Origin of the sequence: Nocardioides potassii (genome assembly GCF_021648885.1) — a bacterium.
Taxonomy (GTDB): Bacteria; Actinomycetota; Actinomycetes; order Propionibacteriales; family Nocardioidaceae; genus Nocardioides; species Nocardioides potassii.
In genome coordinates this window covers 338885-396555 of record NZ_JAKJHZ010000009.1, presented here as the reverse complement: position 1 = coordinate 396555, position 57671 = coordinate 338885, and the positions used below count along the sequence as shown (strand labels likewise).

50 protein-coding genes, 1 tRNA gene, 1 pseudogene and 1 riboswitch (2 of these 53 running past the window's edge) are annotated in these 57671 nt (G+C 71.6%); of the genes and pseudogenes, 37 read left to right on the top strand and 15 right to left on the bottom strand.

The window, feature by feature from the left end; translation table 11 throughout:
* Together L2K70_RS15645 and ispF are read right to left on the bottom strand one after the other, a co-directional pair.
* Nucleotides 1–327, bottom strand: partial view of an IspD/TarI family cytidylyltransferase gene (locus L2K70_RS15645; RefSeq protein ID WP_236403250.1) — the start only. It extends 366 nt beyond the left edge of the window; 327 of the gene's 693 nt are visible here — the first part of the coding sequence; the start codon lies at nt 325–327; the stop codon falls past the left edge of the window.
* The gene (gene ispF, locus L2K70_RS15640) at nt 324–791 is read right to left on the bottom strand and encodes a 2-C-methyl-D-erythritol 2,4-cyclodiphosphate synthase (RefSeq protein ID WP_236403239.1); all 468 of its coding nucleotides are present in this window, start codon (nt 789–791) and stop codon (nt 324–326) included. The genes L2K70_RS15645 and ispF overlap by 4 nt, the downstream gene beginning before the upstream one ends.
* 64 nt (nt 792–855) lie before the next feature.
* Here ispF and L2K70_RS15635 point away from each other — a divergent pair, with 64 nt between their 5' ends.
* Complete coding sequence (locus L2K70_RS15635) at nt 856–2385, top strand: molybdopterin-dependent oxidoreductase (protein WP_236403237.1); 1530 nt, start codon at nt 856–858, stop codon at nt 2383–2385.
* On the opposite strand, the gene L2K70_RS21740 is transcribed toward L2K70_RS15635, so the two are convergent.
* Entirely contained in the window at nt 2386–3594 is a 1209-nt protein-coding gene (locus tag L2K70_RS21740) for a C39 family peptidase (RefSeq protein WP_236403234.1), read from the bottom strand. It lies immediately after the preceding gene.
* Between the two features lie 190 nt (nt 3595–3784).
* Here L2K70_RS21740 and L2K70_RS15625 point away from each other — a divergent pair, with 190 nt between their 5' ends.
* From L2K70_RS15625 to L2K70_RS15610, 4 genes are all read left to right on the top strand, one after another.
* Nucleotides 3785–10777 (top strand): ExeM/NucH family extracellular endonuclease, encoded by a 6993-nt coding sequence (locus L2K70_RS15625; RefSeq protein ID WP_236403229.1) that lies wholly within the window; start codon nt 3785–3787, stop codon nt 10775–10777.
* A 116-nt stretch (nt 10778–10893) separates the two neighbouring features.
* The gene (cysS, locus tag L2K70_RS15620) at nt 10894–12285 is read left to right on the top strand and encodes a cysteine--tRNA ligase (protein WP_236403226.1); all 1392 of its coding nucleotides are present in this window, start codon (nt 10894–10896) and stop codon (nt 12283–12285) included.
* Nucleotides 12286–12351: 66 nt separating this feature from the next.
* The gene (gene rlmB, locus L2K70_RS15615; RefSeq protein WP_236403225.1) at nt 12352–13314 is read left to right on the top strand and encodes a 23S rRNA (guanosine(2251)-2'-O)-methyltransferase RlmB; all 963 of its coding nucleotides are present in this window, start codon (nt 12352–12354) and stop codon (nt 13312–13314) included.
* A gap of 10 nt (nt 13315–13324) precedes the next feature.
* A complete protein-coding gene (locus L2K70_RS15610; RefSeq protein ID WP_236403224.1) occupies nt 13325–14830 on the top strand; it encodes a metallophosphoesterase in 1506 nt (501 codons plus the stop codon).
* A 32-nt stretch (nt 14831–14862) separates the two neighbouring features.
* Here L2K70_RS15610 and L2K70_RS15605 read toward each other — a convergent pair whose 3' ends face one another.
* The 3 genes from L2K70_RS15605 to L2K70_RS15595 all read right to left on the bottom strand — a co-directional run bounded on the left by L2K70_RS15605 (nt 14863) and on the right by L2K70_RS15595 (nt 19056).
* On the bottom strand, nt 14863–15909 hold the full coding sequence (locus L2K70_RS15605) for an NPCBM/NEW2 domain-containing protein (RefSeq protein WP_236403222.1): 1047 nt from the start codon (nt 15907–15909) through the stop codon (nt 14863–14865).
* 84 nt (nt 15910–15993) lie between these two features.
* Nucleotides 15994–17217, bottom strand: coding sequence for a DUF4032 domain-containing protein (locus L2K70_RS15600; protein ID WP_236403211.1), 1224 nt, complete (start codon nt 17215–17217; stop codon nt 15994–15996).
* A gap of 9 nt (nt 17218–17226) precedes the next feature.
* Complete coding sequence (locus tag L2K70_RS15595; RefSeq protein WP_236403207.1) at nt 17227–19056, bottom strand: glycoside hydrolase family 13 protein; 1830 nt, start codon at nt 19054–19056, stop codon at nt 17227–17229.
* Between the two features lie 50 nt (nt 19057–19106).
* Here L2K70_RS15595 and L2K70_RS15590 point away from each other — a divergent pair.
* The 3 genes from L2K70_RS15590 to L2K70_RS15580 all read left to right on the top strand — a co-directional run bounded on the left by L2K70_RS15590 (nt 19107) and on the right by L2K70_RS15580 (nt 20273).
* A tRNA-Thr gene (locus L2K70_RS15590) sits at nt 19107–19182 on the top strand.
* A 93-nt stretch (nt 19183–19275) separates the two neighbouring features.
* Nucleotides 19276–19965: an AzlC family ABC transporter permease gene (locus tag L2K70_RS15585; protein WP_236403206.1), complete on the top strand. Its 690-nt coding sequence runs from the start codon at nt 19276–19278 to the stop codon at nt 19963–19965.
* Nucleotides 19956–20273 (top strand): AzlD domain-containing protein, encoded by a 318-nt coding sequence (locus tag L2K70_RS15580; protein WP_236403205.1) that lies wholly within the window; start codon nt 19956–19958, stop codon nt 20271–20273. Before L2K70_RS15585 ends, L2K70_RS15580 begins: the two co-directional genes overlap by 10 nt.
* An 86-nt stretch (nt 20274–20359) precedes the next feature.
* Here L2K70_RS15580 and pdxY read toward each other — a convergent pair whose 3' ends face one another.
* The 6 genes from pdxY to L2K70_RS15550 all read right to left on the bottom strand — a co-directional run bounded on the left by pdxY (nt 20360) and on the right by L2K70_RS15550 (nt 26909).
* On the bottom strand, nt 20360–21223 hold the full coding sequence (gene pdxY / locus L2K70_RS15575) for a pyridoxal kinase PdxY (protein WP_236403204.1): 864 nt from the start codon (nt 21221–21223) through the stop codon (nt 20360–20362).
* A 22-nt stretch (nt 21224–21245) separates the two neighbouring features.
* On the bottom strand, nt 21246–22019 hold the full coding sequence (locus tag L2K70_RS15570) for a dioxygenase family protein (RefSeq protein ID WP_236403203.1): 774 nt from the start codon (nt 22017–22019) through the stop codon (nt 21246–21248).
* A 96-nt stretch (nt 22020–22115) separates the two neighbouring features.
* Nucleotides 22116–22829, bottom strand: coding sequence for a uracil-DNA glycosylase (locus L2K70_RS15565; protein ID WP_236403202.1), 714 nt, complete (start codon nt 22827–22829; stop codon nt 22116–22118).
* The gene (locus tag L2K70_RS15560) at nt 22826–24262 is read right to left on the bottom strand and encodes a pyridoxal phosphate-dependent decarboxylase family protein (RefSeq protein WP_236403200.1); all 1437 of its coding nucleotides are present in this window, start codon (nt 24260–24262) and stop codon (nt 22826–22828) included. The genes L2K70_RS15565 and L2K70_RS15560 overlap by 4 nt, the downstream gene beginning before the upstream one ends.
* A complete protein-coding gene (locus tag L2K70_RS15555) occupies nt 24259–25626 on the bottom strand; it encodes an MFS transporter (RefSeq protein WP_236403197.1) in 1368 nt (455 codons plus the stop codon). The genes L2K70_RS15560 and L2K70_RS15555 overlap by 4 nt, the downstream gene beginning before the upstream one ends.
* A complete protein-coding gene (locus L2K70_RS15550) occupies nt 25623–26909 on the bottom strand; it encodes an alpha/beta fold hydrolase (RefSeq protein WP_236403194.1) in 1287 nt (428 codons plus the stop codon). The genes L2K70_RS15555 and L2K70_RS15550 overlap by 4 nt, the downstream gene beginning before the upstream one ends.
* Nucleotides 26910–27004: 95 nt before the next feature.
* On the opposite strand from L2K70_RS15550, the gene L2K70_RS15545 reads away from it, so the two are divergent.
* From L2K70_RS15545 to L2K70_RS15530, 4 genes are all read left to right on the top strand, one after another.
* On the top strand, nt 27005–27646 hold the full coding sequence (locus L2K70_RS15545) for a fasciclin domain-containing protein (RefSeq protein ID WP_236403191.1): 642 nt from the start codon (nt 27005–27007) through the stop codon (nt 27644–27646).
* A gap of 57 nt (nt 27647–27703) precedes the next feature.
* Nucleotides 27704–28342 carry an RNA polymerase sigma factor gene (locus L2K70_RS15540; protein ID WP_236403190.1) on the top strand — a complete coding sequence of 213 codons (639 nt, stop codon included), beginning with the start codon at nt 27704–27706 and terminating at the stop codon, nt 28340–28342.
* Complete coding sequence (locus L2K70_RS15535) at nt 28329–29078, top strand: anti-sigma factor (protein WP_236403188.1); 750 nt, start codon at nt 28329–28331, stop codon at nt 29076–29078. Before L2K70_RS15540 ends, L2K70_RS15535 begins: the two co-directional genes overlap by 14 nt.
* 74 nt (nt 29079–29152) lie before the next feature.
* Nucleotides 29153–30718 carry an FMN-binding glutamate synthase family protein gene (locus L2K70_RS15530; protein ID WP_236403183.1) on the top strand — a complete coding sequence of 522 codons (1566 nt, stop codon included), beginning with the start codon at nt 29153–29155 and terminating at the stop codon, nt 30716–30718.
* Between the two features lie 61 nt (nt 30719–30779).
* Here L2K70_RS15530 and L2K70_RS15525 read toward each other — a convergent pair whose 3' ends face one another.
* Nucleotides 30780–32246, bottom strand: coding sequence for an alpha,alpha-trehalose-phosphate synthase (UDP-forming) (locus tag L2K70_RS15525; RefSeq protein WP_236403182.1), 1467 nt, complete (start codon nt 32244–32246; stop codon nt 30780–30782).
* Between the two features lie 193 nt (nt 32247–32439).
* Here L2K70_RS15525 and napA point away from each other — a divergent pair, with 193 nt between their 5' ends.
* The 6 genes and pseudogenes from napA to L2K70_RS15495 all read left to right on the top strand — a co-directional run.
* On the top strand, nt 32440–32736 hold the full coding sequence (gene napA / locus L2K70_RS15520; RefSeq protein ID WP_236403181.1) for a nucleoid-associated protein NapA: 297 nt from the start codon (nt 32440–32442) through the stop codon (nt 32734–32736).
* A gap of 141 nt (nt 32737–32877) precedes the next feature.
* On the top strand, nt 32878–33348 hold the full coding sequence (locus L2K70_RS15515) for a LytR C-terminal domain-containing protein (protein ID WP_236403178.1): 471 nt from the start codon (nt 32878–32880) through the stop codon (nt 33346–33348).
* Nucleotides 33349–33407: 59 nt separating this feature from the next.
* Nucleotides 33408–34244, top strand: coding sequence for a trehalose-phosphatase (otsB, locus tag L2K70_RS15510; protein ID WP_236403177.1), 837 nt, complete (start codon nt 33408–33410; stop codon nt 34242–34244).
* Nucleotides 34245–34325: 81 nt separating this feature from the next.
* Nucleotides 34326–34463: riboswitch (SAM riboswitch) on the top strand.
* A gap of 10 nt (nt 34464–34473) precedes the next feature.
* A complete protein-coding gene (thrC, locus tag L2K70_RS15505; RefSeq protein WP_236403173.1) occupies nt 34474–35766 on the top strand; it encodes a threonine synthase in 1293 nt (430 codons plus the stop codon).
* Between the two features lie 44 nt (nt 35767–35810).
* Entirely contained in the window at nt 35811–36086 is a 276-nt protein-coding gene (locus tag L2K70_RS15500) for a MoaD/ThiS family protein (RefSeq protein ID WP_236403169.1), read from the top strand.
* A gap of 19 nt (nt 36087–36105) precedes the next feature.
* Nucleotides 36106–36285: pseudogene (locus L2K70_RS15495) on the top strand (DUF6174 domain-containing protein); the annotation flags it as partial.
* 4 nt (nt 36286–36289) lie between these two features.
* On the opposite strand, the gene L2K70_RS15490 reads toward L2K70_RS15495, so the two are convergent.
* Entirely contained in the window at nt 36290–36754 is a 465-nt protein-coding gene (locus tag L2K70_RS15490; protein WP_236403159.1) for a GDYXXLXY domain-containing protein, read from the bottom strand.
* A complete protein-coding gene (locus tag L2K70_RS15485) occupies nt 36751–37971 on the bottom strand; it encodes a DUF2157 domain-containing protein (protein WP_236403158.1) in 1221 nt (406 codons plus the stop codon). Before L2K70_RS15485 ends, L2K70_RS15490 begins: the two co-directional genes overlap by 4 nt.
* A gap of 124 nt (nt 37972–38095) precedes the next feature.
* Here L2K70_RS15485 and L2K70_RS15480 point away from each other — a divergent pair, with 124 nt between their 5' ends.
* From L2K70_RS15480 to L2K70_RS15390, 19 genes are all read left to right on the top strand, one after another.
* On the top strand, nt 38096–38932 hold the full coding sequence (locus L2K70_RS15480; protein ID WP_236403157.1) for an SGNH/GDSL hydrolase family protein: 837 nt from the start codon (nt 38096–38098) through the stop codon (nt 38930–38932).
* Between the two features lie 9 nt (nt 38933–38941).
* Entirely contained in the window at nt 38942–39778 is an 837-nt protein-coding gene (locus L2K70_RS15475; RefSeq protein WP_236403156.1) for a hypothetical protein, read from the top strand.
* Entirely contained in the window at nt 39775–40614 is an 840-nt protein-coding gene (locus L2K70_RS15470) for an ATP-grasp domain-containing protein (protein ID WP_236403155.1), read from the top strand. Before L2K70_RS15475 ends, L2K70_RS15470 begins: the two co-directional genes overlap by 4 nt.
* A gap of 192 nt (nt 40615–40806) precedes the next feature.
* The gene (gene groL, locus L2K70_RS15465; protein ID WP_236403154.1) at nt 40807–42435 is read left to right on the top strand and encodes a chaperonin GroEL; all 1629 of its coding nucleotides are present in this window, start codon (nt 40807–40809) and stop codon (nt 42433–42435) included.
* A gap of 184 nt (nt 42436–42619) precedes the next feature.
* Nucleotides 42620–43666 (top strand): ABC transporter ATP-binding protein, encoded by a 1047-nt coding sequence (locus L2K70_RS15460; RefSeq protein ID WP_236403152.1) that lies wholly within the window; start codon nt 42620–42622, stop codon nt 43664–43666.
* On the top strand, nt 43663–44889 hold the full coding sequence (locus tag L2K70_RS15455) for an ABC transporter substrate-binding protein (RefSeq protein WP_236403150.1): 1227 nt from the start codon (nt 43663–43665) through the stop codon (nt 44887–44889). Before L2K70_RS15460 ends, L2K70_RS15455 begins: the two co-directional genes overlap by 4 nt.
* Before the next feature lie 3 nt (nt 44890–44892).
* On the top strand, nt 44893–45774 hold the full coding sequence (locus tag L2K70_RS15450; protein WP_236403148.1) for an ABC transporter permease: 882 nt from the start codon (nt 44893–44895) through the stop codon (nt 45772–45774).
* Nucleotides 45771–46580 (top strand): ABC transporter permease, encoded by an 810-nt coding sequence (locus tag L2K70_RS15445; RefSeq protein WP_236403145.1) that lies wholly within the window; start codon nt 45771–45773, stop codon nt 46578–46580. The genes L2K70_RS15450 and L2K70_RS15445 overlap by 4 nt, the downstream gene beginning before the upstream one ends.
* A 35-nt stretch (nt 46581–46615) precedes the next feature.
* Nucleotides 46616–47392 (top strand): hypothetical protein, encoded by a 777-nt coding sequence (locus tag L2K70_RS15440; protein WP_236403143.1) that lies wholly within the window; start codon nt 46616–46618, stop codon nt 47390–47392.
* 80 nt (nt 47393–47472) lie between these two features.
* Nucleotides 47473–47979 carry a hypothetical protein gene (locus tag L2K70_RS15435; RefSeq protein ID WP_236403141.1) on the top strand — a complete coding sequence of 169 codons (507 nt, stop codon included), beginning with the start codon at nt 47473–47475 and terminating at the stop codon, nt 47977–47979.
* Nucleotides 47976–48539: a nucleotidyltransferase family protein gene (locus L2K70_RS15430; protein WP_236403140.1), complete on the top strand. Its 564-nt coding sequence runs from the start codon at nt 47976–47978 to the stop codon at nt 48537–48539. Before L2K70_RS15435 ends, L2K70_RS15430 begins: the two co-directional genes overlap by 4 nt.
* A gap of 52 nt (nt 48540–48591) precedes the next feature.
* On the top strand, nt 48592–49485 hold the full coding sequence (locus L2K70_RS15425) for an AAA family ATPase (RefSeq protein ID WP_236403139.1): 894 nt from the start codon (nt 48592–48594) through the stop codon (nt 49483–49485).
* Complete coding sequence (locus L2K70_RS15420; protein ID WP_236403138.1) at nt 49482–50609, top strand: vWA domain-containing protein; 1128 nt, start codon at nt 49482–49484, stop codon at nt 50607–50609. Before L2K70_RS15425 ends, L2K70_RS15420 begins: the two co-directional genes overlap by 4 nt.
* Complete coding sequence (locus tag L2K70_RS15415) at nt 50602–51735, top strand: XdhC family protein (protein ID WP_236403132.1); 1134 nt, start codon at nt 50602–50604, stop codon at nt 51733–51735. Before L2K70_RS15420 ends, L2K70_RS15415 begins: the two co-directional genes overlap by 8 nt.
* Before the next feature lie 168 nt (nt 51736–51903).
* Entirely contained in the window at nt 51904–52803 is a 900-nt protein-coding gene (locus tag L2K70_RS15410) for an exonuclease/endonuclease/phosphatase family protein (RefSeq protein ID WP_236403131.1), read from the top strand.
* A 76-nt stretch (nt 52804–52879) separates the two neighbouring features.
* On the top strand, nt 52880–54109 hold the full coding sequence (locus L2K70_RS15405; protein WP_236403129.1) for a sigma-54-dependent transcriptional regulator family protein: 1230 nt from the start codon (nt 52880–52882) through the stop codon (nt 54107–54109).
* 81 nt (nt 54110–54190) lie between these two features.
* On the top strand, nt 54191–54673 hold the full coding sequence (locus L2K70_RS15400) for a (2Fe-2S)-binding protein (protein WP_236403127.1): 483 nt from the start codon (nt 54191–54193) through the stop codon (nt 54671–54673).
* A complete protein-coding gene (locus L2K70_RS15395; RefSeq protein ID WP_236403126.1) occupies nt 54670–57132 on the top strand; it encodes a xanthine dehydrogenase family protein molybdopterin-binding subunit in 2463 nt (820 codons plus the stop codon). Before L2K70_RS15400 ends, L2K70_RS15395 begins: the two co-directional genes overlap by 4 nt.
* Nucleotides 57129–57671 carry the 5' portion of an FAD binding domain-containing protein gene (locus tag L2K70_RS15390; protein ID WP_236403123.1) on the top strand. It continues 306 nt past the right edge of the window, so only the first 543 of its 849 coding nucleotides appear in the window; its start codon is at nt 57129–57131; its stop codon lies beyond the right edge, outside the window. The genes L2K70_RS15395 and L2K70_RS15390 overlap by 4 nt, the downstream gene beginning before the upstream one ends.

The window sequence follows — 57671 nt, the reverse complement described above, 5'->3', positions numbered from 1 at the left end:
GACGACGACGACGTCGACCGCGCCCGCCGCGATGTCCTCGGCGAGCACCCGGATCGCCGCCCACTCCGACTGGTGGCGGGTGGCCCCGCCGTCCACCACCAGCACCTCGCGGTCCCCGAGGTGCGGCGCGACCGCCGCCTCGACGGCTGCGCGGTCCCCGGGTCGTACGACGAGCACGAGGCGGCGCAGGTCGGACAGGTCGAGCGCGTCGCGCACCGACCACACCAGGACCGGGACGTCGAGGAGGGGCAGCAGCACCTTGTTGACGTCGCCGCCGACGCGGGTGCCCGAGCCGGCGGCCAGGACGATCGCGGCCGTACCGCTCATGGACGGACGACCAGAGCGGTCGCGATGGCAGCAACACCCTCACCGCGGCCGGTCAGGCCCAGCCCGTCCGTGGTCGTGGCCGACAGGCTGACGGAGGCGCCGATCGCCTCGGAGAGGGCGGCGGTCGCCTCGTCGCGACGCGGTCCGAGGCGCGGCACGTTGCCGATCACCTGCACCGAGACGTTGCCGACCTCCCAGCCGGCGTCGCGCACGCGGCGGGCGGTCTCGGCGAGCAGCGCGACGCCGGAGGCGCCCGCCCACTCGGGCTCCGTGGTGCCGAAGTTCGTCCCGAGGTCGCCCAGCCCGGCGGCCGAGAAGAGGGCGTCGCACGCGGCGTGCGCGGCCACGTCGGCGTCGGAGTGGCCCTCGAGCCCGGCGGGCTCGTCGGGCCAGGCCAGGCCGGCGAGGTGCATCGGCACGCCGGGCACCAGCCGGTGGACGTCGGTCCCGATGCCGATGCGCATGCCGTAAGCGTGCTGTAAGGACGTCACGTCCGCATCATGCCCGGTCCTCGGCCACAATTGAGACGTGATCGGACACGACACAGGCCGCCGTGCGCCGTGGGCGCTCGCCGGAGTGCTCGCCGGACTGGCCGGCCTCGCGACGAGCTATGCCGCCGCGATGGTGCTCACCATCCGCGAGTCGCCCGTCGTGGCCGTCGCCGAGCTGGTGATCAGGCTGACGCCGGGAGAGGCTGCCGAGCGCGCGATCTCGGTGCTCGGCCACCTCGACAAGCCCGCCCTGGTCCTCGGGATCCTGGTGATCCTCGTCGGTCTCTTCGCCCTCGCCGGTCGTCTCGCCCAGCGTGGCTTCTGGCAGCCGCAGGTGGTCTGGTTCGCCCTGGCCGGGGTCGGCCTGGCGGCGGTGCTGGCGCAGCGCGGCGCCGTCCCCACCGACGTCATCCCGGTGCTCGTCGGACTGGTCACCTGGGTGACCGCGCACTCCGCCCTCAACGACGCGCTGCGTCGCGGGCGGCGCCGCCCCGACCTCGAGTCGAGTGAGCGCCGGGTCTTCGTGATGGTGGCGGGTGCGATCTCGCTCGCGGCGGTCGGGATCGCCGTCGGTGGCCGGGTGGTCGGCGCCGGACGCCGTCACGTCGAGGCGAGCCGCCGGCTGCTCCGGATCCCCGGTGTCACGCGTCGGCAGCCCCCGCCGGCCACGTCGGTCGACCTCGCCGGCATCGCGCCGTGGCAGACGCCCAACGAGGACTTCTACCTGATCGACACGACCCTGGCGAAGCCGACCATCGAGCCCACGGAGTGGTCGCTGCGCATCCACGGTCTCGTCGACCGCGAGCTCGTGCTGAGCTTCTCCGACCTGGTCGCGCGTGAGCTCACCGAGTCATGGATCACCCTCAACTGCGTCAGCAACGAGGTGGGCGGCGGCCTCGTGGGCAACGCCCGGTGGAGCGGCGTACGCCTGGCGGACCTGCTGGCCGACCTCGGGGTGTCCGCCAAGGCCGACGCGGTCCTCCAGACCTCCGAGGACGGGTGGACCTGCGTGACGCCGCTCGCCGCGCTCACCGACGACCGCGACGCGATGCTCGCCGTCGCGATGAACGGACGCCCGCTGCCCATCGAGCACGGCTTCCCGGTCCGCACGGTCGTCCCCGGCCTCTACGGCTACGTCTCGGCGACCAAGTGGGTGGTCGACATGGAGGTCACCACCTTCGACGACGCAATGGGCTACTGGACGGACAAGGGCTGGTCGGCGCTGGGACCGGTCAAGATCGCCTCGCGCATCGACGTACCGCAGGCGGGTGACGACGTACCGGCCGGCGAGCTGGCGATCGGCGGCGTGGCCTGGCACCAGCACACCGGCATCGAGGCGGTCGAGGTGCAGGTCGACGGCCGCGAGTGGGAGCGCGCGGACCTCGGCGACGCGCCGTCGGTCGACCCCTGGGTGCAGTGGCGGGTCACCGTCGACGTGCCGAAGGGCGACCACACCATCCGCGTGCGCGCGATCGGCAAGGACGGGCAGACCCAGACCGACGTCGTCCGCGCACCCGACCCCGACGGGTCGACCGGCCTGCACACGATCGGGATCAGCGCCGGCTGACTAGCCGTTGCGGATGACGTACGCCGTCCCGCCGGAGGCGGCGATCCAGATCCGCTCGAGCTGGGCGCGGTCGTAGACGCGGCGGACCTCCGCGTCGGTCGCAGCCGCCGGGTCGTTGACGACGACGTCGCCGTCGGCCTCGAAGCCCACGACCACCAGCAGGTGGCCGTTGCTGGACGAGATCGGTGCCCCCGCCAGCTGGTTGCGCCCGAACGCGACCGAGATGACGAGCGGCACGCCCGCTGCGATGTAGTCCTCGGCCTCTCGCAGCCCGGTCATCCGCGTGACGTAGGAGTCGCCGCCGACGAGGGTCGCCGCGTAGGCGGTGTTGAACGCCCAGTTGCCCGTGCCGCGGTAGCCGTGGTCGTAGACCATCTTGGCGGTGTGGTCGACGACGGCGTCGACGTGGCCGGGCGTGATGCCGGTCGGCGCGGGCGAGATGCCGTAGTAGCCCAGCACCATCGCTGTGGAGGTCGCCGAGCACCACGCCTCACCACCGCCGCCCCACTGCGGGTAGTGCCCGCTGTGCACCATCTGGGACAGCGTCGGGACGGGGAGCACGGTGCCGACCGCGGGTCCGGGCGCCGACGTCGGTCGGGGCGCGGTGGCGTCGAGCGACGCGACGGCGCCGACGCGCTCGAGGCTGACCGCCAGGCGCGACCCGCGCGGTCGCATGAGGGTGACCCGCACCTGCCACGCGGCGATCGAGCCGGCGGCGTACCAGGTGTCGACGCTGACGCGACCGAGGTCGTCCGGCTGTCCGGAGTACGACGTCCGCGCGACGGGCCGGCCCGTCCGGGACCAGTCCGCCATCGTGTCCCAGCTGCCGGTGGAGCCGTCGACGGCCATGGCGCGCACCTCGACCCGCACCAGGCTCCTGCCGGGAGTGGTGGCCTCCCAGGTCGGGATCAGAGCGGTCGCGTCGAAGCCCGGCGTGGCCCACGGCGAGGTCCACGAGCCGGCCTCGTAGGTCCGGCCGGCCACCGTGCGCGCCTTCGGCTTCAGCAGCGAGACCTGCCCGCGGCCCAGCTTGAGACCCGTGCGCGTGCCGGCCTTGAAGTCGGCGTAGGAGCTCCACGAGACGAGCGAGACGTGGGGTGTGGCCTTCGCGCGCGGCTCCCCGCCGCCTGCCGTGGCGGACGACGCGGGCGCCGTCGCGCCCAGCACGAGCGACAGGAGCAGGAGGGCACGAGCGGGGCGTCGGAGCACCGGACGACGATAACCCGTCGCGTCCCACCGGTCTCAGGAGTCACAACCGCCAATGACTCATGGCGATAGTTCACGAAGTGTCCCCGCCGAAATTGGCAGGTGTTTTTCGAAGAATGTCTCAGGTCCGACTTAGGTTGTCCGAGGCCGCCACCGGGTCGTCCTGCGGCCCTCTCACCTCGGAGACTTCGCCTTGCCTCGACGCGCCCCCCGCACCGCGCTCAGCCTCACATCCCTCCTCGCTCTCGTGGCCGGCTCGCTGGCCATGGGCTTCACCGCCCCGGCCAGCGCGAGCGTCTCGTCGGCGATCTCGTCGTTCCCCTACACGCAGGACTGGTCCGGGCTCACCACGACGAGCACCTGGGCTGATTTCCCAGGGGTGGAGGGCTTCTCCACGGGCACGACGATCGCGGCGGCGAACCAGCCGAACACGACGAACGTCGGCAACCTGACAGCAGAGGGGACCCTCACCTCGCAGCTGCTGAACCAGGCGAGCACGTCCTTGCCCAACACGGTCAGCACCGGAGGGGTCCTCGGGTTCGGCGCGGTTCCCGCTGCGGACAGGACGGTCGCCCTGAGCGCGACCGGGACCGTCACCACACCGTTGCTGGTCTTCCACCTCAACACGACCGGCAAGGCCGGCCTCGACATGGCGTACGACGTCCAGGACCTGGACAGCGGCACGGACGACCAGCCGACCCGGGTGGCGCTCCAGTACCGCGTCGGCACCTCGGGCGCCTACACCAACATTCCCGCGGCGTACCTGAACGACGCGACCGCAGTCAGCAACACGACCGTCACCTCGACCCGCGTGTCCGTCGCGCTGCCCGCCGACGTCGACAACAAGGCCGATGTGTTCCTCCGTGTGATCACGCTCGACAACGCCTCGGGCAGCAACGAGCACATCGGGATCGACAACATCTCGATCACCGAGACCTCCGGCCCGCTGACCGTCACCGACCCCGGCGACAAGTCCTTCTTCGCCGACACCCCGATCTCCGGCTTCACCGTTCGCGTGGGCGGCGGAACCCGGCCCTACACCCTCTCGGTCGAGGGCCTGCCGGCTGGACTCGCGATGTCGTCGACCGGCGTGATCTCTGGGAAGCCCACCGCGACGGGGTCGTTCCCCGTCACCGTGACGGCGACGGACGCCGCCTCGACGGTTGCGTCGACCACCTTCGACATCGTCGTCTCCGCTCCTGATCCGCTGGTCGCCACCAACCCGGGCGACAAGACGGCCTATGTCAACCAGACCATGCCCAGCTTCACGATGGCGTCGACCGGTGGCGCTCCGGCCTACAGCTGGTCGGCGACCGGCCTCCCGGCCGGCGTCACCATGTCGTCCGCGGGTGTCGTCTCGGGCACGCCGACCGCAACCGGCACCTTCGCGGTCACGGCCACCGTGACCGACGGCGGTTCGCGCACCTCGCAGACGTCGTTCACCCTCACCGTGTCCGCGGTGCCGACGCGCACCATCGCCGAGATCCAGGGCACCGGCGCAGCCTCGCCGTACGTCGACGACTACGCGACCACCGAGGGCGTCGTCACCGCTGTCTACGGCAGCGGTCGCTACGGCTCCGGTTCGTCCACCCACCTCACGGAGCTCGCCGGCTTCTACCTCCAGACTGGCGGCACGCCCGACACCCCGGGGGCCTCCGACGCCGTCTTCGTCTTCATGGGCACCAAGACGTCGCCGGCGATCGGCGACTCCGTTCGCGTCACCGGCAAGGTGACGGAGTACTTCGGGCTCACCGAGATCAGCCCGGCCAAGCCAGCCGACGTCGTCGCCCTGCCGACCGCCCTCCCGGCCATCGTCCCGGGCGCCGACCTGCCCGGCACCACCTGCGCCGTCGGCGAGTGCGCCACGGGCGCCGAGCTGGCGGCACTGCGCGAGGCCCACGAGGGCGAGGCCTTCCAGCCCACCGGCCACTACACCGTCTCCGACTCCTACGACGGCAGCGCCTGGGCCCAGTCCGGCTCGCTCGGCTTCGCCATGCAGGGCGAGATCGGCCTCGCCGCGAACAGCGACGACCCGCTCGTGATCGGCACCGAGGAGATTCCCGCGTCGGACGCTGCCGCCCTGGCCGAGCACAACGCCTGGAACGAGGCGCACCGCGTCACCCTCGACGACGGCGCCGACGTCGACTACTCGGCCTCCTCGGTCGAGGACGTAGCGGGCTTCCCGTGGCTGACCACGACCAGCTCGCCCCGCGTGGGCGCGAAGGTGACCTTCGCGCAGCCGCTGATCTTCACGTTCCGCTTCGACATGTGGCGCCTCGACACCCGTACCCGCGTGGCGCCCGGCACCGCCGGCACCGCGCAGGGCGTTGCCTTCCAGGACACCCGAGCACTGAACGCAGCTCCCGACGACGTGCTCGGCTCGGACGGCAACCTCAAGATCGCCACGTTCAACATGCTCAACTACTTCACCGTCACCGGTGAGCAGTACAAGGCGTCACCCTCGTTCAACCCGAACCCGGTCGACGCGACGCAGCCGCGCCTGACGCGCAACTGCACCTACTACACGGATCGTTCCGGCGACCGCGTCAGCAACAACGAGTGCGGTGAGTACGACAGCAAGGGGAACCTGCTGTGGCCCGGCCCGCGCGGTGCCGCACAGAAGAGCGGGGGCACCGATCTGTCGGCTCTCACCGCAGACTTCGAGCGTCAGCAGGCCAAGGAGATCAAGGCCATCAACACGATGGACGCCGACGTCATGAGCCTGGAGGAGGTCGAGAACTCCAGCAAGATCATCGATGGCCGTGACCGCGACGCGGCCGTGAGCCACCTCGTCGACGTCCTCAACGCCGACTGGGCCGCGTCCCACCCGGGCGACGACAACCGCTGGGCCTTCGTCCCGTCGCCCCGACCGGCCGCGCAGCCGTCGCTCCTGGAGCAGGACGCCATCCGCTCGGCGTTCATCTACAACCCGGACACGGTGGAGACGATTGGACGCAGCCGGATCCTCGTCAACAGCGCTCCTTTCCGCAACGCGCGGGAGCCGCTCGCACAGGCCTTCGTCCGCAAGGGCGGCTCGAACGCCGACGGCTTCGCGGTGATCGTCAACCACTTCAAGTCCAAGGGCGGTCCGTCGGTGACGCCGACCGTCCCGCTGGGTGACAACGACGACATCGGCAACGGCGCAGGCTTCTACAACGGTGACCGCGTCCGTCAGGCCAAGGCGCTGGTCGCGTTCGCCAACGACTTCCTCGACGACAAGCAGATCGAGGCGGCCTTCCTGACCGGCGACTACAACGCCTACTCGCAGGAGGACCCGGTCAAGACGATCGTCGCGGCCGGCTACGAGGACCTGCACCCGGCCAACGGTCAGAAGACCTACAGCTTCGGCGGTCTCTCCGGATCGCTCGACCACGTCTTCGCCAACGAGGCCGCTCGGGGCTGGGTGACCGGCAAGGACGTGTGGGAGATCAACTCCAACGAGTCGGTCTACTACGAGTACTCGCGCTACAACGCGAACCTCACGAACCTCTACGCGCCCAACCAGTTCCGCGCGTCGGACCACAACCCGGAGATCATCGGCATCAACGCGCCGAAGACGCCGGCGTCGGGCGAGGTCGACACCATCCAGGTCCTGGCGTCCAACGACTTCCACGGTCGCCTGCTCGACGACCCGGCGAGCGCCTCGGCGGGTGCCGCGGCCATGGCCGGCGCGGTCAAGCAGCTGCGTGCGGCCAACCCGGACACCGCCTTCGTGATGGCCGGCGACATCGTCGGCGCCTCGACGTTCGAGTCGTTCATCCAGAACGACAAGCCGACGATCGACGCGATGAACGAGGCGGGCCTCGAGGTCTCCGCCGCGGGCAACCACGAGTTCGACCAGGGCTACGACGACCTGATGAACCGCATCATGTCGAAGGACGACGCCGAGGGTGGTGCCTCGTGGCCCTACATCGCGGCCAACGTCCGTGACGCCGACACCGGTGCGTACGCGCTCAAGAGCGACCGCACCGACGGCAACTACGCCCACGCCAACGGCGCCACCTGGTGGAAGGACTTCCCCGACCTCAACGGCGGTCAGGGCATCTCCGTCGGCTTCGTCGGCGCGGTGACCGAGGACCTCGACTCGCTCGTGGCCCCCAGCTCGATCCAGGGCCTGGAGATCACCAGCATCGTCGACGAGGTCAACGCGGCTGCCGACCAGCTCAAGGCCGATGGTTGCGGCGGCGAGCCCTGCGACCTGGTCATCGAGCTCGTCCACGAGGGCGCTCCGAGCCCCAACTGCGCGACCATCGGGTCGGACACCACGTCGACCTTCGGTCGCATCGCCCACGGCGCCAACGCCAACGTCGACGCGATCATCTCCGGCCACACCCACCTGAAGTACAACTGCAAGGTGGCCGTGGCGGGCAAGACGATCGACCGTCCGGTCGTGTCCGCGGGCCAGTACGGCTCCTACCTCAACCAGCTCGAGTTCGAGTTCACCCCGGGCACCAAGCAGCTGGCCCGGATCCGTCAGCACGTCCTGGCGATGAAGGACTACGACGAGGACGCCGCGACCAAGGCGATCGTGCAGTCCGCGGTCGACGTGGCGGCCGTCAAGGGCGCCCAGGTGCTCGGCCAGGTCACCGGCCCGTTCAAGCGGGCGCGACGCGTCGACGAGAACGGCGCCACGGTCGAGAACCGTGGTGGCGAGTCGACGCTCGGCAACCAGGTCGCGGAGATCCAGGCGTGGAAGACCGGCGCCGACATCGGTGTGATGAACCCGGGCGGCCTGCGTGCCGATCTGATCGGGACCGACGAGGGCCCCGGCCCGGTGACCTACCGCGAGGCGGCCGACGTCCAGCCGTTCGCCAACACGCTCGTCACGGTCGACCTCACCGGCGCCCAGCTCAAGGTGCTCCTCGAGCAGCAGTGGCAGCGCGACCCCGACGGCAACGTCCCGTCGCGACCGTTCCTGCGGCTCGGCACGTCGAAGGGCTTCACCTGGACCGAGGACTCCTCGCGCGCCGAGGGCGACCGGATCACCGGGATGTGGCTCGACGGCACGGCGATCGACCCGACGCACACCTACACGGTGTCGGCCAACAGCTTCCTGGCCACCGGCGGTGACAACTTCCGCGCGCTGACCCTGGGCACGAACGTCCAGGACACCGGGTTCACGGACCTGCAGGCCACGGTCGACTACCTCGCCGCACACCCGTCGCTGTCGGTCGACCACGCACAGCATGCCGTGGGCGCCCGCGTCCCGGCCGGTCCCTTCTCGGCCGGCGAGACCGTCACCATCCCCGTCGACTCGCTGTCGATGACGGGTGAGGGCGACAAGGTCGACACCACGGTGGCCGTCTCCATGGGGGCGCGCCCGCTCGGCACGTTCCCCGTGACGACGGCGCTGCCGTCGACGCCGTACGACGTCCCGGGCGCGGGCACGGTCAGCTTCACGCTGCCCGCCGGCCTCACCGGTCCGACCGAGCTGGTCACCCTCACCGGTGGCACCACCGGCACGGTCGCGACCCTCGAGGTCCCGGTGACCGACACCCGCGTCTCCTCCACGGTGTCGGGCTCTGCCGCGGACATCGTCTGGGGCGACGCCGGCTCGGTCTCCGTGACAGTCGAGCCCGGCACGGCCACGGGGACGGTCGAGCTCCGCGACGGCACGGACAAGATCGGCGAAGGCACCCTCGGGGGCGACGCCACGACGATCACGATCCCCGCCGAGGCGCTCTCGGTGGGCACGCACACCCTGACGCTGAAGTACCTGGGTGACGACAACACCAAGCCCTCGCAGGGTTCTGTGTCGGTGACGGTCACCAAGGCGGCGTCGTCGGTGTCCGGTACTGCTGCGGACATCGTGTGGGGTGACGCCGGCTCGGTGTCGGTGACGGTGACCCCGTCGGCCGCGACCGGCACGGTCCAGCTGTACGCCGGTGCGACCAAGATGGACGAGGCCACCCTGACCTCCGGTGCGGCCACGCTCACCATCCCGGCGAAGAGCCTGCCCGTGGGCGACCACGAGCTGACCCTGGAGTACCTCGGCGACGCCAACCATGTCGCTGACGAGGGCACGGTCACGGTGAACGTCGTCAAGGCGTCCACGACCGTCTCCGGAACGGCTGAGGACATCACCTGGACCCGGTCCGGCTCCGTGTCCGTCACCGTCACCCCCGCTGACGCGGGTGGCGCCGTCGAGCTCTTCGACGGTGCGACCAAGCTGGGTGAGGGACCGGTGTCCAACGGCGCTTCGAGCATCGACATCAAGCCCCAGGCGCTGGCAGTGGGGACCCACTCGCTGACGCTGAAGCTCGAGGGCGACAGCAGCCACGGCGACAGCCAGGGCTCGGTGACCGTCACGGTCGTGAAGGAGTCCACGTCGGTGTCGGGAACGGCTGCCGACCTCACGTGGGGCAACGCCGGATCGGTGTCCGTGGTGGTGGCCCCGGTTGCCGCGGCCCGGACGCTGGTGCCGCCTGCCCCGACCGGCACGGTCGAGCTCTACAGCGGCGCGACCAAGCTCGGTCAGGGCACGCTGTCGGGCGGCTCGGCATCCATCGCGATGGCCGCCCGTGCGCTCGGTGCCGGCGACCACTCGCTGACGCTGAAGTACCTGGGTGACGGCAGCTACACGGCCAGCCAGTCCGTCGTGTCCGTCAGGGTGTTGAAGGCCCCGACCACCGTGTCGGCGCCCGACGTGACCCTGCAGTGGGCCAAGGCGTCGTCGGTGGCGATCACCGTGACCCCGGCATCGGGTGGCACCGTCGAGCTCCACGAGGGCACCACCAAGCTGGGCGCTGCGTCCCTGCTCGGTGACGGCACCGCGCGGATCGCGCTGCCGGCCAGGTCGCTCGAGGTCGGCACGCACACGCTGAGGGTGACCTACCTCGGCGCGGGCAACTACGCACCCAGCCAGAGCACGATGACCGTCACAGTGGAGAAGGGCCGCTCGACGGTGGAGGTCGCCGTCCCGGCCTCGGTCGACGCCGGTGACAAGGCGAAGATCAAGGCCTCGGTCTCCAGCGTCGCCGGTGACGCCGCCGGCAAGGTCGTCGTCCTGGTCAAGGAGGTGGGTGGCTCCTGGGAGAAGGAGGTCACCGAGAGGCTCGGCGACGACGGCAAGGTCGTCGCCAAGGTCCGGGTGCCGCGATCCGGGAAGTACGTCGTCAAGGTGGAGTACCTCGGCGACAAGCACACCCTGGCTGGTCGCACGAGCACCCGCATGCGGGTCGGCTGAGCCCCCCAGCCGCCCTGCTCCGAGGAAGTCCTGAGCTGCCCCCACGGCGGCTCAGGACTTCCTCGTCCGCCGTCCGCGACTCGGGCGATGGTCGCACCCGCCCCTAGACTCTGCGGGTGACTCTGAGGCTCCACGACACCGCGACGCGCGAGACGCGCGACTTCGTCCCCCTGCAACCGGGCCGGGCGGGCATCTACGTGTGTGGGCTCACCGTGCAGTCCGAGCCGCACGTCGGCCATGTCCGCTCCGCGGTGAACTTCGACGTGCTGCGCCGTTGGCTGTCGGCCACCGGCTACGAGGTCGACTTCATCCGCAACGTCACCGACATCGACGACAAGATCCTGGCGAAGGCCGCGGAGCAGGGGATCCACTGGTACGCCCTCGCCGCCGCCATGAAGCGCGCGCTCGACAAGGCGCTGGCCGCGATCAACGTGCTCCCGCCGACGTACGAGCCGGGGGCGACGGGGCACGTCCCCGAGATCCTCGAGCTGATCGAGGAGCTCGTCGCCCGCGGCCACGCCTACGCGGCCGAGGACGGCAGCGGCGACGTCTACTTCGACGTGCGGAGCTGGCCCGCCTACGGCGAGCTCACCCGTCAGAAGGTCGAGGACATGGAGCCCGCCGGCGACGCGGACCCCCGCGGCAAGCGGGACCCGCGCGACTTCGCCCTGTGGAAGGGCTGGAAGAAGGACAGCGAGCCGCAGACCGCCGCCTGGCCTTCTCCCTACGGTCCGGGTCGCCCGGGATGGCACATCGAGTGCTCGGCCATGGCCGGCAAGTACCTCGGCCCCGCCTTCGACATCCACGGCGGCGGCGTCGACCTGCGCTTCCCGCACCACGAGAACGAGCAGGCCCAGTCGCGGGCGGCCGGCCGGCCGTTCTCGTCGTACTGGCTGCACAACGCCTGGATCACCACCGCCGGCGAGAAGATGAGCAAGTCGCTCGGCAACTCCCTGCTGATCCCCTCGGTGCTCGAGCGGGTCCGTGGGATCGAGCTGCGCTACTACATGGTGTCGGCGCACTACCGCTCGCACGTCGAGTTCAGCTTCGAGGCGCTCGACGAGGCGGCGAAGGGCTTCCGGCGGATCGAGGACTTCCTCGACCGGGCTGGTGGCACGGCGGTTGCCAGCGCGGTGCCCGATGAGTTCGCCGCAGCCATGGACGACGACCTCGGCACTCCGGCAGCGGTGGCAGTGATCCACGACCACGTGCGACAGGGCAACAGTGCGCTGGCGGTGGGGACCTCGGTCACGGCCCAGATCGCTGCTCAGGTACGCGCGATGCTTGACGTGCTCGGGCTCAACCCGGCAGACGAGGCGTGGGCCACCGGCACGGGCGACGACAAGCTCACCAGCGTGGTCGACGCGTTGGTCCAGGGCCTGCTGGCCGAGCGGGCGGCCGCGCGCGAGGCGAAGGACTGGGCCCGCGCGGATGCGATCCGCGACCAGATCAAGGCGGCCGGCGTCGAGGTGGAGGACACCCCCACCGGCCCGAAGTGGAGCGTGTGAAGGACATGGCAGGGATTTCGAGACGGGCGCTGCGCGCCCTCCTCAATCACCGAAGAGGGGCACTCCGTGGCTGGTAACTCCAAGCGCAAGGGCGCGATCAAGAAGTCCGGCAAGGGCAACCCCACCGCCGGCTCGGGCGGGCGCGTCCGGCGCGGCCTCGAGGGCAAGGGCCCCACGCCGAAGGCCAAGGACCGCCCCTACCACCAGGCGCACAAGGCGGCGAAGCGCGCCGAGAAGGCCGCCACCGTGCGTACCAAGCGTCGTACGACGTCCGACGCCGAGTGGGCCGCGGGCCGCAACTCGGTCGTGGAGCTGCTGCGCGGCGGCGTACCGGTGACGGCCGTCTACGTCGCGGAGGGAGCCGAGCGCGACGGCCGGCTGCGGGAGGCGTTCAAGCTCGCCGCCGAGCAGGGCCTCAAGCTCCTCGAGGTCACCCGCAACGAGATGGACCGGATGACCGGTGGCGCCGTGCACCAGGGGCTGGCGGCTCGGCTCCCGGCCTACGAGTACGCGCACGCCGACGACCTGCTCGAGCGGGCCGACGACGCCAAGGAGCCGGCGCTCATCGTGGCCCTGGACTCGGTCACCGACCCGCGCAACCTCGGCGCCGTGGTGCGCTCGGCGGCGGGCTTCGGTGCGCACGGCGTGCTGATCCCCGAGCGTCGTGCGGCGGGCATGACCGCCTCGGCCTGGAAGACCAGCGCCGGTGCGGCCGCCCGCCTGCCGATCGCCCAGACCGTGAACCTCACCCGCCAGCTGAAGGCCTACCAGGAGGCCGGCTGCATGGTGGTCGGACTCGCGGCCGATGGTGACCTGACCCTGCCTGAGCTCGTCGCGCCGGACGGCCTGGCCGAGGGCCCGCTCGTCGTGGTCGTCGGGTCCGAAGGCACGGGCCTGGGCCGCCTGGTGGCCGACACGTGCGACCAGATCGTGTCGATCCCGATGGCCGGCCAGCTCGAGTCCCTCAACGCCGGCGTGGCCGCCTCGGTCGCCCTGTATGCGATCTCCCAGGCCCGCCTGCGCGACTGATGCGGGCGGCATGAGCACCCCCGGCCGCCTGCTCGTCGGCGCGCTGCTGCTCGCCGGCAGCGTGGCGCTCGGGCTGGTGGTCGCGGTCTCGCTGTTCCTCAACAGCAGCCGGACGACGGTCGTGGCCGGCCACGACGCCGTCGTGCGCCCCACGCTGGCCGACGACGCGGTCGTGCAGACGGGGCCGCTCCTGCCGGACTTCCGCTTCCGTGACGTGGGGCCCGTCGGCGTCACCATCACCCTCGGCAAGACCGAGGTCGGTTCCATCGAGGAGCTCGTCGAGCGCTACGCGTACATCGCGGGCGACCCCACCGCGCCCGTCGAGAAGGTGCAGGGCGTCGTCGTCGACATGGCCGTCTCGGCCGCCATCCGGGGCCTGGGCATCGGCCTGCTGCCGGTCGCGGTGTTCCTGCTCCTCGGCCGGCACCGGCGCGGCCAGCTGTTCCGCGGGCTCCGGACCCGGCAGGGCGTCATCGCCGCCGCACTGCTCGCGGTGCTGGCAGTGCTCATCTGGCAGCCGTGGGAGTCGAGCGAGGAGACCCAGGAGGCCCAGGGGAGCTGGCAGACGCTGGCCGAGCTCGCCGGCCCCGGCGTGGAGCTGCCCGCCGAGGTGCGCGACATCGAGGTCCGCTCCGGACCGGTGACGACGCAGAGCAAGCGCCTCGTGCTCAGCGCCATCGACACCTACGACAGGAGCAAGGAGTTCTACTCCACGGCCGCCGAGCAGGCGGCCGACCTCGACGTGCGTCAGCCCGAGAACGGCGAGACCGTGGCGCTGCTGGTGAGCGACCGGCACGACAACATCGGCATGGACCGGGTCGCGCGCGCCGTCGGCGAGGCGGCCGGGGCGACCGTGGTGCTCGACGCCGGCGACGACACCTCGACCGGGCAGCCGTGGGAGGCATTCAGTCTCGACTCGCTCGCCTCGACCTTCGACGACTGGGACCGGTTCGGCGTGGCCGGCAACCACGACCACGGCTCCTTCGTCAGCACCTACCTGGCCGACGCGGGCTGGACGATGCTCGACGGCGAGGCGGTCGACGCGCCGTGGGGCGGCACCCTCCTCGGCGTCGACGACCCACGCAGCAGCGGCCTGGGCAACTGGCGCGACGAGTCCGGCCTGAGCTTCACCGAGGTAGGGGACCGGCTGGCCGATGCCGCCTGCGCAGCAGCCGAGGACGGCGAGCGGGTGAGCACCGTCCTCGTGCACGACGCGAACCTCGGTCGAGCGGCGCTGGAGCGGGGGTGCGTCGACCTCGTGGTCGGCGGGCACACCCACGTGCAGGCCGGGCCGACCGAGGTGGCGGGCGAGGGCGACGCGTCCGGCTGGACGTGGACCAACGGCACCACCGGCGGCGCGGCCTACGCCATCGCGCTCGGCAGCAAGCCGCGGCGCGACGCCGACGTCAGCCTGGTGACGTACGCCGACGGGCGCCCGACCGGCCTCCAGTGGGTGCGGCTGCGCACCGACGGGTCGTGGCTCGTGGGGGAGTGGAGCCCGATCGAGCCGGGCTGAGGTCCCCCTGGTCCTCAGCCCGGTCCGGCGGATCAGAACGCGCAGAGGACCCGGGCGTCGCCAAGCACGATCTGGGGCTCATCATTGATCCCTGCAGGCTCGAACACGAACCTGAGGGCACCCGTGACGTCGAAGGCGACCGCAGAGCCGACGCCCAGCGTGAGGTTGTTGTTGGCGTAGCGCTCGACAGAGTCGGTGAGGAGTCGGATGGAAGACTTGTCCGTGCTCGCGCTCGAGTCGTCGAGGCCGACCGCTGCCGAGAAGCGGATGCACGACCGCTGGAGGTCGACCTGGATCGTCTCGTCGTTCTCCCCCACGGACCTCGGGTAGGTCACGCCGCTGATGCGTTGAGCGCCATCGAGGTCCCATGACCCCTCCACCGTGGACAGGTCCTCGAGGTAGTACCAGCCGTACACCGCGACCGCGGACTGGTTGCTGACCGACGGGCTCAGGCCGGTGCCCCCGGAGAAGACGGCGCGGAGCGGGATCGCCTTGCCCGCGGTGCCGACGCTCATGGTGGTCGCCCACTGGGAGCCCTGCACGATGGCGGTGGACACGGCGCTCCAGGCCGAGGTGGCGCCGTCGTAGGCCTGGACCTGCACCTGCTGGCCGTTGAGGTTCGCACTGGCCGTGCCCGACACGCTGAATGACTGACCGGCCTCGACGGTCGAGGCGCTCTGCCCGGTGAGGGAGACGGCAGTGGACTGCTTCGGCTGCTGACCCATGTGCACCAGGACGCTGTCGCATGCCCGCTTCACGCAGGCCTTGTAGGTGCGGTCGCCGGACGTCACGTCCTCGCGGTGGGTGAAGCGACCCTTGCGGGTGGTCCGCTTCACGGCCTCGACGACCCACGACTTGCCCTTGGTCTTCTGGAAGATCGTGACGGACGCGCGGCCCCGCACGCCCTTGACGGTGCCGGTCAGGGTGACGATGCCGCCCTTCCTCACCCACTCCGGGGAGGCGGTGATGGAGACGCGGGGGCGCTGGGCCTTGTGCTCCGCGGACGGTGTCGCCGCAACCCCGGGCGGGGCGAGCAGGGCGAGCAGGAGTGCCGCGACGACGGCGTGGACCAGGCGCATGAGGGCCTCCGGTGGGTGATGGTCCTCGGATCCTCCGCCGGTCCACCCGCCGACCGCACTCCCCACAAGTGGGGGGCGGACACGTCACTCCCCGGCCGTGATGTCCTCGTCGCCGGCGATCGCCTCATCCGGCTTGGCCGTGAGCATCCGGTCGATGTAGTCGCGCGCGGTCTCGTGGATCCCGATCTCGTGGCCGGCCTGCTCCGAGAGGTACCAGCGGTGCTCGAGGATCTCGTGGAAGACCTCGGCCGGCTCGAGCTTGCCGGTGGCGTCGGGCGGGATCATCGCCATGATCGGCTCGAAGATCTCGTGCATCCACCGGCTGGCGACGAGGTGCCGGTCCTCGCGACCGAGGTCGAAGTGAGCGGTGAAGGAGGCGAGGTCGTTGAGCAGGCGGCGGGCCTGGTTGTCCTCGACGGTCATCCCGGTGAGCGCCTGGATCTCGCGTGCGTGGTGGCCGAGGTCCACGACCTTGGGCTGGATCCGGACGGTGTCGCCGTCGAGGTCGGTGACGATGTCGAGCTCGTCGACGTCGAAGCCGAGGTCGTTGAGCCGCTCGACGCGTCGCTCGATGCGCCACATCTCGTCGGCGCGGAACTCCTCGAGGTCGGTGAGCTCGCTCCACAAAGCCTCGTAGCGCGAGCGCAGGTGCTCGATGATCGCGAAGCCGTCGATCTCGTGGACCGCGCCGCTGGCCTCGAGGTCCATCAGCTCGGCGAAGATGTTCTCGCAGCCGACAGTGATGTCGTACTCCCGCATGCGCTGGCCGACCTCGTCGCGCAGCTCGCCGGTCTCCGCGTCGACGAGGTAGGCCGAGAACTCGCCGGCGTTGCGCCGGAACAGGACGTTGGACAGCGACACGTCGCCCCAGTAGAAGCCGGCGAGGTGCAGCCGCACGAGCAGCACGACGATGGCGTCGATCAGCTTCGGCACGTGCTCCGCCGTCATCCCGCGGCTGAAGAGGCTGCGGTAGGGCAGCGAGAACTGGAGGTGCCGGGTGATGAGGGCTGCCGGCAGCTCGTCGCCCTCGGCGTCCTCGCGGCCCGTCACGACGCCCTGCGGCAGGACCGCGGGCATCCCGATCCGCTGCAGGTCGCGGAGCATGCGGTACTCGCGGAAGGCGATGTCGTCCTGGGTCTCCTTGACGGCGTAGACGCGGTCACCGAGCCGCACGATGCGCACGACGTGCCGCGACAGGCCCCGCGGGAGCGGTACGACGACGTCGTCGGGCCAGTCCTCGAGCGGCAGGTGCCACGGCAGGCCGAGGATGGCCGGGTCCGGCCGGTTGGCGACGATGCGCATGGCCATGGCTGGACCCTAGCCGTTCTCGAGGGCCCAGACGTCCACGCGCGGGCCGTCGCTCGCGGGCACCTCGACGCCATGAGTCCCCCGCACGAGGTCCTGTCCTCCGGGCTCCGAACCGAGGACGTGCCGACCCGACGGCACCGGCAGGGCGAAGGCAGGTACTGCTGCCCGTCGGGCGGCGACCAGGACGTCGCCCTCGGGGTGCTCGCGCACGAAGGCGATCGTGTCGACGTCGGCGTGCGCCCACCGCAAGCCGCCGCGCCGGAGGGCGACGTGGGCGCGGCGGACCCGGGCGAGGTCGGCGTACGCCGCCAGGGTGGTGCGGTCCCACTCGTCGGGCCGGTGCCACGGCATGGTGCGCCGCGCGTCCTCGCCGTTGACCCCCTCGAGCCCGATCTCGTCGCCCGCGAAGAGCATCGGGACGCCGGGCAGGGTGAACTGCAGGCCCGCGGCGACCCGGTGCACGGCGGCGTTACCGCCGACGAGCGTGCGGATGCGGGCGGAGTCGTGGGAGCCGAGGATGTTCCAGCTCGACGCGGTGGCGCGCCAGCCGAGCGTGCCCTGCCAGGCCCGGAGCGTCTCGACGACGGTCGCGCCGTCGCGCCGGGGGACCGGCACGGGGCGACCGAAGGGTCGCGCGGGCGAGGACGGGTCGCGCAGCCACGACCAGACCGGCCAGGAGAAGCCGGAATAGTTCATCGTGCCGTGCCAGCCGTCGCCGTCGACGTCACCGGTCGCGTCGTGGTTGTGCTCGCCGATGATCCACGGGTCCTCGCGCAGCTCCGCCGCCGTGGCCCGTACCGCCCGCGCCACCTCGTGCGCGACGTCGATGTCGCCCAGCCGGCCGGTCATGTTGGCGACGTCGATGCGCCAGCCGTCGACGTCGTACGGCGGCCGGAGCCAGCGCCCGACCACCGAGTGCGGACCCTCGACCATCGCGTGGCGCACGTCGAGGTTGGCGTGGTTGATCTTGGGCAGCGTCCCGTGGCCCATCCAGCACGCGTAGGTGCCGTCCTCCTCGAAGTAGTAGAAGGCGCGGTGCGGGTCGTCGACGCCGTCGACCGCGGACAGGAACCACTCGTGGGTGTCGCCGGTGTGGTTGGTGGTCAGGTCGCCGAGGATCCGCCAGCCGCGCGCGTGGACCGCCGAGCTCAGCCGGGCGTAGGCCTCGTCGCCGCCGAGCAGCGGGTCGACCTCGGTGAAGGTGGTCGCGTTGTAGCGGTGGTTGCTCTCGCCCGGGAAGACCGGTGTCGTGTAGATGACATCCGCGCCGACCTGCTCGACGTGGTCGAGGTGCTCGGTGATGCCGTCGAGGTCGCCGCCGAAGAGCTGCATGGGGGTGCGTGGGTCGTGGCCCTCGAAGCACACCTCGTCGTCCCACTCGGCCGCCAGCGCCCAGTCGGGCACCTCGCGCTCGTCGGCCGCCGCCGAGCGGGCGAACCGGTCCGGGAAGACCTGGTAGACCACCGCGTCGCGCCCCCAGTCCGGCGCGGACGGGAAGGCGGCCAGGCGGAAGTCGTCGGCATCGGGGACGTCGTGGCCGACCAGGCCGGCGCCGGTGAGCCACTCCTGCTCGCTACCGCGCACGAGCAGGAACCGGTAGTGGGTGACCGGGTTGTGCACCGGCAGCGCCGCCTCCCACCACACCGCGTCGCCCTCCGCGGTGGCGGTGGCGGGGTGGAACACCGGCTCGGCGTCGTACGTCGTGCGCAGCCAGACCGCGTCCACCGGGTCGCCGGGACTGGTCCTGATCCGCACGGTCACCCGGTCGCCCAGGCTCGGCGCCTCGTCGGACAGGTAGAGCGGGGAGCCGTCGTGGTGCGGCAGGTGGAGGAGGCTCACGGGCGACATCCTCCACCACCTAGGATTGCCGCCGCGCCCTTCTGGCGCACGCCGGTGTAGCTCAGTTGGTAGAGCGCTTCTCTTGTAAAGAAGATGTCGCGGGTTCGACTCCTGTCACCGGCTCCAGGCCCTCGCCGGCCGATCCTCGGCCCAGCCGCTGGTCGGGGAGACGCTCGACCGACGTGAGGCCGGGGTCATACCCGTTGCTAGCCTGCGCCGGTGGCGGAGGCTGAGGAGGAGACCCCGGGGGAGGCGTTCCGTCGAGGCGTGAGGCTGGGCGTCCCCTTCGCGATCGTCGGGTTCTTCCTGAGCGCGTCCTTCGGCGTGCTGGCCCGCCAGGCGGGGTTCAGCGTCGCGCAGGCGAGCGTGACGGCGATGATCGTCTTCGCCGGCTCCGCGCAGTTCGCCGCGCTGTCCGTGATCACGGTCGGGGGCGGGATCCCCGCGGCGTTGACGGCCGGCAGCCTGATGAACGCTCGCTTCCTCGCCATGGGCATCGCGCTGGCGCCCTCCCTGCCCGGGGGCGCGCTGAGGCGTGCCGCGCAGGGACAGGCCGTGGTCGACTCCTCCTGGGCGCTCGCCAACCGTGGCGACGGCACCTTCGACCGGTGGCTGCTGTTCGGCACGACGCTCCCGCAGTACGTCACCTGGACGACCGGCTCGGTGGTCGGTGCGGTCTTCGGCAACGCCCTCGGGGACACCCACCGGCTCGGCCTCGACGCGATCTACCCGGTGTTCTTCCTGTCGCTCCTCATCGCCGAGCTGCGCGATGCCAGGTCTCGGTGGGTGGCCATCGGTGGCGGCCTCCTCGCGCTCGGCCTGGTGCCGATCAGCCCTCCGGGCGTCCCGATCCTGGCGGCGAGCGCGGTGGCGCTCGTGGGACTGGTACGGCGGTCGCGGTGGCGTTGACCTACACGCAGGTCTGGGTGTTGATCGTCGGCCTCGCCGCACTGACCGTGCTCATCAAGGCCGCCGGACCGGTCGTGCTCGGCGGCCGGCAGCTGCCGCCCTGGTTCTCGCGGGTGACGATGTTGATGGCACCGGCGCTGCTGAGCGCGCTCGTCGTGACCTCGGTGCTGGCAGCCGGACGCTCCTGGTCCGTCGGTGCCCACACCGTCGGCGTCGGCGTCGCGGTGGTGATGCTGTGGCGACGGTGCTCGCTGGTGCTGTGCGTGGTGGTGGCCGTCGCGGTCACCGCGGGGCTGCGGGCGATCTGACCGCGTCCGTCGTACACGTGTCCGCCTCGTGGCCCTCGGACCGGCCGTCGAGGGGCCACGTCGCGGACACGTGTCCGCGGGTGACGTCAGCGGACCTGCTCGACCTCGAACTCGTTCGCCGGGGACGCGATGGCGTCCTGCGCCGCGACCAGGCGGAGCTCGCGCTCGCCGGAGTCAAGGGTCTCCTTGAGCACCGCGAAGACCGACGAGGCGGTCCGGCCGAGAGCCTCGGCGGGCGAGCCGGTCTCCTTGAGGTGGGCGGTGAAGAGGGCGGCGGTGATGTCGCCGGAGCCGTTGGCCTTCATCGGCAGGCGGGGCGTGCTGACCAGCCAGGCGCCGTCGGCGGTGACCGCGAGCATCTCGATCGTGTCGTCGGCCGCACCCTCCCGGTCGACCGAGGTGACGAGCACCGTCGACGGGCCGAGGTCGCGCACCTGGTCGACCGCGACGAGGATGTCGTCGAGCGACGAGGTGCTGCTGAGGCCGTCGCGGTCGGTGATGAAGCCGAGCTCGAACTGGTTGGGCGTCAGCACGTCGGCGACGGGGATGACGGTGGAGACGTACTTCGGCGGGATGGCCGGGTTCACGAAGCAGCCCGAGGTCGCGTTGCCCATGACCGGGTCGCAGGTGTAGGTCGCCGCCGGGTTGGCCGCCTTGACCTGCGCGACCGCGTCGACGATGACGTCGGCGATCTCGGGGGACCCCTGGTAGCCCGACAGGACCGCGTCACACGACGCGAACGCACCGCGCTCGCCGATGCCGGTGATCACGGCGGCGACGTCCTCGGCCGCGATCAGCGGCCCGCGCCATGCCCCGTACCCGGTGTGGTTGGAGAAGTTCACCGTCAGCACCGGCCACACCTCGTGGCCAAGGCGCTGGAGCGGGAAGACGGCGGCGGAGTTGCCGACGTGGCCGTAGGCGACGTGGGACTGGATCGAGAGGACGCGCATCCCGTCAGGCTAGTCGCGCCGGTCAGGCCACCTGCAGGGACCGCTTCGACAGGCCCATCCAGTAGCCGTCGATGACCTGGATGCCCGGGGCGTCGGCGGCCGTCGCGGCGCCCAGCGTCACGAACAGCGGCGTGTAGTGCTCGACGGTCGGGTGGGCGTACGGCATCCCGGGCGCCTTCGCCCTGTAGTCGGACAGCAGGTCGACGTCACCGCGCGCCAGCGCATCGGCGGCCCACAGGTCGAAGTCGACCGACCAGCCGGGCGCCTCCGCCTCGATGCGGAACTCCTTCAGGAACGGCAGGCCGTGGGTCAGGAAGCCCGAACCGATGATCAGCACGCCCTCCTCGCGCAGCGGGCGCAGCCGCTCGCCGAGCTTCATCAGCCGGTGCGGGTCGTCGGTGGGCAGCGACATCTGCAGGACCGGGATGTCCGCCTCGGGATACATGATCTTCAGCGGCACCCACGCCCCGTGGTCGAGGCCGCGGGAGACGTGCTGGTGGACCGGCTCGCCGTCCGGCATCATCGCCGCCACCCGCTGCGCGAGCGCCGTGGCGTCGGGCGTCGCGTAGGTCATCTCGTAGTACTTGGGCGCGAACCCGCCGAAGTCGTAGACCAGCGGCGCTCCGCTCGCCGACAGGCTGACCGGCGCGGACTCCCAGTGGGCGCTGACGATGAGGATCGCCTTCGGGCGCGGCAGGTCGCCCGCCCACGCCGCGAGCTGGCCCGACCAGATCGGGTCGTCGAGCAGCGGCGGCGCACCATGGCCGATGTACAGCGCGGGCATCGCAGTGGTCATGACATCCTCAATAGTTCGGGATTCAACTATATTCCCGCGGTAGTCCAGTGGCAATCGGTCGTCGATCGCCCGTGATGACGACAGGTTCCCACTGGACTACCCCCGCGGCGGGACGTCGTCGTACGTCGGCAGCGTCCAGTCGATCGGGGAGGCGCCCTGCTGCTCGAGCAGCCGGTTGACCCGGCTGAACGGCTTGGAGCCCAGGAACCCGCGGTGCGCGCTCAGCGGCGACGGGTGGACGGACTCGACGGACGGGACCGACCCGAGCATCGGCTTCAGTGACTGCGCGGGCCGGCCCCAGAGCACGGCCACGCAGGGTCCGCCGCGCTCGGCGAGCGCCGTGATCGCCCGTTCGGTGACTGCCTCCCAGCCCTTGCCCTGGTGGCTGTTGGAGTCGCCGGGCCGCACGGTCAGGCACCTGTTGAGGAGCATCACGCCCTGGTCGGCCCACGCCGACAGGTCGCCGTGGCGCGGCGGCACGATGCCGAGGTCGTCGCGCAGCTCGAGGTAGATGTTGCGCAGGCTCGGCGGCAGGGGCCACACGTGCCGCTCGACCGCGAAGCTCAACCCGATCGGGTGCTGGGGGTTCGGGTAGGGGTCCTGCCCCACCACCAGCACCCGTACGTCGGCCAGCGGGCGCTCGAACGCCCGGAAGATCCGCTCGGCGGCGGGCTGGTAGCCGCGACCGGCAGCCGACTCCTCCTGCAGGAAGCGCCCCATGGCCGCGATCTGCTCGTCGACCGGGGCGAGCGCCTCGGCCCAGTCGGGAGCAACGCGACCCTTCTCGACGAGGCCGGCGAGGGAGCTCATCGCGTGGTCCCGGACGCCGGCCGCTGCAGCCGGTCGAGGAAGGCGACCAGCAGCGCCTCGCGCATCGCCGGCGAGGCGACGTCGAGCATCGCGTTGACCTCGGCCATCCGCGTCGGCAGCTCGAGGTCGCCCTCGGCGGACGCGCCCACGAGGCCCGACGCGGCCAGCAGCCCGTCGAAGTCGTCGTCGCCCAGCGCCGCCGGGTCGAGCGCCTCGATGAAGGCGACCACGCCCTCGTCGACCGCCACCGGCCCGGCCGACTGCGCCGCCGCCACCGACTCGCCCAGCGCTGTCGCGAAGTCCTGGACGTGCGCGAGCGTCCCGGCGCTGACCGACAGGTGGATGCTCGGCCCGTGGTCGCCGTACGACAGCTGCGGCTGGACGTACCAGCCGCGCGACACCAGCTCGTCCGTCAGCGTGAACGGGTCGAGCGTCTCGTCGGTCGCCAGCGTGACGAGCGTGGAGTCGGGCGCCACGACGAGGTGCAGTGCGGGCTCCTGCTCGATGCACGCGACGATCGCGTCGACGGCCGCGAACGCCCGGTCGGTCAGGTCGGAGTAGCCCTCGTCGCCGAGGTGCTGGACGACCGCCCAGGTCCCGGCGATCGGGCCGCCCGACCGCGTCGACTGTGTCGTCGCGTTGAGCATCGTGTAGCCGGGCCAGGCGGCCGAGGCGAAGAACTGCGGCTTGCGCAGCGACGGGTCACGGTGCAGCAGCAGCGAGGTGCCCTTGGGGGCGTAGGCGTACTTGTGGGTGTCGACCGAGATCGAGGTGACGCCCTCGACGGCGAAGGTCCACGGCGGCACGGTGCGGCCGAGCCGAGCGGCGTAGGGCAGCACCCACCCGCCGATGCACGCGTCGACGTGGCAGCGCACGCCACGCGCCGCTGCCGCCGCGGCGACCTCGGTGACCGGGTCCACGACGCCGTGGGCATACGACGGCGCGCTCGCCACCACCAGCACGGTGTCGTCGTCGATCGCGTCCGCCATCGCACGCGGCTCGGCCCGGAAGTCCGCACCGACGGGCACGATCACCGCCTCGACGCCGAAGTAGTGCGCGGCCTTGTGGAAGGCGGCGTGCGCGGTCGCGGGCAGCACCATCCGCGGCCGTACGACGTCCGGGCGGGCGTCCCGGGCACCCTGGACGGCCAGCAGGATCGACTCCGTGCCGCCGGAGGTCACCGTGCCGACGGCACCCTCGGGCGCGTCGAGCAGGCCGCACGCGAAGCCGACCAGCTCGTTCTCCATCTGCAGCAGCGAGGGGAACGCCGTCGGGTCGAGGGCGTTGGACGCCGCGTAGGCGGCGACCGCCTCGCGCGCGACCCGGTCGACCTCGGGGACGCCGGAGTCGTAGACGTAGGCGAGGGTGCGGCCCCCGTGCACGGGGAGGTCGGCTCCCTGCAGCGCCTTGAGCCGGTCGAGCGGGTCGGTCATCGGGAGCCTCCGGGTCCGTGGGTGGCAGCCGCCACCTCGGCGGTGTCGAGGGTGTACTGCTGCAGCCACCACAGGCTGACGACCGTCAGCGCTGCCGGCACCAGGGAGAAGCCCAGGGCGATCGCGGTCAGCGCGGAGCCGGGCTGGCTGATGTCGCGTCCCTCGCTCGACAGGTAGCCGCCCAGCGCGAGCATCAGCGCGAACAGCGCCGGGCCGAGCGCGAGGCCGAGCGTCTCGCCCGCGGTCCACACGCCGGTGTAGACGCCCGCGCGGTTCTCGCCCGTCCGCGCGGCGTCGACCGCCGCCACGTCGGGCAGCATCGCCATCGGGAAGACCTGGCAGCCGGCGTAGCCGACGCCGACCAGCCCGGTCGCGACGAAGGTCCATGCGTCGTTGCCACCGCGCGCCAGGATCGCGAGGGCGGCACCGGCGGCGAGCAGCAGCGACGCGGCGACGTACCCCTTCTTCTTCCCGACGCGCTCGCCCCACCCTGCCCACAGCGGCGTCAGGAGCAGCGCGGGCCCCACGAAGCAGACGAAGAGGATCGTCGCGGCGCCCGTGCGGCCGAGGAGGTCCTCGGCGACGTAGGCGACGCCCGCGAGCATGCAGCCGGTGGCGAGCGCCTGCAGGACGAAGGTCGTCAGCAGCACCCGGAAGTCGCGCGCCTGCCCGACCACCCGCAGCTGCTCGCGCAACGTGCCTGCGCCCGCGGTGACGGCGCCGATCGGGGCGGACCGCGTGCCCCACCACGCGCTGACGACGCCGACGAGGATGACGAGCGCCATCACGACGCCCATCACGCGGTAGCCGTCGCGTCCGCCGACCGCGTCGCGGATCACCGGTGCGGTCGCCCCGGCGAGCATGATCGTGAGGGCGAGGATGGCCACCCGCCACGTCATCAACCGGGTGCGTTCGTCGTACGACGTCGTGATCTCCGCCGGCATCGCGACGTAGGGCACCTGGAAGAAGGCGTACGCCGACGCTGCCAGGACGAAGAACACCAGCACCCACCCGGCCTCGAGCCAGCGGCTGTCGAGGTCGGGCGCCGCGAAGATCAGTGCGAAGGCGCCGGCCAGCATCAGGCCGGCCCGGATCAGCCAGGGCCGACGCGGTCCGGCGGGGTCGATCGTGCGGTCGCTGACCCGACCGGCCACCGGGTTGAGCAGGACGTCCCAGCCCTTCGGCAGGAAGACGACGACGCCGGCCCACAGCGCCGCGATGCCGAGCTCGTCGGTGAGGTAGGGCAGCAGCATCAGCCCGGGCACCGTGCCGAAGGCACCGGTGGCGACCGACCCGCTGCCGTACCCGATCCGGACCCCGCGCGACAGGCGCGCGGCCTCGCCCGGCGAGGCGGTGGCCGTCACCGCTGGCCCAGCGCCCGGGAGCCCGACGAGCCGTAGCGGCGCGAAGGGTTGGACCCGATCGCCGAGGCGGACGCGGCCCGCTTCGGCGCGGCCTTCTTCGCGGGGGACTTCTTCGCGGCGGTCTTCTTTGCAGCGGTCTTCTTCGCAGCAGTCTTCCGCGTGGGTGCCTTCGTCGCTGGCTTGTTGCGGGCAGCGCGCGTGCGCACCGGCAGCGTCCCCGCCGACCACTGGGCGACCCACTCGTCGATGACCTCCCAGGTCGTGCCGCGGGCGGCGCGCCCGGTCAGCATGCCGAGGTGACCGCCGGGCACGACCTCGAACCGCACCTGCTCCGATCCCGACAGCAGGGGTACGACGGCGCGCACGGCCGCCAGCGGCGCGATGCCGTCGGTGTTGCCGGCGAAGACCAGGACCGGCACGGTGATCGCGGACAGGTCGATGGTCCGGTCGCCGACCTCCATGCTCCCGGCGGCGAGGGCGTTGCCCTTCACGAAGCGGTGGTAGAGCTGGCCGAACGTGCGGCCCGGGTAGGCGGTCATGCTCGACATGAAGCGGGTGACGGCCTCCATCTGCTTGAGGTAGTCGGCGTCGTCGAGGTGGGTCGCCACGGCGAGCGGCTTCATCACGACCTTCTGGGCGGAGGCGGCGGTGAAGGCCCAGTTCACGATCGGGACCGGTACGCCGCCCAGCGCCCGGTAGGCGCGCGTGACGAGCCCAGCGCCCTGGCCGAGGTTGAGCAGCGGCCGGACGGGGGCGACCAGCGGCACCTTCGTGACGTCGACGGGGGATCCGACCACGGTGAGGGACGCGATCGGCAGGTCCGTCCGGTCGGCCGCGACCAGCAGCGCGAAGATCCCACCCAGGCTCCACCCGACGAGGTGCACGCCCTTGCCGCCGGAGTGCTCGTGCACGGCGCGGATCGCCTCCGGCAGGACCTCGTCGACCCAGTGCTCGACGCCCAACGCCCGGTCCTTGAACGACACCTGCCCGTACTCCACGAGGTAGGTCGGACGACCGCCGGTGACCAGGTGCTCGACGAGTGAGCAGTCGCGACGCAGGTCGAAGCACAGCGAGGGCGCCGCCAGCGGGTTCACCAGCAGGACCGGGTCGCCGGTCTCCTCGACGCCCGCGACCGGGCGGTAGTGGTAGACCTCGCGCAGCACGCCGTCGTCGATGAGCGTCCGGGGCATCGGGCGCAGGTCGGCGAGGCCGCCGTAGAGCAGCGTGTGGGCGACGTTGCCAGCGGCGGCGACCACCTGCTCGGGGGTGGGGATCAGGTCCATGCGAGAAATCTACGCATCGGTGCATCCGACCGGCCGGGTCGCGCCGAGAAGGGGGCGACGGGCGCACTTCGGCGCCCCTGACGGAAGGACCCCTGATGCGACGCGTACCCGCACTGATCGCCACCTCCGCCCTGGCCCTCGGCGCCATCACGGCCGCCGCTCCCGCCGCGAACGCCAAGACGGTCGGCGAGGACAGCCTGGCCACGCTGCTGACCTCCGACGGCGACGAGTTCGACAACAACTCCAAGGACTTCGACATCCTGACGCAGGCTGCCTTCGCCGTGGTCGCGGCGAAGCCCGACTCGAAGGTCGCGGTCGTCGCCGACGGCACGAAGCGCGCCACGGTGTTCGCGCCCACCGACCAGGCGTTCCGCGTGCTGGTGAAGGACCTGACCGGCAAGACCATCAAGAGCGAGAAGAAGATCTTCGAGTCGCTCGTCGCGCTGGCCGGCGTGGACACCATCGAGAGCGTCCTGCTCTACCACGTCATCCCGGGCAAGACGCTCACCAGCGGCAAGGTCCTCAAGGCCGACGGCGCCAAGCTCATGACCGCCAACGGCAAGACGCTCAAGGTCGACGTCCGCAAGAAGCCCTCGCTGCGCATCACGCTCAAGGACAAGGACAAGGGCGCCCAGGACGCGAAGGTCATCCTGAGCGCGCTCGACCTCAACAAGGGCAACAAGCAGGTCGCCCACGGCATCGACCGGGTCCTGCGCCCGATCAAGCTCAGCAACTGATCAGGGCGACCGCCGCCTGACCAGCACAGCCTGACGTGAGCCGGATGGGGGACGCGCATGAGCATCATCGCGTTCCCCATCCGCACGCCCCGGTACGGTGGCCCGGTGGTGACCGAGGCGGTGGCGTTCGACGACGATCAGGAGACTGATGTCGAGACCGTCGCCGCGCGTCTCGTCGCGGGCGACGAGACGGCCGTCGAGGAGGTGTACGACCGGTGGTCGGCGCTGGTCCACACGTTCGCGCTCCGCGCCCTGGGTGACGCCCACGACGCCGAGGACGTCACCCAGCAGGTGTTCGTCGCCGCCTGGCACAGCCGGCACACCCTGACCCCGAGCCCCGCCGCCCTCCCGGCCTGGCTCATCGGCATCGCCCGCCACAAGATCGCCGACGTCCGCGCGGCCCGCGCCCGCGACGCCCGCAAGGCCGAGGCCGCACTGGCGGTCGACGGCGTCGGCCTCGCCGCCGAGCAATCCGCCGACCACGACGTCGCCGAACGACTGGTCGTGAGGCAGGTCGTGCAGGACCTGCCCGACCCGCGCAAGACCATCCTGTTCCTCGCCTTCTGGGAGGAGCAGAGCCACGCCGAGATCGCCGAGGCCACCGGGCTCCCGCTCGGCACCGTCAAGAGCCACGTCCGTCGTGGCCTGATCCACATCCAGCAGCAGCTCGAGGGGGTGCGCCGTGAGTCACGCTGAGCTCGACGACCTCGCCGGCATCGCCCTCCACGACGACGACGTCCCCGCCGACGTCCAGGCCCACATCGACTCCTGCCAGCGCTGCTCGGAGGCGGTGGCCGCGTTCGTCGCCGCCCGTGCCCTCGCCGGCGCCGGTCCGCTGGTCGACGCGCCGGCGCACGTGCGCGACGAGGTGCTCGCCGGCCTGCGGGGGTCGCGCGACACCGCTGCCGCGGAGGCTCCGCCCGCCCCCATCCCGCTGCCCGTCGCGCCGGTCGTGCCCCTCGCGGCCACGTCGACCAGGCGCGGCGTCGCGCCCTGGCTCGCCGGCCTCGCCGCCGCCGTCGCCCTCCTCGCCGGGCTCGGCATCGGCCGCCTCACCGGTGGTGCCGACCCCGCACCCGAGGCCGTCGACCCCACGCCCGAGACGGTGGTCGGCGTGGCCGACCTCACCGCTCTCGACTCCGACGCCCCGCGGGGCGTGGCGGACGCCGTCGAGCAGGGCGACACCATGACCGTCCGCGTCAGCGCCGAGGAGCTCGGCGACGACGCCGGCGTGCACGAGGTCTGGCTGATCAACGTCGACGGCAAGCGGATGGTCTCCATCGGCCTGCTCCCGTCCGGCGACAAGGGGCAGTTCGAGGTGCCGATGGACCTCATCGAGAAGGGCTACCGCATCGTCGACATCTCGATCGAGCCCGACGACGGCGACCCGGCGCACTCGGGCGTCAGCCTCGCGCGCGGCGAGCTCGCGTAGATCGCAGGCGCTCCTGACCCCTCCGGGCGGGGCGGTGCTCGACAGGCGCGCACCCGAGGGCTAGGCATGTCTCCATGAAGTGGAGGTACGCCATCCTCGGTGGCACCGCGGCGGCCGCGGCGGCGACGACCGTGCACGACCTGGTCCAGACGAAGCACGCGATCATCCGCAACTACCCGGTCGTGGGACACGCCCGCTACTTCCTCGAGCGGTTCGGGCCCGAGCTGCGCCAGTACATCGTCACCAGCAACGACGAGGAGCGGCCGTTCAGCCGCGACCAGCGGCGCTGGGTCTACGCCAGCTCCAAGCTGGAGAACAACTACTTCGGCTTCGGCACCGACAACGACGTGGAGACCCTCGAGGGCTACCCCGTCATCAAGCACCGCACCTTCACCGGTCCGGGAGCCGCCACCATGCCCCACGCCCAGGAGGAGATCGTCCTGCCGTGCTCGAAGGTGATGGGCGCGGCACGCGGTCGTACGCACGCCTTCCGCCCGCAGTCGGTGGTCAACATCTCCGGCATGAGCTTCGGCTCGCTGTCCGGCAAGGCCATCGAGTCGCTCAACAAGGGCGCCGCGATCGCCGGCTGCCTGCAGAACACCGGGGAGGGTGCGCTGTCCCCGCACCACCGCCACGGCGGCGACATCGTCTTCCAGATCGGCACCGCCTACTTCGGCTGCCGCGACGAGCGCGGGAAGTTCGACATGGACCGGCTGGTCGACCTCGTGCAGTCCGCGCCGGTCCGGGCGATCGAGATCAAGCTCAGCCAGGGCGCCAAGCCCGGGCTGGGCGGCATGCTGCCGGGGGAGAAGGTCAGCAGGGAGATCGCCGAGATCCGTGGCATCCCGGAGGGCAAGGACTGCGCCTCGCCTAGCCGTCACGAGGTCTTCCACGACGTCGACTCGATGCTCGACTTCGTCGAGAGCGTCGCGGAGCGCACCGGGTTGCCCGTCGGGATCAAGTCGGCCGTCGGCAACCTGACGATGTGGGACGAGCTCGTCGAGGCGATGTCCGGCGGCGGCCGCGGCGTCGACTTCATCAACGTCGACGGCGGCGAGGGCGGCACCGGTGCCGCCCCGATGATCTTCGCCGACTCGGTCGCCTACCCGTTCCGGATCGGGTTCGCGGAGGTCTACCGACGCTTCGCCGAGGCCGGGCTCACCGACGACGTCGTCTTCATCGGGGCCGGCAAGCTCGGCATCCCCGAGAACGCGGTCGTGGCGTTCGCGCTCGGTGTCGACATGGTCAACGTCGGTCGCGAGGCGATGATGTCGATCGGCTGCATCCAGGCCCAGAAGTGCCACACCGACCACTGCCCGGTGGGTGTCGCGACGCAGGACCCGCGCTACACCCGCGGGCTGGACGTCAGCCTGAAGAGCGTCCGGGCGGCCAACTACGTCCGCTCGCTGCGCCGTGACCTGCTCAAGGTCTCCGAGGCGGTCGGGGTCGTGCACCCCGGCCTCATCGCGCCGCGCGACGTCGACTTCGCGACCGGCACCCGCTCGAGCGTCGGCCTGGCCGAGACCTACGGGTACGACCCCTCGTGGCCGCGGCTGGGGGAGGGGCTGGTCCGCGAGGTCGAGGCGATCATGGTCGGCCAGGACGCGACGTCGCACGCCGTGGTTGAGCACCGCCCCTGACCGCTTCCCGACCGCCCCCAGACCGCCCATGGCCGACGCGGCACGGCCGGGCGGAGGGGTGTCAGCCGGCCCGCGAGCGGCGTACGTGCTTGTCGTGCTGCTCCGGCAGCGAGCTGAGCTCGTCGAGGAAGTCGCGCGCCCACTTCGAGACGTCGTTGGCCACGACCTGCTTGCGCATCGCGCGCATGCGTCGGCCGGTCTCCTTGCTGTCGGCGGCGAACGCCTCCATCAGCGAGGCCTTCATCCCGTCGATGTCGTAGGGGTTCACCAGCCAGGCCTGTCGCAGCTCCTGGGCCGCGCCGGCGAACTCCGAGAGCACGAGCGCGCCGTCGTTGTCGAAGCGGCAGGCGACGTACTCCTTGGCGACGAGGTTCATCCCGTCGCGGAAGGGCGTGACGACCATGACGTCCGCCGCCCGGTAGAAGGCCGCCATCTCCTCGCGCGGGTACGAGTTGTGCAGGTAGTGGATCGCCGGGTGGCCGATGCGGCCGTGGTCGCCGTTGACGCGGCCGACGAGCATCTCGATCTCGTCGCGCAGGATCCGGTACTGCTCCACGCGCTCCCGCGAGGGCGTGGCGACCTGGACGAAGACGGCGTCCTCGACGTCGATCTCCCCGTCGCGGACCAGCTCGCCGAAGGCGCGCAGCCGCGAGTAGATGCCCTTGGTGTAGTCGAGTCGGTCGACGCCGAGGAAGATCTTGCGGGGGTTGCCCAGCGCCGCCCGGATCTCGGCGGCGCGCTGCTCGACGCCCTCGGAGCGCGCGAGCTCCTCGAAGCCGGCGGTGTCGATCGAGATCGGGAACGCGGTCGCCTTCACCGGCCGGCCGTCGGGGAGGTAGATCGTGTCGCGGTGGGTCTTGTGCCCCACCCGGCTGCGCACGAGGCGGACGAAGTTGGCCGCCGCCCCCGGCAGCTGGAAGCCGATGAGGTCGGCGCCGAGCAGGCCCTCGAGGAGCTGTCGGCGCCACGGGAGCTGGGAGAACAGCTCGGCCGGCGGGAACGGGATGTGGAGGTAGAAGCCGATCCGGAGGTCGGGGCGCTTGGCCCGGAGCATCTGCGGGACCAGCTGGAGCTGGTAGTCCTGCACCCACACGGTGGCGCCGTCGGCGGCGACCTCGGCCGCGCGATCGGCGAAGCGCTGGTTGACCTCGACGTAGGACTCCCACCACTCGCGGTGGAACTCCGGCTTGGCGATGACGTCGTGGTAGAGCGGCCAGAGGGTGCCGTTGGAGAAGCCCTCGTAGAACTCCTCGACCTCCCGGGCGCTCAACGAGACCGGCACGAGCGAGAGGCCGTCCTCGACGAACGGCTCGACGTCCTCCTCGTCCGCCGAGCCCGGCCAGCCGATCCAGGCCCCGTCGTTGGCCCGCAGGACCGGCTCGAGCGCGGTGACCAGGCCGCCGGGGGAGGTCCGCCACGACACGCTGCCGTCCGCGTTGTGCACCCGGTCCACGGGCAGGCGGTTGGCCACGATCACGAGGTCGGCCTGGTGGTCCGACGGGTGGTCTGCCTTCTGGGCTGGGCTCACGCGGCAACCCTAACGAGCGCCGCCCTCGAGCAGGTCACCCCGCGGTGTCGTCCGTGGGGCACCCTTCCGCGCGAGATCGAGCGGTTTGTCCAGACGACTCGCCGGAGGCGAATGACATCGTTGTCGTTCGTCGCCTAGACTCACCCCTGTCCACCCGGTCACGGGCGGGTGTGGGGTCGAGGAGGAGATGGCAATGGAAGCAGCGTCGCACGTCGGTGCCGGGCAGGAGACTGCCGCCGCGGGGCTGAGCCAGCGCGACCGCGAGATCCTCGAGTTCGAGCGGCACTGGTGGAAGTACGCCGGTGCCAAGGAGCAGGCGGTCCGCGAGAAGTTCGACATGTCGTCGACCCGCTACTACCAGGTGCTCAACGCGCTCATCGACCGTCCGGAGGCCCTCGAGGCCGACCCGCTCCTCGTCCGCCGCCTGCGTCGCCTCCGTGCGTCGCGCCAGCGCCAGCGCTCCGCCCGCCGCCTCGGCTTCGAGGTCTGACGCAGCGAGACCTGATCCACCGACCCAGACCCGTCGACCCTGACCACCACTCACGATCGGTCCTTCCCCATGGCCTTCTTCCCCAGTCCTGGCCGTCCGACTCCTCGCCGTTCCGCCCGTCGTGGGCGTGACGAGCGGGGCGTGGCCTTCCCGTCCCCCGTCGTGATGCTCTCGGTCCTCGCCGTCGCGATGGCCGCGGTCACCTTCGTCGCCACGCGCGACCAGGCGCCGACCGAGCGTCGCGTCGACAACACCGCCACCATCGCGAGCGCCGAGCGGACGCCGACGCCCACGCCGGTCCCGACCAAGGAGCCGAAGCCCGAGCCGCGGGTCAAGCGCGGCGAGGTCTACGTCGAGGTCTTCAACAACTCCGGCATCAAGGGCCTGGCCGCCACCACCGGCCAGAAGGCCACGACGGTCGGCTGGAACGTCGTCGGCGAGGACAACTGGTACGGCGTCGTGCCCACCACCACGGTCTACTTCCCGCCGCGGCTGAAGGCCGCCGGGAAGCAGCTCGCCCTCGACCTCGGCATCAAGCGCACCGCACCCGCTGTGGGCGAGATGAAGCGCGACCGGCTCACGATCATCCTGACCACCGACGCCCCCCAGTAGGTGAGCCAGTAGGCGAACCGGTAGGCGAGCCACGCGCGGCGCGTGATTGGCTTGGCCGCATGGAGTTCACCTCCGACGACGCGCGCGCCCACTACGACGCCGTACGTGCCGTCCTCGACGGTGTGGTGGTGGGCCTGGACTTCGACGGCACGCTCTCGCCCGTCGTCGACGACCCGGAGGCCGCCCGCCTCCACCCCGGCGCTCCCGGCGCGCTGCTCGAGCTCGCGGAGGTGGTGCGCGCCGTCGCGGTGATCACCGGCCGGCCCGCCCGGCAGGCGGTGGCGATGGGCGACCTCGACGCGCTCGGCAACGCGATGCTCGACCGGGGGGCCGAGCTCTTCGTCTTCGGCCAGTACGGCAACGAGCGGTGGTCGGCGACCGACCAGAGGATCCGCTCGCCCCGGCCGCCGGCGGGCCTGGCGACGTTCGAGCGGGAGCTGCCGTCCGTGCTGCGCAGGGCCGGCGCCGGTGACGCCTTCATCGAGGAGAAGGGCCTCGCCGTCGCCGTGCACACGCGCCGGATGGACGACCCGGCCGGCGCGCTGGAGCGGCTCCGCGGCCCCGTCGCCGAGCTCGCCGAGCGCCACCACCTCACGATCGAGCCGGGGCGCAACGTCGTCGAGGTCCGCTCCGGCGACATGCACAAGGGACAGGCCGTCCGCGCGTTCGTCGCCGAGCAGGAGGCGTCGGGGATCGTCTTCGGCGGCGACGACCTGGGCGACATCGAGGCCTTCGAGGCCGTACGGGCCCTCCGCGCCGACGGCCTGCCGGGGCTCGTGGTCTGCTCGGCCTCGCACGAGCAGCCGGACCTCGAGGAGCTCGCCGACGTCGTGGTGGACGGCCCGTCCGGCGTGGTCGACCTCCTGACCCGCCTGGCGTCCCCGGTGCGCACCTGACTCACTGTCCGCTAGTTGAGACGTCCATCCACATGGTGGACCCGCGTCGCGCGGCGCGCGCCGTCCCGCCTACTCTGGTCCTGCTCATCACGAGGGACTGAGGGAACGGCCCGACGAAGTCCCGGCAACCACCCATGAGCCTCCTGTCCGGTCCGTCCGGCAGCCATGGGAGCAGGTGCCAAATCCGACCCACGCGAGAGTCGCGGGGACAGATGAGAAGGAGGACTTCATGAGCACCGTGCTGGACGAGAACACCACCGCCACGACCGAGGGCGGAGGCCGCGGGCTGCGCGAGGGCGCCTTCGGCAACGCCCGTTCGCTCTCCTGTCGCGAGTGCGGGCACGAGGTCGAGCTCGGACCGTCGTACGCCTGTCCGGAGTGCTTCGGCCCCCTCGAGGTGGCCTACGACTTCCCGGCCGTGACGCGCGAGGAGATCGCCGCCGGCCCCCGCAACATCTGGCGCTACAAGGCGCTGCTCCCGGTGCCCGACGACATCGAGCAGAGCCCCAACACCGAGCCCGGCTTCACCCGGCTGCTCGAGGCGAGGAACCTCGCCCGCGAGCTCGGCATCGACAAGCTCTGGGTCAAGGACGACTCGACCAACCCGACCAACTCCTTCAAGGACCGCGTCGTCGCCTGCGCCCTCAGCGCGGCCCGCGAGCTCGACGCGAAGGTCTTCGCCTGCCCCTCGACCGGCAACCTCGCCAACGCGGTCGCCGCGGCCGGTGCCCGCGCCGGCATCACGACGGTCGTCTTCATCCCGAGCAACCTCGAGAAGCCCAAGCAGGTGAACTCGGCCGTCTACACCGACCGCCTGGTCGCCGTCGACGGCAACTACGACGACGTCAACAAGCTCGCCTCCGAGATCGCCGGCGAGGAGGAGGGCTGGGCGTTCGTCAACGTGAACGTGCGCCCCTTCTACGCCGAGGGATCCAAGACGCTCGGCTACGAGATCGCCGAGCAGCTCGGCTGGCGGCTGCCCGACCAGATCGTCATCCCCGTCGCCTCGGGCTCGCAGCTGACGAAGGTCGACAAGGCATTCAAGGAGCTCATCGCGCTCGGCCTCGTCGAGGACAAGCCCTACAAGGTCTTCGGGGCCCAGGCCACCGGCTGCTCGCCGGTCTCGGTCGCCTACAAGGCCGGCACCGACGCGATCCGCCCGGTGAAGCCCGACACGATCGCCAAGAGCCTCGCGATCGGCAACCCGGCCGACGGCATCTACGTCCTCGACATCTGCCGGAACAGCGGTGGCGCCGTCGAGGACATCAGCGACGACGAGGTCCGCGAGGGCATCCTGCTCCTCGCCCGCACCGAGGGCATCTTCACCGAGACTGCCGGAGGCACGACCGTCGGCGTGCTGAAGAAGCTCGTCGAGACCGGCCAGCTCGACACCTCGCTCGAGACCGTCGTCATCAACACCGGCATGGGCCTCAAGACCCTCGACGCGGTCGCCGACCGCGTCGGCCCCGCCGCCACCATCGCGCCGTCCTACGACGCCTTCGTGGCGTCCGGCGTCCTCTGAGGGTTTCGAGGCTCGCACCTCAACCACCGAAAGAAAGAGAGCACATGAGCGTCTCGGTCCGCATCCCCACCATCCTGCGCACCTACACCGGTGGTGAGTCCGAGGTGAGCGCCGAGGGCGACACCCTGGCCGCGGTCCTCGACGACCTCGACGCCAGCTACGCCGGCATCAAGGGCCGCATCCTCGACGAGGCCGGCAAGCTGCGGCGCTTCGTCAACGTGTACGTCGGCAACGACGACGTGCGCTTCCTCGACGAGCTCGACACCCCGACGCCCGACGGCGTGCAGATCTCGGTCATCCCGGCCGTGGCCGGAGGCTGAGCGACGGAACCGGGCCCGTGCCGCCCGCAGCTGGTCGATGGACGAGCTCTACTCGTTGGTCCGGGAGGCCCGGGCGGAGGCCGACCGGGTCGACGTCGACTGGACCCGGCGCGGCGTGCCGCGCTCGATCGTGGTCGACCCCCGCGCGACGGTCGCCGACGAGGAGACCTACTACTCCGTGACCGCGAGCAGGCTCTGAGGCGTCATCGAGCCCGTACGCCGACCACAGCGGCGTTGCCGCGTGCGTCGACCGTGATCTCGGCCACCGCGCCGTCCTGCAGGAGACGCTCGGTCTCGTGCGCCCGGTCCTGCGGGAGGAAGAAGCTCTCGATCCCGCAGCGGACCTGCCACGAGCGGTCGTCGCAGGCGAGGTAGGGCCCGTCGGCCGGGCGCTCGCGCGACCACTCGCCGGCGGTCCAGACCCCGCCGTCCTCGACCAGAGTGACGTAGAGGTCGCCGCCGTCGCCGGACGACGACGGGTCGTGGTGCAGGTCGGGGTAGTCGAGGGCGACGTAGGCCCCTCGGAACGGGTCGACGGGGTCGACGGGCGCCACCCGGACGACGTACGTGTCGCCGAGCACGCGCGCGGAGAGCTGGGGTGCGACGGCCACGCCGACGAGGGCGAGCTGGCCCAGGGCGATCACGGCCGTGGAGGCGATGCGGTTCATCGGGGTGCTCCGTCCGAGTCGACGTCGGTGGCGGTGGAGTCGAGGGCCTGGACCAGCTCGCGGCGGCCGCGGTCGGCGATGAAGCCGGAGCCGAGGAAGACGGTGCCGAGCACCACGAAGAGCCAGGCGCCCGTGACGATGGGGGCGAAGACGGCGAAGCTCTGGAAGGTCGTGAAGACCACGAGCCCGCTCATCGCCATCCACGTCAGGGTGGAGTGCTCGCGGACCGTCCCGAGCGCCACCAGCGCGACGGCGAGGACGACGTAGGCACCGACGGAGACCGCGGCGTGCAACCAGTCGGACGCGTCGACGTCGCTCACGTCTGAGCCGGTCGACCATAGGCCGAGCAGCGTCGCGGCAGCCAGGACGGCCAGCGCGCCGACAGGCTCGAGACGTCGTACGCCGTTGCCGACGAGGAGCGCGGCGAGGGCCGCGAGCCCGGCGGCGGCGAGGGTGACGACGAGCCACGGTGTCCAGCGGACCCCGTCGCTGCCGATGTCGGGGACGGCAGCGGCGAACAGCGCCAGCAGTGCCATGCCGCCCGCGACGGTGCGCCAGGTCCGGGCGAAGCGGGGGAGCCGGCCGTCGTGGACGACCGCGAGGCCGGCGGCGAGCACGGACGCGGCACCCAGGAGGACGACGACGGTGAGGCCGCTCTGCTCGTCCCACAGGGGCTGGGCGAACCACCAGCCGAGCCCGGCCAGAAGGCCGACGACGAACGGCACGTGCGCGCGGACGAGGTAGCCGTGCAGCAGCGCGCCGGCGCCCCAGAGCCCGAGCAGGCGCGGCTCGAAGGCGGGGACCTGGAGGGACTGGGCGGCCTGGAAGACCACGGCACCGGTGCCGAGCGCGGCGAGGAGCCGGACAGCGCCGACGAGGGCGGGCGACGACCTCCGGGCGGCGAGGACCTCGCCACTGGCGAGGAACACCAGCCAGAGGGCGGTCACCGCGACGAAGCGGGCCGTCGGGGAGAGCTGCTCGAGGTTGGCGGCGACGAGCCAGATGAGGCCGATGCCGACGAAGCCGCCGCCGACGCTGAGCAGGACGCGGCCGATGCTCGAGCGGGCGTGCTGGTCGGAGCGGTAGGTCTCGCAGATCCGGGCGGCCTGGTCGGGGGTGATGATCCCCCGCGAGGTCCAGTCGGCGACCTCGGTCCGCAGCCAGGCCAGCTGGTGCGGCGGCACGGAGCGGGTGGGCAGGAGGGCAGTGTGCGTCATACCGTCAGCGTGACCACGGCGGGAGCGGACGTCCTGAGTACGAGGACCCAACCTGCGTGAGCCGTTGGGCCCTGCGTCGCCCGGGGTTGGGCGGCGGTCCACCTCGGTGTGGTTGAAGAGGGGCGTGGGAACGCACCTGACCCGGACCGGCGTGGCCCTGACGATGGCTGGCGGCGCCGTGGCGGGAGCCGCCTACGGCGCCCGTGGGCTGCTCGCGCGCCAAGCCGCACAGGCCCGACGCGCCATCGGGAAGCCGCTCGGACAGCAGCCGCCCGACGCGGACCGGCACTGGAAGAAGTCGTACGGCGACCCGGTGGACCTGCTCGTCGTCGGGGACTCCATCGCCGCCGGTCTCGGCGCGGAGAAGGCCAAGCACACCCTCGGTGGCCGGCTGGCGCGCGGGATCGCCCGCCACGAGCGTCGCTCCGTGCGCCTGCGCACCGCGGCCGTAGTGGGTTCGGAGAGCAGCATGCTCGCCGGGCAGCTCGCGTCGCTGCCGGCGTCGTACGCCCCCGACGTCGCGGTCGTCGTGGTCGGCGGCAACGACGTCACGCACCGCGTGCCGGTGGCCGATTCGGTGCGTCACCTCGTGGACGCCGTCGACGCGCTGCGGGCCCGAGGCGCGGGTGTCGTCGTCGGGACGTGCCCCGACCTCGGTGCGCTGCGACCGGTGCCGCAACCGCTGCGATCGCTGGGCTCGCGAGCCTCCCGCCAGCTCGCGGAGGCGCAGCGGGTGGCCGCGCTCGAGCACGGCGCGCACGTCGTCTCGCTGGCGCACGTGGTGGGTCCGTTCTTCATCACCAACCCCGACGAGATGTTCAGCCTCGACCGCCTCCACCCCAGTGCGCACGGGTACAAGCGGACCGCGAAGGCCATGCTCCCGTCGGTGCTGACCGCGCTGGGGGTGGTGCAGGACCTGCCGTTCGGGCACCACGCACCCGCGGCCGACGGGTCAGGTTAGGGTTCGCGGGTGCGAACGACTGCTCGACGAGCCGGACAGGTCGTCAAGAGGGCCGCCCAGAAGGCGGGGCGCCTGCAGGAGCCGCCCGCACCGGAGCCGCCCGTCGCCGCGGACCCGAAGGCCGAGCGCCGCAAGCGGCTGCTCGCAAGCAACCTGACCGAGCTCGCCATCGAGTTCAAGACCGACAAGTGGGGCGTGCACCGCTACACCCCCCACTACGAGCGCCACCTCGAGCACCTGCGCGGCGAGTCGTTCACGCTGCTCGAGCTCGGCATCGGCGGCTACAAGAAGCGGCGCAAGAGCGGCGCCTCGATGAAGATGTGGCGCTGGTTCTTCCCCCGCGCGCGCATCGTCGGCCTCGACATCGAGGACAAGACGTGGCTGACCCGCGGCCACATCCACACCTACCTCGGCGACCAGACCGACCCGGAGATCCTCAGCCGGATCATCGACGAGCAGGGGGCTCCGCTTGTCGTCATCGACGACGGCAGCCACATCCCCGCCCACGTGCGCGAGTCGTTCAGGATCCTCTTCCCGCAGATGCCCGACGGCGGGATCTACTGCATCGAGGACATCCAGACCTCCTACTGGCCGGCCTGGGGCGGGGAGATCGACCCCCGCGCGCCGGGCACCTCGATGGACCTCGTCAAGGACCTGATCGACGGCCTCAACCACGAGGAGTTCCTCGTCGAGGGCTACGAGCCCACCTACACCGACCAGTGGGTCCGGGCCGTGCACTGCTACCACAACCTCGTGATCATCGAGAAGGGCGACAACCGCGAGGGCTCCAACCGCGACGCCGTCGCCCACGAGCTCTACGGCAAGTCGGAGCTGCCTTCCTCATGACGGTCCTCCTCGTCACCAGTCGGGACCTCCCGGCCGGTGAGCCGGGTGCGGCTGCGCTGGACGCGGCCCTCGGCGCGCGCGGCGTCGACTCGCGGTGGGTCGTGTGGGACGACGCGTCCGTCGACTGGTCGTCGGCATCGCTGGTCGCGGCACGCTCACCGTGGGACTACACCGAGCGGCCCGAGGAGTTCCTCGCGTGGGCGCGCTCGCTCGAGCAGGAGCGACTGCTCAACGGCGCCGACGTCTTCGCGTGGAACCACGACAAGCGCTACCTCCTGGACCTCCACCGGCTCCCCACGGTGCCGACCGCGTGGGTCACCAGCGCCGCCCAGCTCGTCGCCGCTGTCGACGACCTCGGCACTGCGGTCGTCAAGCCCGCCGTCGGTGCCGGCGGCATCGGCCTGTCCGTCCTCGGCGCCGGTCTCGACCAGGCAGCGGCCGAGGTGCACGTGGAGGCCGGCGCGGTCGTCGTACAGCCGCTGGTCACCTCGATCCGCACGCGCGGCGAGGTCTCTGTCTTCGTCATCGACGGTGTACCGGTGTGCCAGGTCGTCAAGGTGCCGGTGGGCGAGGAAGTGCGGGTGCACGAGGAGTACGGCGGCTCGTCGACCGTGGTGCCGCTCGACCCGGCGTGCGTGGACCTGGCGCTCGCGGCCCTCGCGGAGGCGGAGGCGCGCTTCGGCCGACGGCTCGACTACGGGCGCGTGGACATGCTGTGGTGGGCGGAGCGGTGGGTGGTCGGCGAGCTCGAGCTGATCGAGCCCGGGCTCTACCTCGACGTGGCGCCGGGCAACGCCGATCCGTTCGCCGAGATGGTCGTCCGGAGGCTCGGCTGAGCCGTTTGCACTCTCGGGGGTCGAGTGCTAAACATGAGGTTGGCACTCTCGTCATGAGAGTGACAACGACCCAGGTGATGCTGAGGTCCGCGAAGCCGGCGTGAATGGATCGCCGGGGGAGCGGTCCGTCCGTCGCGGGCAGCCCGCCTGAGGTCCCCACACAGACTCACGTCGAAGGAATCGCGAAGAGCCATGCCGAAGCTGATTGCTTTCAACGAGGAGGCCCGCCGCGGGCTCGAGCGGGGTATGAACACCCTCGCCGACGCGGTCAAGGTCACCCTCGGCCCCAAGGGCCGCAACGTCGTCCTGGAGAAGAAGTGGGGCGCCCCCACGATCACCAACGACGGCGTCTCGATCGCCAAGGAGATCGAGCTGGAGGACCCCTACGAGAAGATCGGCGCCGAGCTGGTCAAGGAGGTCGCCAAGAAGACCGACGACGTCGCCGGTGACGGCACGACGACGGCCACCGTGCTCGCCCAGGCCATGGTCCGCGAGGGCCTGCGCAACGTCGCGGCCGGCGCCAACCCGATGGGCCTGAAGCGCGGCATCGAGGCCGCCGTCGCCGCCGTGTCCGAGCAGCTGCTCGCCATGGCGAAGGACGTCGAGACCAAGGAGCAGATCGCGTCCACCGCGTCGATCTCCGCCGCTGACACCACCGTCGGCGAGATCATCGCCGAGGCGATGGACAAGGTCGGCAAGGAAGGCGTCATCACCGTCGAGGAGTCCAACACCTTCGGGCTGGACCTCGAGCTGACCGAGGGCATGCGGTTCGACAAGGGCTACATCTCGGCCTACTTCGCCACCGACCTCGAGCGCATGGAGGCCGTGCTGGAGGACCCCTACGTCCTCATCGCCAACTCCAAGGTGTCGACGGTCAAGGACCTGCTCCCGCTGCTGGAGAAGGTCATGCAGTCCGGCAAGCCGCTGCTGATCATCGCCGAGGACGTCGACGGCGAGGCGCTGTCGACCCTGGTCGTCAACAAGATCAAGGGCACCTTCCGCTCCGTGGCCGTCAAGGCCCCCGGCTTCGGTGACCGCCGCAAGGCCATGCTCCAGGACATCGCCATCCTCACCGGTGGCCAGGTCATCTCCGAGGAGGTCGGCCTCAAGCTCGACACCGCTGGTCTCGAGCTGCTCGGCCAGGCCCGCAAGGTCGTCATCACCAAGGACGAGACCACCATCGTCGAGGGCGCCGGCGACCAGGCCCAGATCGAGGGCCGGGTCAACCAGATCCGCGCCGAGATCGAGAAGTCGGACTCCGACTACGACCGCGAGAAGCTCCAGGAGCGCCTCGCCAAGCTCGCCGGCGGCGTGGCCGTCATCAAGGTCGGCGCGGCCACCGAGGTCGAGCTCAAGGAGCGCAAGCACCGCATCGAGGACGCCGTCCGCAACGCCAAGGCTGCGGTCGAGGAGGGCATCGTCGCCGGCGGCGGCGTCGCGCTCGTCCAGGCTGCTGCCACCGCGTTCGACAAGCTCGACCTGTCGGGCGACGAGGCCACCGGCGCCAACATCGTGCGCGTCGCCACCTCGGCCCCCCTCAAGCAGATCGCGGTCAACGCCGGTCTCGAGGGCGGCGTCGTGGCGGAGAAGGTCGCGAACCTCGAGGCCGGTCACGGCCTCAACGCCGCGACCGGTGACTACGTCGACATGATCGCCGAGGGCATCATCGACCCGGCCAAGGTCACCCGCTCCGCGCTGCAGAACGCCGCATCGATCGCCGCGCTGTTCCTCACCACTGAGGCCGTCGTGGCCGACAAGCCCGAGAAGGCGCCGGCCATGCCCGGCGGCGACATGGGCGGCATGGGCGGCATGGACTTCTGATCGAAGCCTGACGCTCCACCTCTCCACCAGCAGGGCCCCCGCTTCCCGGCGGGGGCCCTGCTGTCGTCCGCGCCTGTCTGGACCTCTACCGAATCGTGATGTTCGGTGCCTGCCCGCGCAGGGATCCGTCCCCTAGCGTGAGGCCCGGCACGCAATCCGTCGTCTCGTCCTCGAGGGGTCCCGCTTGAGCACACCAGCCGTCGAGCTCGTCGCCCTGACCAAGTCCTTCGGCGACGTCACGGCCGTCGACGGCGTCGACCTCACCATCCGCGACGGCGAGTTCTTCTCGATGCTCGGCCCGAGCGGCTCGGGCAAGACCACGGTGCTCCGCATGATCGCCGGCTTCGAGCAGCCGACCTCCGGGACGGTCCGCCTCGCCGGCCAGGACGTCACGGGCCGACCGCCCTTCGCCCGCGACGTCAACACGGTCTTCCAGGACTACGCGCTCTTCCCGCACATGGACGTGCTCGCCAACGTCGAGTACGGACTGCGGGTGAAGAAGGTGCCGCGGGCCGAGCGACGCGAGCGGGCGATGGCCGCCCTCGAGTCCGTCCAGCTCGCCGGCTACGCCGGGCGCCGGCCGACGCAGCTCTCCGGTGGCCAGCGGCAGCGCGTCGCGCTCGCCCGCGCGCTGGTCAACCGGCCCCGGGTGCTGCTGCTCGACGAGCCGCTCGGTGCCCTCGACCTCAAGCTCCGCCGCGCGATGCAGCTCGAGCTCAAGGACATCCAGCGCGACGTCGGCATCACCTTCGTGTTCGTCACCCACGACCAGGAGGAGGCCCTGACGATGAGCGACCGGATCGCGGTCTTCCGCGACGGTCGCATCGAGCAGGTGGCCGCCCCGGCCGACCTCTACGAGAGCCCGGCGTCGCCGTTCGTGGCCGGCTTCGTCGGCACCTCCAACCTCCTCGAGGGCGAGGCGGCGCGCAGCCTCGTGGGCCGGGCCGGCACCTTCAGCATCCGGCCCGAGAAGATCCACCTCGGCGACGAGGTCCACGACGGCGACGCGACCGCGCCCGGTGTGGTGCACGACGTCGTCTACCTCGGGTCGGTCAACCACTACCTGGTCCGGCTCGACGCCGGGCCCACCCTCACCGTGCTGCGCCAGAACCTGCGCGGCACCACCGACGAGGCGATGGCCCTGCGCGGTCAGCGGGTCACCGTCGGATGGGCTCCCGAGCACGTCATCGAGCTCGGCGCAGATCAACAGCTCCAGAAGGAGGAGTCATGAGGAGAACGACGATGGCCCGGGTGGCGACCGGCGCGGTGCTCGCGCTGGCGCTGGTCGGCTGCGGGACGTCCAGCGGCGACGACGACGGAGGCGGGGGCGGTGGCAACACCGGCTCGGAGGAACAGGGCGGGTTCACCGCACCCGACATCCCGATGGCCGAGTCCCTCGGTGACAACGAGGGATCGCTCAGCGTGCTCGCCTGGCCCGGCTACGCCGAGGACGGCTCGACCGACAAGTCCGTCGACTGGGTGACCCCGTTCGAGAAGGAGACCGGCTGCCAGGTGGAGGTGAAGTACTTCGGCACCTCCGACGAGGCCGTGAGCCTGATGAAGTCCGGGCAGTACGACGTCGTGTCGGCCTCGGGCGACGCCTCCCTGCGACTCATCGCCGGCGGTGACGTCGCCCCGGTCAACACCGACCTCATCGACAACTACGCCGACGTGTGGCCCTTCCTCAAGGACCGCGACTGGAACTCCGTCGGCGGCCAGATGTACGGCGTCCCGCACGGCTACGGCGCGAACCTGCTCATGTACAACACCGACGTCGTGGACCCGGCGCCGACGAGCTGGAGCGCGGTGTTCGACGACGCCGGCACCTACAGCGGCAAGGTGACGGCGTACGACTCCCCGATCTACATCGCCGACGCGGCGCTCTACCTGATGAACACCCAGCCCGACCTCGGCATCAAGGACCCGTACGCGCTCGACGCGGACCAGCTCGCCGCGGCCGTCGACCTGCTGAAGGCCCAGCGCGACAACGTCGGTGAGTACTGGTCGGACTACCTGAAGGAGACGCAGGCCTTCAAGACCGGCGACTCGGTCGTCGGCACCACGTGGCAGGTGATCGCGAACCTGGCGCAGTCCGAGGGCGCGAAGGTCGAGGCGTTCCTGCCCGACGAGGGCTCGACCGGCTGGTCGGACACCTGGATGGTGTCGTCGAAGACCGAGCACCCCAACTGCGCCTACGCCTGGATGAACCACATCATCAGCCCGGAGGCCAACGCGGCCGTCGCGGAGTGGTTCGGCGAGGCCCCGGCCAACGAGAAGGCGTGCGACCTGACGAGCAAGGGCTTCTGCGAGTCCTACCACGCCGGTGACGAGGCCTACGCCGAGAAGATCCACTACTGGACCACGCCGATCGAGCAGTGCCTGGACGGACGCACCGACGTGACGTGCACGACGTACCAGGACTGGACGCAGGCCTGGACCGAGATCAAGGGCTGACCCGTGACCCAGCAGCAGCTCGAGCGACCGGGGGGAGGTGCGGCATCCCGCTCAGGGGTGCTCCACCGCCATCCGCGGCTCCGGCTCGGGCTGCTGCTGGGACCGCCGATGCTCTGGCTCGGGGTGCTCTACCTCGGCTCGCTTGCGGCGCTGTTCATCACCTCGCTGTGGTCGGTCGACGCCTTCGGCGGCAACATCGAGCGGATCTGGAACCTCGACAACTACCGCGACCTGTTCACGATCGAGGTCTACCGGACCATCACGGTCCGCACGCTGCTCATCGCGGCGCTCGTCACGGTGATCGACGCGCTGCTCGCGTTCCCGATCGCCCTCTACATGGCGAAGGTCGCCTCGCCGCGGCTCCAGCGGATCCTGGTGATAGCGGTGCTGACGCCCCTGTGGGCGTCGTACCTCGTCAAGGCCTATGCCTGGCGGGGGATGTTCGCCAGCGGCGGTCCGCTCGACTCCGTCGGCATCTCGCCCGGATACGGTCTGGCGGCCACCGTGCTGACGCTGTCGTACCTCTGGCTGCCCTACATGATCCTGCCGATGTACGCCGGTCTCGAGCGGCTGCCGAGCTCGCTCATCGAGGCCTCCGCCGACCTCGGCGCCGGCACCGGTACGACGATGCGCCGGGTCGTGCTGCCGGTGCTCTTCCCGGCCGCGGTCGCCGGGTCGATCTTCACCTTCTCGCTGACCCTCGGCGACTACATCGCGGTGAAGATCGTCGGCGGGGCCAACCAGATGCTCGGCAACGTCGTCTACGACTCGTTCCTCACCGGCAACAACCTGCCCTTCGCCGCTGCGGTGGCGACGATCCCGGTCGCCGCGATGCTCGTCTACCTCGCGGCCGTACGACGGACGGGAGCGCTGGACTCGCTATGACCTTCTCCGGCCCGACGAGGGCGCTGCTGCGCCTGTTCACCGCACTGGTGCTGCTCTTCGTCTACGCACCGCTCGCCCTGGTGGTGCTGAACTCGTTCAACACCTCGCGCACGTTCGAGTGGCCGCCACCCGGTCTCACCACACGGTGGTGGTCCGCCGCGCTCGAGAGCGACGGTGCGCGCAACGCCATCGTGGTCTCGCTCGAGGTCGCGCTCATCGCGACGGCGATCGCGCTCGTGCTGGGAACAATGGCCGCGCTGGCGCTGCAGCGGTTCCGCTTCTTCGGCCGCGACACCGTCTCGCTGCTCATCATCCTGCCGATCGCGCTGCCCGGCGTGGTCACGGGCATCGCGCTGGCCAACGCGTTCCTCACGATGTTCGGCATCCAGCTCGGGATGCTCACGCTGGTCGTCTCGCACGCGACCTTCTGCATCGTCACGGTCTTCAACAACGCCATCGCCCGGCTGCGCCGGCTCGGCGGCAACCTCGAGGAGGCGTCGATGGACCTCGGCGCCGGCACCTTCCGCACCTTCTGGTCGGTGACGCTGCCGATGATGCGCTCGGCGCTCCTGGCCGGTGGCCTGCTGTCCTTCGCCCTGTCCTTCGACGAGATCATCGTGACCACGTTCACCGCGGGCCAGGGCATCCAGACGCTCCCGATCTGGATCTACCAGAACCTCTTCCGGCCCAACCAGGCCCCGGTGGTCAACGTGGTCGCTGCCGCCCTGATCGTGCTGTCGGTCGTCCCGATCTGGATCTCCCAGAAGCTGGCCGGCACCGACGAGTCGGTGGCCGCCGCGCGGTAGGTGCCGTGCGAGGTCCGGGTTGGTAGGAATGGCGCATGCGCCTGCCCGCCGTGCCCGGACCCCGCGACGTCCTGTCCGCCCTCGAGCGGGGCGGTGACCAGGTCGAGGCGCTCATCGGCGCCGTGCCCCGGGCGCTCGCGCTGCTGGGCCAGGCCGAGGTCCTGCTCGGTCGTGCCTCGTCGGTCATCGATCGCGTGGAGCACGTCGTCGGAGCCGCCGAGGTCGAGATCACCCGGGTGGGCACCGTCGTCGACGCCGCGACCCGGCAGGTCGAGCGCGTCGGGGGCGTCGTGGACGACGCGCACCAGCAGATCGTGCGCGTGGGCACCGTCGTGGACGGGGCGCAGGAGCAGATCGGTCGCGTCGGCGACGTGGTCGACGGGGCGAAGGAGCAGATCGGCCGGGTCGGGGCCGTCGTGGACGATGCGAGGCAGCAGGTCGACGGCGTCGGCAAGGTCGTCGACGGAGCGGCCGTGCAGGTGGGCCGGGCCGCGTCCCTGATGGACGTCCTCGAGCCGCCCCTGACGACCCTCCAGCCGACGCTGCAGACCCTCGCCGACACGACCAGCCCCGCCGAGGTCGAGGCGCTCGTGCGGCTCGTCGACCAGCTGCCCGAGCTCACGGACTCGTTGGAGAAGGACGTGATGCCCGTGCTCGCCACGCTCGGCAGCGTCGCACCCGACGTGCACGACCTCCTCACCGTCGCCCGCGAGCTCAACGACATGCTCGCCAAGATCCCCGGCATGGGCCGGCTGCGGCGCCGGATCGACGAGGAGCAGGGTGAGGACGACACCGATGCCACGGTCCACTGATGCGGAACGTGGCGCACCGCCAGTGCGTCGAAGCGGTGTGGCACGGTGATGGCACCTGCCCGGTCCGCCCAGGAGGAACCGTGAAGACCGCCCGCTCCCGCACCCTGCTCGCCGCACCCCTCCTCGTGGTGCTCGCCTTCCTCACCGCGTGCGGCGCCGACGCGGGCTCCGGCTCCGGCTCCGACGGGGACGCGGCCGGCACGACCTCGTCGAGCTCCGCTCCCGAGGGCACGAACGACGGCGGCACGCTCGCCCTCACCGCCGACGGCTCGGTCGCGGCGAAGTGCGCGGTGCCGTCCGCCGAGACGCTGTCCACCTTCGACACCGCGTTCTCCGGGACCGTCGCCTCGATGGAGGGTGGTACGGCGACGCTGGAGGTCGACCAGTGGTACACCGGAGGTGACGCGTCCACGGTGACCGTCGAGGCGCCGAGCAAGGACCTCCAGGACCTGCTGATGGCGGTCGACTTCGAGGAGGGCAAGACCTACCTCGTCAGCGCCACCGGCGACCGGGTGACGCTGTGCGGCTTCACGGCGGAGAAGTCCCCGGAGCTCGAGGCGCTGTACGCCGAGGCCTTCCCGCAGTGACCCCCGGCGCCCCGTCGGTCGTCGGACTGCTCCTGGCCGCGGGTGCGGGGGAGCGCTTCGGCGGTCCCAAGGCACTCGCCCGGGATGCCGACGGCAGGTCGTGGCTGCTGCGGTCGGTGCAGGCGCTGCGGCCGTGCGCCGAGGTCGTCGTCGTGCTGGGCGCCGAGGCGGAGCGGGCGGCGGCTCTGCTGCCGATGTCGGTCTCCCGGGTCCGGGCCGACGACTGGGCGGAGGGGATGGGCGCGTCGCTGCGTGCCGGGCTGACGGCGCTCGCCACGACCGACCACGACGCGGCCCTCGTCTCGTTGGTCGACCTCCCCGACGTCGACGCCGCCGTGGTGGCGCGCCTCGTCGGCACGACCGGCGGGCGGGGCGACCTCGCGCGGGCGTCGTACGACGGCGTGGCGGGCCACCCGGTGCTGCTCGGTCGCGACCACTGGGCCGGCGTGGTCGAGGTGGCGACCGGCGACCGCGGTGCGCGGGACTACCTCGCCTCCCACCCCACCCGGCTGGTCGAGTGCGGCGACCTGGCGACCGGTGCCGACGTGGACAGCCGCTGACGCTGCTCGGGACCCAACGTCCGACCAACGTGCCGGGTCGTAGCCTGACGCCATGCCTGACTCAGTGGCCGGTGGACTCGACTCCGCGGCGGACGTCGCCGCGCGGCTGGGCACGACGGGCTACCTCGCCGACGACGAGCTCGCCACGGTCGTCTTCCTGGCCGCCCGGATGCAGCGACCGCTGCTCCTCGAGGGCGAGCCAGGCACGGGGAAGACCGCCCTCGCCGAGGCGCTCGCGGAGAGCCTCGGCCTGCCGCTCGTGCGCCTGCAGTGCTACGAGGGGATCGACGCCAGCCAGGCGCTCTACGACTGGGACTTCCCCCGCCAGATCCTGCACCTCCGCGCGCTCGAGGCCGCCGGCCAGGTCGACTCGGACGAGGCCGAGAAGAGCCTCTACGACGAGCGGTTCCTGCTCGCCCGGCCCGTGCTCGCCGCCCTGCGGCAGGCGCCGGCGGTCCTGCTGGTCGACGAGGTCGACCGGGCCGACGACGAGTTCGAGGCGTTCCTGCTCGAGGTCCTCTCGACCTGGCAGGTGACGATCCCCGAGTTCGGCACCGTCGCCGCTGCGGAGCCGCCGCTGGTGGTGCTCACGTCCAACCGCACCCGCGAGCTCCACGACGCGCTCAAGCGGCGCTGCCTCTACCACTGGATCGACCACCCCGGCCTCGACCGCGAGGTCGAGATCGTCCGCTCGCGGGCGCCCGAGGTGAGCGAGACGCTCGCCCGGCAGGTGGTCGGGCTCGTGCAGCAGCTGCGGACCCGCGAGGACCTGCTGAAGCCGCCCGGCGTCGCCGAGACGCTCGACTGGGCGCGCGCCCTGACCTACCTCGGCACCGCCGAGCTCGACCTCGCCTCCGCTGCCGCCACCCTGGGTGCGCTGCTCAAGTACCGCGAGGACGCCGACCGGGTGAAGGCCGCCCTCGACCGGATGATGGCCCAGGCATGACTGTCGTCGAGCACGAGGCCGACGAGGTGCTCCTCGGCTTCACCCGCGCGCTGCGTGCGGCGGGGGTCGGCGTCACGCAGGACCGGGCTCAGGCCTTCCTCGCCGCGGTCGCCGAGGTCGGCGCCGACGACCGGCAGGCGACGTGGTGGGCCGGCCGGGCCACCCTGTGCGCCTCGCCCGACGACCTGTTCCGGCACGACCAGGTGTTCGCCGCGTGGTTCAACGCCCGCGACGGGCTGCCGCAGGCCCGGCCGCGCGACGCCTCGCGACCGGCGACCGCCCACCTGCTGCCGGACTCCGAGGCGGCGGGTGGCGGCGAGGGCGACGGTGACGAGGACGTGGTCCGCGCCGCGGCATCCACCGCAGAGGTGCTCCAGCACCGCGACGTCGCGTCGCTCGACGCGGCCGAGAAGCGGCGGCTGGACCGGATGTTCGTCCGGTTGTCGCTGCGCCCGCCCACCCGTCGTACCGCCCGCCACCAGAGGTGGCACCGCGGCGAGGTCGACGCGTCCCGCACGCTGCGCCGCTCGCTGCGCCACCTCGGCGAGCCCGGTGAGATCGCCTGGCGGCGCCGCGGCGTGCGGCCCCGCCGCGTGGTGCTCCTCGTCGACGTCAGCGGATCGATGAGCGCGTACGCCGACGCGCTCCTGCGGCTCGCGCACCGCCTGACGCAGTCGGCGCGGACCGCGGGCGGGACCGTCGAGACCTTCACCGTCGGCACCCGGCTGACCCACGTCACCCGCGCCCTGCACTCGCCCGACGCCGACCGCGCGATCGTCGCCGCCGGCGAGGTCGTGCCGGACTGGTCCGGCGGCACCCGCCTCGGCGAGACGCTGCGGTTCTTCCTCGACAGGTGGGGCCAGCGCGGGATGGCACGCGGCGCCGTGGTCGTGGTGTTCAGCGACGGCTGGGAGCGCGGCGACGCCGGGCTGCTCGGCGAGCAGATGGCGCGCCTCCAGCGGATCGCCCACCGTGTCGTGTGGGTCAACCCGCACCGCGGCAAGGCCGGCTACGAGCCGCTGCAGGGCGGAGTCGTCGCCGCCTTGCCCCACTGTGACGACTTCCTCGCCGGGCACTCGCTCGCGACCTTTGCCGAGCTGACGGAGGTGGTCTCCCGTGCGTGACGTGCTGCCCGAGCTGATGCAGTGGTGGGAGGCGGGCGAGACGGTCGGGGTCGGCACTGTCGTCGCCACCTTCCGGTCGGCGCCCCGACCGCCCGGCGCGTCCATGCTGGTCGGCCCCGACGAGACCGCCGTCGGGTCCGTGTCGGGCGGCTGCGTCGAGGGCGCTGTCTACGATCTCGCGCAGTCCGTCGTCGACTCGGGCGAGCCGGTGCTCGAGCGGTACGGCGTCTCCGACGACGACGCCTTCGCCGTCGGCCTCACCTGCGGCGGGATCCTCGACGTCTACGTCGAGCAGGTCTCGCGCACCACCTTCCCGCAGCTCGGGGACGTCGCCGCCGACATCGAGGCCGGTCGCCCCGTCGCCGTCGCCGTCGTGATCGAGCACCCCGACCCCGCGTGGCTGGGTCGGCGGATGGTCGTGCGGCCCGACGCGCCCGCCGAGGGGAGCATCGGGTCCGAGCGCGCGGACGCCGCCGTGCACGACGACGCCCTCGGGATCCTGGCGGCCGGCACCAACGCGACGCTGACCTACGGCCCCGACGGCGAGCGCCGGGGCGAGGGCATGCGGGTCTTCGTGTGGGGCTTCGCGCCCAAGCCCCGGATGCTGGTCTTCGGTGCGATCGACTTCGCGGCCGCCGTCGCCAAGGTCGGGTCGTTCCTCGGCTACCACGTGACGGTGTGCGACGCCCGCCCCGTCTTCGCCACCAGCTCGCGGTTCCCCGGCGCCGACGAGGTCGTCGTCGACTGGCCGCACCGCTACCTGCAGGCCGAGCTCGACGCCGGCCGCATCGACCGGCGCACGGTGCTGGCGGTCCTCACCCACGACCCGAAGTTCGACGTGCCGCTGCTCGAGGTGGCGCTGCGGCTCGAGGACGACGTACGCCCGGGCTACATCGGCGCGATGGGCTCGCGACGCACCCACGACGAGCGGATGCAGCGGCTCGTGGACGCCGGTCTGACGGACGCGGAGCTGTCGCTCCTGTCGTCACCGATCGGCCTCGACCTCGGCGCGCGCACCCCGGAGGAGACGGCCGTGTCGATCGCCGCCGAGATCGTCGCCCGGCAGTGGGGCGGTTCCGGGGAGCGGCTGGCGTCGACGCAGGGACGCATCCACCACGACGACTGAGAGAGGCGTCCACCAGGAAGGCAGTTCGCGCGCGACGGCACCGTGCTGAGCGTGGCGGAACGGGTGATCGTGGCGAACTGCCTTCACGGTGGTCTGCCCGAGCACCACGAATGAGTACGTGGTCCGCCAACTTGGGGGCTCGCGTGGGCCTCACCTATGGTCTTCGGGATGTTTTTCCGCCCCGTACCACCCCGTGTCCTCGTCCGCTCCCTCGTCTCCGCCCTCGCCGCACTGCTGCTGCTGACCGGGACGACCGCTCCGCTTCCTGCGCAGGCACGTGAGGACACCGCCTCCAGCACGCGCAGCGCGTCGAAGCTGCCGGTCCGGTTCGGCGTGGCCACGCTCAACCTCCGCAAGGGCATGCGCGTCCCCGGCATGCGGCACGACATCGGGCGCGTGCTGTCGGGCGGCCCGTCGGTGATCGGCTTCCAGGAGCGGCTCTTCAGCCGTCGCGCGCTGCGCGCCAGCCTGCCGGAGGCGTGGACACTGCTGATGCCGAAGGGCCCCACGGGCACCGACGACAACCCGATCGCCGTCGACAAGCGCGTCTGGAAGCTCGAGAAGACCTGGTCCGCCCTGCTGACCGGCAGGACCTGGCGTCGCCAGACCGGGCAGGTGGCCCACGACCAGTACGGCGTCGTCGCGGTGCTCCGGCACCGTCGTACGGGCCACACGATCCGGGCCGTGAGCTTCCACCTGCCCAACCACCTGCACAACAGGCACACCGGCGGTCCCAACTACCGCAACATGGGCGGGGTGCGGGCGATGTGGCGGATGGCCAGCAGGATCCGCGACCTCAAGGAGGGCGCACCCCCGCGCCACCAGTTCATCGGGATGTGCGACTGCAACGTCACCGAGAACCGCGACCTCACCGACAACCTCGTCAAGGGCCGGATCACCGGTCCGCTGCGGCTGGAGACCAACTGGAGCGGCCGCAAGGGCGGTTCGGGCATCGACTACGTGATGGCCGAGCGGCGCTCGCCCTACCGGATCGACTCCTTCGTGATGTACCGCCGCCTGGTGACCGACCACCCCGGGATCGTCGCGACGTTCCGCCGCGTCCGCTGACGCGCGGGCCGGACCAGACGGCCTGTTGCGAGCGTCACACTCGGGCTAGGTTGGCCGCGACCAGTGGGGAGCCGCCATGCCGACGAACGAGGACCTGCACGCACGCAGGGTGCGCGCCGTGCGCGCGTGGACGCAGTTCGTGGCCGAGGGCGACGAGGAGACCGAGGCGGTCCGCCCCGAGATCCTCAGCAGCTGGCAGCTCTCCGGCGTCGTGTCGCCGGCGGTGACGCACGCGCCGCTCGCCGACGAGGGTGACACGGCCGAGTTCTGGAACCACTCGCCGCTGCAGACCGCCGTCACGCGGGTCCAGGACGAGCTGCGGCGCACCGCCGAGGACGGCGACCTCGTCATCGCCGTCACCGACGAGCAGACGCGGATCCTCTGGACCTACGGCGGCCGGGTGATGCGCCGCAAGGCCGAGACGGTGAACTTCGTGCCGGGCGGGCGCTGGGACGAGGCGAGCGTCGGGACCAACGCGCTCGCGATCGCCGGCCGGACGGCCGCGCCGTCGATGGTCTTCAGCGCCGAGCACTACGCGGAGGTCGTGCACAACTGGGTGTGCTGGGCCGCGCCGGTCTTCGACCCGGTGACCGGTCGTCCCCTCGGCGTCATCGACCTGTCGACGACGTGGGACCGCACCCACCCGATCGGCCTGGCGACCGCACGGGTGATGGCCCGGCTGATCGAGCAGGCCCTCCCGTCCGACCGGCGTACGGCCCCCCTCGGCGCGGCGGCGCCGGACCAGCCCGGCCTCACCTTGACCCTGCTCGGCACCGCCGAGGTGTGGCTGGACGGCCAGCGGCTGCTGCTCAACCGCCGGCAGACCGAGATCCTCGCGCTGCTCGCGATGCACCCGGCCGGCCTCTCGGTCGAGCACCTGCACTCCCTGCTCTACGGCGACGCGTCGGTGACGACCTCGACGCTCAAGGCGGAGGTCTCGCACCTGCGCTCCGCGCTCGCCGGCCAGCTCTCGTCGCGTCCCTACCGCCTGACCCTGCCCGTCACGACAGACGTGGAGGAGGTGCAGCGCCTGCTGCGCCGCGGCGACGTACGAGCGGCGGTACGGGCCTACGGCGGCGACCTGCTGCCGGGCACCGAGTCCCCGGCGCTGGTGCAGATGGGCGACTACCTCGCCGTGAGCGTGCGCGAGGCGCTGCTGGTCCGGCCCGACCCGGACGCCGTCCTGCGCTACACCGAGCTCGCGCCCTACGACACCGCGGTGGTGGAGGCCTGCCTGGCCTCGCTGCCGGTCCACCACCCGGTCGCGCCGCTGCTGAAGGGCAAGCTCGCGGCGGGCCTCGCCTGACTGGTCTGCCTCCCCAACCATCCGCCAACCAGCGCGACCTAGGTTCGCTCCCACGTGACCCCCCTCACACTGGAGTGGCTGATGACGAAGATCGAACTCACCGTCGACGGGGCCGCGGTCTCCGACGACGTCGAGCCGCGGATGCTGCTGGTGCAGTACCTCCGCGAGAAGCTCGGCAAGACCGGCACCGTGATCGGGTGCGACACCTCGAACTGCGGCGCGTGCACCGTGCACCTCAACGGCACGAGCGTGAAGTCCTGCAACGTGCTCGCCGTGCAGGCCAACGGCAGCACGGTGACCACGATCGAGGGCCTGGCCGACGCCGCCGAGGGTGAGCTGCACCCCGTCCAGGAGGCGTTCCGCGAGTGCCACGGCCTCCAGTGCGGCTTCTGCACGCCCGGGATGATCATGCAGGCCGTCGACCTGCTCGCCGAGAACCCCAGCCCGACCGAGGAGGAGGTGCGGCTCGGCATGGAGGGCAACCTCTGCCGCTGCACCGGCTACCACAACATCGTCAAGAGCGTGCTTCACGCCGCCGGCCAGACGGAAGGTGCGAAGGCATGACCGCGACCCAGGACCGGCCGGCCGCCGAGATCGGCAAGGACCGTCGCCGCAAGGAGGACCAGCGCCTGATCACCGGGCGCACGCGCTGGACGGACAACATCACGCTGCCGGGCATGCTGCACCTCGCGATGGTCCGCAGCCCGTTCGCGCACGCCTCGATCACCTCCATCGACGTCGAGGCGGCGAAGGCCTCGCCCAACGTCGTCGGTGTCTTCACCGGCAAGGACTTCGGCGAGGAGCTCGGCGCGTGCATCAACGCGTGGCCGATCACCCCGGACCAGAAGACGCCCGCGCACTCACCGATGCCCGCCGACCGGGTGGCGTTCGCCGGCGAGATCGTCGCGGTCGTGGTGGCGCGCAGCGTCGCCGAGGCGCGCGACGCGGCCGAGCTCGTCGACGTGGAGTACGAGGAGCTGCCGGCCGTCATCGGCATCAAGAACGCGCTCAAGGACGAGGTCCTCGCCCACCCCGAGCTCGGCACCAACAAGTCGGCGCTGTGGGTCTTCGACTCCGGCGAGGCCGGCACGGGAACCGATGCCGAGGCCGCGATCGAGGAGGCACGGGCCAACGGGATCGTCATCGAGCGGGAGTACCGCCAGCAGCGCCTGATCCCCGCCTTCATGGAGCCGCGCAGCGTCGTGGTCGACCCGACCGGCGAGCAGATCACGATGTGGTCGGCGACCCAGATCCCGCACATCCTCCGCTTCGCCCTGGCCGCCACGACCGGTGTGCCCGAGTCCAAGATCCGGGTCATCGCGCCCGACGTGGGTGGCGGCTTCGGCGGCAAGCTGCAGGTGACTCCGGAGGAGTGGGTGGCCTGGGCGGTCGCCCGTCGGCTCGCCAAGCCCGTGAAGTACACCGAGACCCGCAGCGAGAGCCTGATGGCCGCCCACCACGGCCGCGACCAGGTGCAGACGCTGACGCTGGCCGCCGACAAGGACGGCAAGGTCACCGGGCTCAAGGTGCACCTCGACGCCGACCTCGGGTCCTACGTCGCGATCGTCGGCGGCGGCGTCCCGGTGCTCGGCGCGTTCATGTTCAACGCGATCTACAAGTTCCCGTCGTACCGCTTCGAGTGCCAGACGGTGCTCACGAACACGACCTTCACCGACGCCTACCGCGGCGCCGGCCGGCCGGAGGCGACGTACGCCATCGAGCGGCTCATGGACGAGCTCGCCGCGGAGGTGGGCGTCGACCCGCTGGAGATCCGTGAGCGCAACTGGATCACCCACGAGGAGTTCCCGTTCACGACCGTCGCCGGGCTGGAGTACGACACCGGCAACTACGAGGCCGCGACGGCGAAGGCCAAGGAGGCGTTCGGCTACGACGAGCTGCGGCGCGAGCAGGCCGAGCGTCGCGAGCGCGGCGACCGGGTCCAGCTCGGCATCGGGGTCTCGACCTTCACCGAGATGTGCGGCCTCGCGCCCAGCCGGGTGCTCGGCAGCCTCGACTACGGGGCGGGCGGCTGGGAGCACGCCAGCGTCCGGATGACCCCGCTCGGCAAGGTCGAGGTCGTCACCGGTGCCAGTGCGCACGGGCAGGGCCACGAGACGGCGTTCAGCCAGATCGTGGCGGACCGGCTCGGCGTGCCGTTCGAGGACGTCGAGGTGCTGCACGGCGACACCCAGGTGGCGCCGAAGGGGCTCGACACCTACGGCTCGCGCTCGCTCGTCGTCGGCGGCGAGGCGCTGGTGCGGGCGGTCGACAAGGTGATCGACAAGGCGAAGGTCCTGGCTGCCCACCTGCTCGAGGCCAACCCCGACGACCTCGACTACTCCGGCGGCCGCTTCACCGTCCGGGGCACCGACCAGGGCACGGCGATCCAGGAGCTGGCGACGGCGACCTTCGCGGGGCACAACTACCCCGACGGCATGGAGCTCAGCCTCGACGCCGACGCGACCTACGACCCGGTGAACTTCAACTACCCGCACGGCACGCACCTCTGCGCGATGGAGGTCGACACCGAGACGGGCGCGGTGAAGATGCGCAAGTACACCTGCTGCGACGACATCGGCGTCATCATCAACCCGCTCATCGTCGCCGGTCAGGTCCACGGCGGCCTCGTCCAGGGCATCGCCCAGGCGCTGTGGGAGGAGGCCGTGCACGACGACTCCGGCACGCTGGTGAGCGGGTCGTTCGTCGACTACCTCCTGCCGACGGCCGCCGACACGATCTCCTTCGACGTGGTCCACACCGACGACCCGAGCGTCTGCACCACCAACACGCTCGGCACGAAGGGCGTCGGCGAGGCGGGGACCATCGCCTCGACCCCGGCGGTCGTCAACGCCGTCGTCGACGCCGTACGCCACCTGGGGGTGAACGACATCCAGATGCCGTGCACGCCCGAACGGGTCTGGCGTGCGATCCACGCGAACGACGGCGACGCGGTCACCCCGGCCGATGCGATGCCTCACTTCCAGGAAGGCGCCCTCAACCAGGACGAAGGAGCAGGCCAGTGATCCCGGTGAAGTTCGACTACCTCGCGCCGACCTCGCTCGAGGAGGCCCTGTCCGCGCTCAGCGAGCACGGTGACGACGCGAAGATCCTGGCCGGCGGGCAGAGCCTGCTGCCGGTCCTGCGGATGCGGCTCAACGCCCCGGAGGTCGTGATCGACCTCGGCGGCATCGACTCGCTGCGCGGGATCCGCGACGACGGCGACGCGATCGTCATCGGCGCGATGACCACGCACCACGTCGTGCGTGATCACGAGCTGGTGAGGGAGCACGCGCTGCTGCTCTCGAAGGCGGCGGCCGAGGTCGCCGACTCGCAGATCCGCCACCGCGGCACGTTCGGCGGCGCGCTCGCGCACGCCGACCCGGCCGGCGACCTGGGCGCCCCCGCGCTCGCGCTCGGCGCGCAGTTCGTCATCCAGGGCTCGGGCGGCACCCGCACCGTCGAGGCGGACGACTTCTTCGTCGACCTCTTCGAGACGGCGATCGGCGACGACGAGATCCTCACCGAGGTGCGGATCCCGAAGCACACGGGCTGGGGTGCGCAC

Coding starts and splice junctions, on each gene's coding strand:
- L2K70_RS15565 (WP_236403202.1), bottom strand. CDS start 22,829: ATGAGCTCCCTCGCCGGCCTCGTCGAGAAGGGTCGCGTTGCTCCCGAC.
- napA (WP_236403181.1), top strand. CDS start 32,440: ATGGAAGCAGCGTCGCACGTCGGTGCCGGGCAGGAGACTGCCGCCGCG.
- L2K70_RS15485 (WP_236403158.1), bottom strand. CDS start 37,971: ATGACGCACACTGCCCTCCTGCCCACCCGCTCCGTGCCGCCGCACCAG.
- L2K70_RS15400 (WP_236403127.1), top strand. CDS start 54,191: ATGACGAAGATCGAACTCACCGTCGACGGGGCCGCGGTCTCCGACGAC.
- L2K70_RS15550 (WP_236403194.1), bottom strand. CDS start 26,909: ATGGACCTGATCCCCACCCCCGAGCAGGTGGTCGCCGCCGCTGGCAAC.
- groL (WP_236403154.1), top strand. CDS start 40,807: ATGCCGAAGCTGATTGCTTTCAACGAGGAGGCCCGCCGCGGGCTCGAG.
- L2K70_RS15605 (WP_236403222.1), bottom strand. CDS start 15,909: ATGCGCCTGGTCCACGCCGTCGTCGCGGCACTCCTGCTCGCCCTGCTC.
- L2K70_RS15420 (WP_236403138.1), top strand. CDS start 49,482: ATGACTGTCGTCGAGCACGAGGCCGACGAGGTGCTCCTCGGCTTCACC.
- L2K70_RS15425 (WP_236403139.1), top strand. CDS start 48,592: ATGCCTGACTCAGTGGCCGGTGGACTCGACTCCGCGGCGGACGTCGCC.
- L2K70_RS15560 (WP_236403200.1), bottom strand. CDS start 24,262: ATGACCGACCCGCTCGACCGGCTCAAGGCGCTGCAGGGAGCCGACCTC.
- L2K70_RS15570 (WP_236403203.1), bottom strand. CDS start 22,019: ATGACCACTGCGATGCCCGCGCTGTACATCGGCCATGGTGCGCCGCCG.
- L2K70_RS15445 (WP_236403145.1), top strand. CDS start 45,771: ATGACCTTCTCCGGCCCGACGAGGGCGCTGCTGCGCCTGTTCACCGCA.
- L2K70_RS15610 (WP_236403224.1), top strand. CDS start 13,325: ATGAGCACCCCCGGCCGCCTGCTCGTCGGCGCGCTGCTGCTCGCCGGC.
- thrC (WP_236403173.1), top strand. CDS start 34,474: ATGAGCACCGTGCTGGACGAGAACACCACCGCCACGACCGAGGGCGGA.
- L2K70_RS15395 (WP_236403126.1), top strand. CDS start 54,670: ATGACCGCGACCCAGGACCGGCCGGCCGCCGAGATCGGCAAGGACCGT.
- L2K70_RS15410 (WP_236403131.1), top strand. CDS start 51,904: ATGTTTTTCCGCCCCGTACCACCCCGTGTCCTCGTCCGCTCCCTCGTC.
- L2K70_RS15540 (WP_236403190.1), top strand. CDS start 27,704: ATGAGCATCATCGCGTTCCCCATCCGCACGCCCCGGTACGGTGGCCCG.
- L2K70_RS15490 (WP_236403159.1), bottom strand. CDS start 36,754: ATGAACCGCATCGCCTCCACGGCCGTGATCGCCCTGGGCCAGCTCGCC.
- pdxY (WP_236403204.1), bottom strand. CDS start 21,223: ATGCGCGTCCTCTCGATCCAGTCCCACGTCGCCTACGGCCACGTCGGC.
- L2K70_RS15500 (WP_236403169.1), top strand. CDS start 35,811: ATGAGCGTCTCGGTCCGCATCCCCACCATCCTGCGCACCTACACCGGT.
- L2K70_RS15470 (WP_236403155.1), top strand. CDS start 39,775: ATGACGGTCCTCCTCGTCACCAGTCGGGACCTCCCGGCCGGTGAGCCG.
- L2K70_RS15405 (WP_236403129.1), top strand. CDS start 52,880: ATGCCGACGAACGAGGACCTGCACGCACGCAGGGTGCGCGCCGTGCGC.
- L2K70_RS15545 (WP_236403191.1), top strand. CDS start 27,005: ATGCGACGCGTACCCGCACTGATCGCCACCTCCGCCCTGGCCCTCGGC.
- L2K70_RS15530 (WP_236403183.1), top strand. CDS start 29,153: ATGAAGTGGAGGTACGCCATCCTCGGTGGCACCGCGGCGGCCGCGGCG.
- otsB (WP_236403177.1), top strand. CDS start 33,408: ATGGAGTTCACCTCCGACGACGCGCGCGCCCACTACGACGCCGTACGT.
- L2K70_RS15455 (WP_236403150.1), top strand. CDS start 43,663: ATGAGGAGAACGACGATGGCCCGGGTGGCGACCGGCGCGGTGCTCGCG.
- ispF (WP_236403239.1), bottom strand. CDS start 791: ATGCGCATCGGCATCGGGACCGACGTCCACCGGCTGGTGCCCGGCGTG.
- L2K70_RS15440 (WP_236403143.1), top strand. CDS start 46,616: ATGCGCCTGCCCGCCGTGCCCGGACCCCGCGACGTCCTGTCCGCCCTC.
- L2K70_RS15600 (WP_236403211.1), bottom strand. CDS start 17,217: ATGGCCATGCGCATCGTCGCCAACCGGCCGGACCCGGCCATCCTCGGC.